We start from the raw sequence: 40,942 nt of genomic DNA, 5'->3' as shown, positions 1-40,942 counted from the left end.
GACCGCTGCTGAGGTGACGACCGCGGCTGCTGCGACCGCGCGCCGGTGCGGCGTGCTGGGCGACCCGATCGCCCACTCGCTGTCACCGGTGCTGCACCGCGCGGGCTACGCAGCGGCCGGGCTGGACTGGTCCTACGACGCCCACCGGGTGCCGGCGGGCGGGCTCGCCGGCTTCCTCGCCGGGCTCGACGACACCTGGCGCGGCCTGTCCCTGACGATGCCGCTCAAGCGCGAGGCGCTGGGGCTCGTCGACCGCCTCACCGACCGCGCCCGGCTCGCCGGCGCGGTCAACACGCTCGTGCTCGACGAGGACGGGCGGGTCGGGGACAACACCGACCTCCCGGGTGCCGTGTCGGCGATCCGGGAGCGTACGACGATGCCGCTGGCGTCGGCCGCCGTCCTGGGCGGCGGGGCGACCGCGACGTCCGTCGGGCTCGCGCTGGTCGACCTCGGCGTCCGCACCCTCACCGTCGTCGTCCGCGACGAGGCCCGGGCTGCGGAGACCCTCGCCGCCCTGCGCGGGCACCCGTCCACGCCCGAGGTGCGGGTGGCCTCCTTGGGCGGCGCGCAGTGGAGCGCCGGACCCGGCAGCTCCACCGTCGACGTCGTCGTGTCCACGATCCCGGCCGCCGCGCAGTCGCCCGACCTGGTGGCGCGCTGCGCCGGCGTCCCCGTGGTCTTCGAGGCGTTGTACGACCCGTGGCCCACCCCGCTGGCCGCCGATGCGATCGCGTCCGGGCGGGTGCTGGTGAGCGGGCTGGACCTGCTGGTCCACCAGGCCGCGCTGCAGTTCGAGCTGTTCACCGGACGCCCCGCGCCGCTGGAGGACATGCGCGCCGCCGGCGTGCAGGCACTCGCCGGACGGACCGGCGCGTGAGCGAGGAGGTCCTCGCCGCGCTCCTCGGCGCGGTGCTCGCCGGCCTCGGCGGCCTGCTCGTGCCGGCCCTCGTCCGCCGGGTGCCGGAGCCGCCACCCGAGCCCGAGCCTGGCGAGCCCGACGAGAAGGACGAGAAGGACGAGAAGGACGAGAAGGACGCCGGTGCGACGAGCCCCGAGCCGCCCAAGCTGCCCTACGCGGAGATCGCCGCACGTCCCGGTCTCGGCGTGCGCGGCGCGCTCGCGTCGGCGGTCGCCGGCGGCCTGCTCGGCGCGGCCACGGGGCTCGACTGGCCGCTCGTGTGGCTGCTGCCGCTGACTCCCGTCGCGGTGGCCCTGTCGGTCATCGACTGGCACACCCGGCTGCTGCCGCGCGTCGTCGTCGTACCTGCCACGGCGGCGGCCGCGGTCGCGGTGGCCGTGGTGGGACTGGCCACGGGGGAGCGGTCGGCCCTGGTGGGTGCGCTGCTCGGGATGGTCGGCCTGCGGTCGTTCTTCTGGCTCCTGTGGGTCGTGCGCTCGGCCGGCATGGGCTTCGGCGACGTCCGCCTGGCCGCCCTCGTCGGCCTGGTGCTCGGGTGGGAGGGCGTCGGCGTCCTCCTCCTGGGGGTCTGGGTCGGCTTTGCGTCCTTCGGCGTGCCGGGCGCCGCGCTTGCCGTCGTCCGGCGCGACCGGGCGCTGATGAAGAAGTCCTTCCCCTACGGGCCGTTCATGCTCGGGGGCGCGTTGGTGGGTCTCGTCTGGGGGACTGCGCTCGCTGGCCGACTGCTGGGCTGAGAGACTTCCCCCATGCTCCGATGGCTCACTGCAGGCGAGTCCCACGGTCCCTCGCTGGTGGCGATCCTCGAGGGGCTGCCCGCCCACGTCCGCGTCACGACCGACGACCTCGCCGACTCGCTCGCGCGCCGTCGCCTCGGCTACGGCCGGGGTGCGCGGATGAAGTTCGAGCAGGACCAGGTGCGCGTCCTCGGTGGCGTGCGGCACGGCGAGACCCAGGGCGGCCCGGTGGCCATCGAGGTCGGCAACACCGAGTGGCCGAAGTGGGAGAAGGTCATGTCGGCCGACCCGGTCGACCCCGTCGAGCTCGACGCGCTCGCCCGCAACGCCGCGCTCACCCGCCCCCGGCCCGGTCACGCCGACCTGGTGGGCATGCAGAAGTACGCCTTCGACGAGGCACGGCCCATCCTCGAGCGCGCGTCCGCCCGCGAGACCGCCGCCCGGGTGGCGCTCGGTCGGGTGGCCTCCAACTTCCTCGAGCAGGCGGTCGGCGCCCGCATCGTGTCCCACGTGGTGTCGATCGGAGGGGTGCGCGCGCCGGCCGGCGTCGTGCCCGGGCCCGACGACGTGGCACGCCTCGACGCCGACGAGGTGCGGTGCTTGGATCCCGAGGCCAGCGCCGCGATGGTCGCCCGCATCGACCAGGCGCACAAGGACGGCGACACCCTCGGCGGCGTCGTCGAGGTGGTGGTCCACGGACTCCCGCCGGGCCTGGGCTCCCACGTGCACTGGGACCGTCGCCTCGACGCCCGGCTCGCGGGCGCGCTCATGGGCATCCAGGCGATCAAGGGCGTCGAGGTCGGCGACGGGTTCGAGCTCGCCGACACCCCGGGCTCGCGGGCGCACGACGAGATCGTCCCGACCGACGAGGGCATCCGCCGCGCCTCGGGCCGTTCCGGCGGCACCGAGGGTGGCATGTCGACGGGCGAGGTGCTGCGCGTCCGCGCCGCGATGAAGCCGATCGCGACCGTCCCCAAGGCGCTGCGCACGGTGGACGTCGCGACCGGTGAGGCCGCCGTCGCCCACCACCAGCGCTCCGACGTCTGCGCGGTGCCGGCCGCCGGCATCGTCGCCGAGGCGATGGTGGCGCTCGTGCTCGCGGACGCCGTCGTGGAGAAGTTCGGCGGCGACGCCGTGACCGAGACGCGGCGCAACGCCGAGTCGTACCTCGACACCCTGCGCTTCCGGTGAGCCGGCGATGAGCCCGCGCGTGGTGCTGGTCGGTCCGATGGGGGCGGGCAAGACGACGGTCGCCGAGCTGCTCGGCAGCGCCTGGGACCTGCCGGTGCGCGACACCGACACCGACATCGAGGCCACCACCGGCCGGGAGATCTCCGACATCTTCGTGGAGTCGGGCGAGGACCACTTCCGCGACCTGGAGGCCGCCGCGGTCGCCACCGCGCTGGCCGAGCACGACGGCGTGCTCGCGCTCGGGGGCGGCGCGGTGCTCCGCCCCGAGACGCGCGACCTGCTGGCGGACGTCCCCGTGGTGTTCCTGCGGGTCGGGCTCTCCGACGCGGTGAAGCGGGTCGGCCTCGGAGTCGGGCGCCCCCTCCTGCTCGGCAACGTGCGTGCGCGCATCAAGGCACTCCTCGACGAGCGCACGCCCGTCTACGAGTCCGTGGCGACCCACGTCGTCGACACCGACGGCCGCACGCCCGACGAGGTGGCCGCCGAGGTCCGGGAGCTGCTCCGATGACGAAGCGGCAGGGCAAGAAGCAGCGCCAGCACCCGCACCCACCGGCGCAGCGTGCTCCGGAGCGTGCGGACACCGTGCTCCACGTCGGCGGCGCGTCGCCGTACGACGTCGTGGTCGGGCGCGACCTGTCGGCTCGCCTGCCGGCCTTGCTCGGCGAGGGCGTCGAGCGCGTGGCCGTGCTCTACGCCGGCACGCTCGGCGCGCTGGCGGACCCCGTCGTCGACGCCCTGGTGGAGCACTACGACGTGCTGGCCCTCGGCCTCCCCGACGGGGAGCGGGCGAAGACCGCACCGGTGGCCGCCGACTGCTGGGAGGCGCTGGGGGAGGCGGGCTTCACCCGGTCCGACGCCGTCGTCACCCTGGGCGGCGGGGCCATCACCGACCTCGGCGGCTTCGTGGCCGCGTCGTGGCTGCGCGGCGTGCGGGTCGTGCACGTCCCCACGACCCTGCTGGCGATGGTCGACGCCGCGGTGGGCGGGAAGACCGGCATCAACACCGGAGCCGGGAAGAACCTCGTCGGAGCCTTCCACGAGCCGGCCGGCGTGCTGTGCGACCTCGCCCTGCTGGAGTCCCTGCCGCGCGAGGAGCTGGTCGCCGGGCTCGGCGAGGTGGTCAAGTGCGGCTTCATCGCCGATCCGCGCATCCTCGAGATCGTGGAGTCCACCGATCCCGAGGCGCTCACCGCGGACTCACCCGAGCTGCGCGAGCTCGTCGAGCGGGCCATCCGGGTCAAGATCGACGTCGTCGTGGACGACCTCCGCGAGACCGGCGGCGTCGACGGCCACCCGGGGCGCGAGGTGCTCAACTACGGCCACACCCTCGCCCACGCGATCGAGCGCACCAGCGACTACGCCGTCCGCCACGGCGAGGCGGTCGCGATCGGCTGCGTCTACGTCGCCGAGCTCGCCGCCCGCGCCGGTTCGCTCGCGCCGGCGCTCGTCGAGCGGCACCGCACCGCGCTGACCCGCGTCGGGCTCCCGACGACCTACGACGCCGCCTCCTTCGACGACCTCCACGCGGCGATGAAGGTGGACAAGAAGGCCCGCGGGTCGCAGCTGCGGTTCGTCGTGCTCGACGACCTCGCGACGCCCCGGATCCTGGCCGGCCCGAGCGAGGACGACCTCCGCGCGGCCTACGAGGCGATCGGAGGCCAGGCATGAAGGTGCTCGTCCTGAACGGACCCAACCTCGGACGGCTCGGCCGCCGCCAGCCGGAGATCTACGGCACCACGACGCACGCCGAGCTGGCGCACCAGTGCGTGGAGTGGGGCCGCGAGCTCGGTCTCGACGTGGAGGTGCGCCAGACCAACCACGAGGGCGAGCTGCTCGACTGGCTCAACGCGGCGGCCGACGACGGCACCCCGGTCGTGCTCAACGCCGGGGCGTGGACGCACTACTCGCTCGCGCTGTACGACGCCTGCGCCCAGCTCACCGCCCCCCTCGTCGAGGTGCACATCTCCGACCCCAAGCAGCGACCCGAGGAGTTCCGCCACACCTCGGTCGTCGAACCTCACGCCGAGGTGACGATCGCGGGCGAGGGCATCGACGGCTACCGCCAGGCCTTGGGCGTGGTCCTCTCCCACCTGGGGTAATCACGCTTCGGGCGGTATCACCCGCTGTGCCGGCATCTCCTCTACCCGCAGGACCAACCAGAGGGCAGCCGCGGGGGGTGCCCGGCTCGGAGGTGGCACATGTCCGTTCGCACGCAGCTCCGCCGGCGACGCACGATCCCGGCCCTGCTGATCGCCCTGGCCGCGTCGACGCTGGTCGCGGGGGAGGCGTCAGCGGCACCACCCGTCGCGGACTCGGGGCCCGACGCCACCGCGGTCGCCGGGACCGACGCCCAGCTGTCCGGGAGCGTGAGCGACCCCGACGGGGACGCGCTCGAGATCCGCTGGATGATGACGGTCGTCAGCGGCGGCGACGTGTCGACCTGCACCTTCAGCGGGCCGTGGTCGTGGGCGCCGGTGACCCCGCAGGGACTGTCGCCGACGCTGAGCTGCACCCAGCCGGGCGAGTACCTGCTCCAGCTCGTGGTGGGCGACGGGACGTCGTCCGACGACGACACGGGCGCGCTGGTGACCTTCACCGACCCGGACACCACACCCGCGACGTGCTCGTTCCGGCCGTGGACCAAGCGCGTCACGAGCCTGCGGATCGCCGACGCCGAGTCGGGCGTGGAGTCCTACACGGTGCTGCACACGTTCAACGTGGCGATCAAGCCGCTGTCGGGCATGTGGTCCCCACCCCTGCCGTCCGCGACCCTGCAGTGGGCGCGGTCCGGACGTGGACCCGGCGTGGCGCTGGTCAGCCACACCAACGGCGCCGGCCTGAGTGGCGAGTGCGTGCTCTTCGTCCGCCGCAACGGCACTGCCCGCGTCGTCAACTGATCCGTCCTCCGCTGTGCTTGGATCACCGGGTGCTGCCCTTCCGCCAGGTCGACGTCTTCAGCGCCACCCCGTGGCTCGGCAACCCGCTCGCGGTCGTCCACGACGCCGACGACGTCAGCGACGAGGAGATGGCCAGGTTCGCGCGGTGGACCAACCTGTCCGAGACCACCTTCCTGTGCGCGCCCACCGACGACCGTGCCGACTACCGGGTGCGGATCTGGACCACGGGTGGTGAGCTGCCCTTCGCCGGTCACCCGACCATCGGCAGCGCGCACGCGTGGCTGGAGGCCGGTGGTGTCCCGCGCGGCGACGTCGTGGTGCAGGAGTGCGGCGCCGGCCTCGTCGACGTACGACGCTCGCCGGGCCTCGGCTTCGCCGCACCGGCCCTGCGCCGGTCCGGACCGGTCGAGGCGGACCTGCGCTCGCGCGTCCTGACGGCACTGGGCGTGGACGAGCCGGCGGTGCGCAACATGGCGTGGATCGACAACGGCCCGGGCTGGATCGGGGTCGACCTCGGCTCGGCGGACGCCGTCGTCGACGTCGTGCCCGACGTCGCGGCCTTCACCGACCTCAAGGTCACCGTCCTCGGCCGGTGGGACGCCGGGCGCGCGGCCGACCTCGGCGCCGACATCGAGGTCCGGGCGTTCTACGCCGACGGGCGCGACTTCGGCGAGGACCCGGTGACCGGGTCGGCCAACGCCGGCCTGGCCCAGTGGCTCATCGGGACCGGCGCGCTGCCGCCGTCGTACACGTCGAGGCAGGGCAGCGTCATCGGGCGCGAGGGCCGGGTGCGCATCGTGTCCGAGGGCGACGAGGTCTGGGTGCACGGCGACGCGGTGACGCGCATCCTCGGCGAGGTCGACCTCTAGAGCACCAGCTCGCGGACGTGGTCGTCCTCCCACGTCTCCCCGATGGGGAACCGCTTGCGACCGACCTGCGCGAAGCCGTGGCGGGCGTAGAACGCGTTCGCGCGCCCGTTCTCCTCGCTCACCCCCAGCCAGACGCTGCGCGCCGCGGTGCGCCGGGCGTGGACGAGCGTCGCGTCCATCAGGGCGTCGGCCACCCCGGTGCCGTGGTGCCGGGGGTGCACGTAGAAGCGCTCGAGCGCGACGGTGGGGCGGGCGGTGACAGCCGTGGCGACGTCGGGGTCCGTGGGATCGCCCGGCACCAGCATCGCGTAGCCGACGGGATCGGCGCCCGGGTGGTGCTCGGAGAGCACGACGACGGTCGCCGGGTCCGTGAGGTGGCGACGAAAGCTCGCCGGGTCGAGGTGCCGGGCGACGTGGTCGGCGAGGACCTCCGGCGGCGTCCGCGGCGTGCAGGCGAGCGGGAAGGTGATCGCGGCGAGCCGGCTCAGGCCGTCGGCGTCGTCGACGGTGGCGCGGCGGACGGTCACGGTCACCTGGGGAGACTAGCGAGGCGCCCTGCACGAACATCCGCAGAACTGCGGATGTGTCGGCAGCGCGGCGGGGCGAGACTCGGACCGGGCACCGACTGCCGTGTTGGGGCCCGGGGAGGGGGAACCCATGAGGAGCCTGCTGGGCAGGAGCGCCGACGCGGACCAGCTCGAGGCCGAGGTGCGCGACGCGACCTGCTGCACGGCCTGCGACCGCTGCCATGAGTGCCTGGTCAAGCTCGAGGAGGTGCGTGCGGTGCGCCGCGACGCCCTGCTGCACCGGATCAGCCAGGTGAGGCCGCGACGGCCCGTGTGGTGAGGCGGCGCTGCACCGGACGCATCGGCCCGCCCGCCTCGGGGTAAGGACAGGTCCGACGACCGACGAGGGCGACAGGAGGCGCGGTGGGCCTGACGGAGCTGCTGCAGGGCCGGCGTGGGCCGGCGGAGCTGGTGCTGGTGCGACACGGGGAGAGCGTCGGCAACCTCGCCGACACCGAGGCGCGCGACGCGGACGCCGAGCGGCTCGAGCTGTCCGCCCGTGACGCCGACGTCGAGCTCTCGCCCAACGGCGAGGAGCAGGCGCGCACGCTGGGGCGCTGGGTCGGAGGGCTGGCCGAGGGCGACCGACCCGACCTCGTGGTGAGCTCGCCCTACCGCCGCGCCGCGGACACCGCGCGCACCGCGCTCGAGGCGCTCGGCGCGGAGGTGGTGCTCGACGAGCGGCTGCGCGAGCGCGACCTCGGGCTGTTCGACGGGCTGACCGGCAAGGGCATCCGCGCGCGCTACCCCGAGGAGGCGGAGCGGCGCTCGCACGTGGGCAAGTTCTACTACCAGCCGCCGTCCGGTGAGAGCTGGGCCGACGTCGTCCTGCGAGCGCGCAGCCTGCTGGCGGACCTGCGCGAGGGGTACGACGGCCGCCGCGTGTGGCTGTTCACCCACCAGGCGGTGATCATGTCCTTCCGCTACGCGCTCGAGGGGCTCGACGAGGAGGAGCTGCTCGACATCGACCGCTCCATCGCCATCCCGAACGCCTCGATCACCCGCTACGAGCGGCGCGACGACGGGCTCGTGCTGCGGCAGTTCGCCGACGACGACCACCTGGCAGCAGGCCCCGCCGAGCAGACGGAGGAGCCCGACCAGGCCGGGGAGGCGCCCGATGCCTGACGGGAGGCTGGTCGACGCCGACCTCCTGCGTGACTGGCCGCTGCCGGAGCCGGGATCGGACAAGGAGGAGCGCGGCAGGCTGCTCGTGGTCGGGGGCAGCCGGGACACCCCCGGGGCGGGCCTGCTCGCCGCCGAGGCCGCCATGCGCGTGGGTGCCGGGAAGGTCCAGCTGGTGACCGCACGCTCGTGCGCGGCGGCGCTGGCCGTCGCCGCGCCGGAGCTGATGGTCACCGGCGTCGGCGAGGACGCGGACGGCAACCTCGATCCCGCCGAGGCGGAGCAGGTGCGCGACTGCGCGAGCGGCACGAGCGCGGTCCTGCTCGGCCCCGGGTTCATGGACCCCGACGCCGCCGACGAGCTGGTGGGCGAGGTCGTCCCCGCGCTGGAGTGCACGGTCGTCATCGACGCCCTCGCCTCGGCGTACGTCACCGGCGACCCGGAGCGGATGGGGCGCCTCGCGGCGACGGTGGTGCTGACCGTGAACCCCTCCGAGCTCGCCGCGTGCCTCGGGCTGGACGAGGACGAGGTGGAGGACGACCTCGCGGGCCACGCGGCGGTGCTGGCCCGTCGTACACAGGCGGTCGTGGTGTGTGGCGGGCCGGTGAAGTTCGTCGCGCACGCGGACGACCTCTGGCGCGTCGAGGCGGGCAACGCCGGCCTGGGCACGGCCGGGTCCGGCGACGTCCAGGCCGGCATCGTCACCGGGTTGCTCGGGCGGGGCGCGAGCGCGACCCAGGCGGCCGTGTGGGGTGCCTACCTGCACGCCGCTGCGGGCGACGCCCTCGCGGAGCGAGTGGGACCCGTCGGGTTCCTCGCCCGCGAGCTGCCCGGGGAGCTGCCGGCCCTGCTCGCCGTCCTGACCGCCTGAACGTCCCGATCAGTGGTCCAGACATCCGTAGTAATGCGGATGTGGCGCGTCCTCGCCTGCGACCAGACTCGGCCACCGATGCAGTGAGGTGCTGGGTCGGGGGAGGAAGACATGCGACGCGTCGTGGGCAGGAGCGCACACGCCGACCAGCTCGAGGCGGAGGTCCGCGACGCCACGTGCTGTGTCGCGACCGACCGCTGCTGGTCGTGCGAGGTCAAGCTGGGTGAGGTGCGCGCCGCGCGCCGTGACGCCCTGCTGCACCGGATCAGCACCGTTCGTCCCCGGAGGCACCTCCGGTGATGGTGCGCGACGGCGCCGTCGGCGCCGGGAACGGCAGGCGGGTGCCCAGCTCGGTGCGGGCGGCCGCGCGCGAGGCGACCGCCCAGGCGACCGCCGAGGCGACGGAGCCACCGGGCGAGGCGGAGGAGCCCGCATAGGTCGCTGCGGAGGTCGCGCGCATGCGGCAGCCCGCCGCTGGGTAGCGTCGAGGGATGCACGAGACGGGCCCGGTGCTGGTCGACCACCGCGAACGCAACAGCGTCGTGCCCGGCGCGCTGGCCGCGGCCGGTCTCGACGTCGAGCTCGCCGACCTGCCCGTCGGGGACTACGTGCTGGGCCACCACCTGGCGGTCGAGCGCAAGGGCCCTGCCGACCTCGGCGCCTCGATCCGCGACGGCCGGCTCTTCGACCAGGCGGTCCGGCTGCAGTCGGCCTTCCCGCAGGCGGTCCTGCTCCTCGAGGGCGAGCCGCGCATCGCCGAGGACGCGTGGCGCGGGGCCGTCTGCCGGCTCGTCGAGGACGGGTTCACGGTGCTCCACAGCCTCGACGCCGACGACAGCGCCGCCTGGGTCGTCCGGCTCGCCAAGCGCGCACGACGGACCGCGGCCTCGGTCCGGCCCGAGGGCCCGCGCCGCGCGCCGCGCCACCCCTCCGCGCAGGCGGAGGCGATGCTGACGGTCGTGCCCGGCATCAGCCCGACGATGGCCCGCAGCCTCCTGGCCGCCTACGGCAGCCTGTCCGCCGTCGCGGCGGCTCCCGACCTGCGTCGGCACCCGGGCATCGGGCCGGTGCTGGCTGCGCGCCTCACCGAGGCGCTCCACGCGGGCTACGTCCCGCTCGCCGACCGCGATCCCGAGCCGGAGCGGCCGACGCGGACCCCGCGTGCACCCCGGCGCTGGATGCTCGCGCCGGCGAGCGCCACTGGGGCCCAGGGGGACTCCTTCGACCGCAAGGCGATCGCGCTCCGCGCGCTCCGCGGCGCCGCCTCCGGCACCCAGCTCATCGACACGCTCACCGGCGAGGTCGTCGCCCAGGCCGGCTGAGGGCGGGGCCGCTCAGGCGAGCGAGGCCAGCCAGTCGTCGACCGGGACGTCGCCGTCGCCGAAGACGAGCGTCTGTCGGTAGGACCGGGTGTCGGAGAGCACGGCTGCCGCGACCTGCGCGACGAGCTCGCGCGAGGTGGTGTCGCCGTCGTTGAAGGAGGCGTCCGGGTTCACCGCGCCCCGGCCCGGCTCGAGGGTGAGCGTGCCGGGGGCGAGGATCGTCCATGCGAGGCCGGTGCCGCGCAGGTGCTCGTCGGCGGCGATCTTGGCGTCCTGGTAGTGCCGGAACGGGTTGTCCTCTGGGACCAGGGCGTCGGGGGTGGAGCCGGAGAAGGACACCATCACGTATCGGTCGACGCCGGCGGTCGCCGCCGCGTCCATCGACCGGATGGCCGCGTCGCGGTCGACGGCGTAGGTCCGGTCGGGGTTGCCGCCGCCGGCGCCCGCCGACCAGACGACCGCGTCCTGGCCGGTCAGCTGCTTGACCAGGGTGGCCTCGTCGGCGTCCTCCACCGACGACACCAGGGCCGTCGCGCCGGTCGCCTCGACATCGGCCACGTGGTCGGGGTTGCGCACGACCGACGTCACCTCGTGCCCCGCCTCGACCAGCAGGGGAGCCAGGATGAGCGCGATCTTGCCGTGTCCGCCGAAGATGGTGACTCGCATGGAGCCGACGCTACACACGGCCCGGTTGCCCCGGTGGTGTCCTAGGTTGGCGCCGTGCAGACCTCCACCCACTGCCTGACCATCGGCGAGGCCGAGGTGCGCAAGGAGTTCGTCGCCGACCACGAGGCGCAGGCCGCGCGCGAGTGGGCGTGCCTGGTGCTGCTCGCCGAGCACGCTCCGGGCCTCGCGCCTCGCCCCCTCCGCTGGGAGGACGGCCCCACGCCGGTGATCGTGATGGAGCGGGTGCCCGGCGCGCCCCTCGGGCCGCAACCGCTGGGGCCCGCCCGGACGCACGCCCTGGGCGACGCGCTGCGCCGGCTGTACGACGTACCGGTCGCAGCGGTGCGCGACGCGGGGATCGGGCTCCGCCGGTACGGCGCCCGCGAGCACGTGCAGGTGATGCGGGACTGGCTCGCCGAGGACACCGACCTGGGGGAGTGCCGCGGCCCGGCGCTGGTCGCGGAGGCGCTGACGGCAGCCCGGGCGTACGTCGCCGACCCACCGCTGCCCGAGCCGCGCGAGACCGCGCTCGGCATCGCCGACCTCAACCCGGCCAACGTGATGTGGGACGGACGGGTCGTCCGGCTGGTCGACTTCGAGGACGGCGGCCTCAGCGACCCGGCGTACGAGCTCGCGGACCACGTCGAGCACCTCGGCAGCCGGCTGCCCGGCGTGTACGACGCCGGCGCGCTCGCCGCGGCGGTCGGCCTCGACGCGGAGGGACGGGAGCGGATGGCCGCCTACCGGCCGCTGTGGGCGGCCTTCTGGCTGGCCATGCTCCTGCCGGGGAACACCGCCTGGCGGCGCAACCCGCCGGGCACCACGGAGGCCCACGCCGGGCATTTCATGGCTCTGGTGGACGCCCACTAGACTTGCCGGTCGGCGCCGGCGCTCCAGCCCCGGCACCACGGATCTTTGACAACTCGACGAAGGCGGACAGCGACATCATGGCAACCACCAACGACCTCAAGAACGGCATGGTCCTCAACCTCGAGGGTCAGCTCTGGTCCGTCGTCGAGTTCCAGCACGTGAAGCCCGGCAAGGGCCCGGCGTTCGTGCGCACCAAGCTCAAGAACGTCGAGTCGGGCAAGAACGTCGACAAGACCTTCAACGCCGGCACCAAGGTCGAGACGGCCAACGTCGACCGCCGCACCATGCAGTACCTCTACAACGACGGCTCGTCCTACGTGTTCATGGACGTCCAGAGCTACGACCAGATCGAGGTCACGCCCGAGGTCGTCGGCGACGCCAAGAACTTCATGCTCGAGAACCAGGAGGCGATCGTCGCCACCAACGAGGGTCGCGTGCTCTTCATCGAGCTCCCCGCCTCCGTCGAGCTGCTCATCGCCGAGACCGAGCCCGGCCTGCAGGGCGACCGCTCCACCGGCGGCACCAAGCCGGCCACGCTCGAGACCGGCCACACCATCCAGGTGCCGCTCTTCATCACCACCGGCGAGAAGGTCAAGGTCGACACCCGCGACTCGTCCTACCTCGGCCGCGTCAAGGCCTGACACCACGTGGCTGCCCGTTCGAAGGCGCGCAAGCGCGCGCTGGACATCCTGTTCGCCTCCGAGCTGCGCTCCGAGGACCCCGTCGTCGCGCTCGACCGTGCCATCGAGGCCGGCGAGGGCCCGACCAACGACTACACCAGCACGCTGGTGCGTGGCGTGGTCGAGCACCGTGAGCGCATCGACGAGGTGCTGTCCACCTACAGCAAGGGCTGGACGCTCGGGCGGATGCCCGCGGTCGACCGCAACGTGCTCCGCATCGGCGTCTACGAGCTCCTGTGGGGCGACGACGACGTCCCCGACACCGTCGCCGTCAGCGAGGCCCTGCACCTCGTGCAGGACCTCTCGACGGACGACTCCCCGGCCTTCGTCAACGGCCTGCTGGGTGCGGTCATGAAGGACCGCGCCACCCTCGTGTGACGCCCACCCCCAGGGGGCCTCGCCGCGGACCGCGCTGGGTCCTAGGTTGGGCCCCATGAACGCGTCGAACACTGCCGAACAGGTCCACGAGAGCGACTGGCTCGACCACGCGATCCGCGCGGGCCTGGTCGCCTACGGCGTGGTCCACCTGCTCGTCGCCTGGCTGGCCATCCAGCTGGCCCTCGGCGAGAAGGAGGACCAGGCGTCCAACAGCGGCGCCCTGCACTACCTCTCGCAGCAGCCGCTCGGCGGCTTCCTGGTGTGGGCCGTGGCGATCGGCATGTTCCTGCTGGTGCTGTGGCGGCTCCTCGAGTTCGCGTTCGGCTACCGCGACGAGTCCGACGACGCGAAGCGCTGGCGCAAGCGGGCGACGTCGCTCGGCAAGGCGGTCATCTACGGCGCCATCGGGTGGAGCGCCGTCCAGACCGCGACGGGCTCCGGTGGCGGCAAGGGTGGCACCGACTCGACCACCGCCAAGCTGATGCAGCTGCCGGCGGGCCCGTGGATCGTCGGTGCGGTGGGCCTGGCGATCATGGGCTACGGCGGCTCCCTCGTCTACCGGGGCTGGACCGAGAAGTTCCGCGAGCACCTCGACGCGCAGGGGCAGTCCGGTCAGGACGGCTCGGCCTACGTCATGGCGGGCAAGGTCGGCTACATCGCCAAGGGCATCGCCATCGCGCTCGTGGGCGGTCTGTTCGTGTACGCCGCCCTCACCCACGACGCGCAGAAGTCCGGCGGCCTCGACCAGGCGCTGCAGAAGGTGCTGGAGGTGCCGTTCGGGCAGGTGCTGCTGATCGCGATCGGCCTGGGCATCGGCTGCTACGGCGTCTTCTGCTTCGCGCGCGCCAAGCACCTGTCGCGCTGAGCCTGCCGGCCCCGCCCGACGTCGTACGTCAGCGGGGCGGGCCGGCGGCGACCGCGAGGGCCGAGGCCACCATGTGGTCGCGCACCTGGTCGGCGGTGATGCGGCTGATGCGCGGCACGCCCGGCGCCTCCTCGGAGACCAGCATCGCCACCCGGCCGAGCTGGAGGGTGCCGAGCCCGCTGGCGTAGAGCATGTTGGCGAGCAGCTCCGGGTCGTCGACGTGGAAGTGACCGGCCTCGACGCCCGCCTCGATGGTGTGGGTCAGCACCGACAGGCAGCCGCTGATGGCCTGGCCGAGGCGGTACATCGCGCTCTCGCTGACCTCCTCGAGGAGGTCCCCACCGGGGCGGCGCATGATCGCCTGGGCACAGTCGACGAAGGCCGGGTGCGCCAGGCCGTACTCCACGAACGCCTCGACCAGCCGCTCGAGCTGGACCCGCGGGTCGTCGGTCGTCGCGGCGGCCGACTGCAACGCCACCTGCAGCTCGTCGAGGTACTGCACCAGCGTGAGGCTGAACAGCTCCTCCTTGCCGGTGAAGTGGCGGTAGATGATCGCGCGGTTGATGCCGACGGCCCGGGCGATGTCCTCGATCTGGGCGTCGCGCACGCCGCGCTCGTCGAACAGCCGGCGGGTCGCGGAGATGATCTCGGCCTCGCGCACCCGCCTCCGCGCGGCTGCGGTGCCGCCGCGCCCGGTGACCGACGGGGCCGACGACTCGGAGCTCATGCCACCAGTCTAGGGAGGAGCGGCGCCCGTGCCCGGTGTGGTTCCATGCTCGGCATGCCGCTCCCGCGACCGCGCCGCCTCCTCGCCACCGCAGCGCTGCTGCTCGCGACGTGGCCCGAGGCCGCGGTCGCGGCACCGGCGTCGGTCGCCGACGACCGGTTCGCCGGCACGGCCCGGCTGCCCGGCTGCTCGGGAGCGGTGGTGCGCTGGGCTTCCGCGCTGGGCTCCGACCCCGCAGTGGTGATCACCAACGGGCACTGCGTGAGGACGCCCTACCTCGGCGCCCGCGAGGTGCTCGTCGACCAGCGCCAGTGGAAGCGGATCGAGCTCCTCGAGGGCGACGGCGACGTCGCGACCACGGTCCGTGGGGTGCACCTGCGCTACGCCACGATGTACCGCACCGACCTCGCGGTCTACGAGCTCCGCGAGACGTACGACGACCTCGCGACCCGTGGCGTCACCCCGCTGGTCCTCGCCGCCGAGGGGCCCGCGCGCGGCGACCGCATCCGCATCCCGTCCGGCTACTGGACCGAGCAGCGCGCGTGCACCACCACAGGGACGGCCCACCGCGTGCACGAGCGGGCGTGGGACTGGTGGGACTCGATCCGCCTGCCGGCCCGGGACGGCTGCGCGATCCGCGGCGGCTACTCCGGCTCGCCGATCGTGTCGCGGACGACCGGCGAGGTGGTCGGCATCGCGAACACCGGCTACGTCGGCGGCCGGCGCTGCGTCGACTCGGCGTGCGAGGAGGACAGGCGCGGCCGGGTGGTGATGCGCAGGGACATGAACTACGGCCAGCAGACCTGGTGGCTCACGACCTGCGTCGGCGCCGACCGGCGCTTCGACCTCTCGGTGCCGGGCTGCCGGCTCGCTCAGCCCGCCGCCAAGGCGCGGACGGTCTCGATCGTGTCGGCCTCGTCGGCGGTCTTGTCGTCGCGGTAGCGCAGGACCCGGGCGAAGCGGAGCGCGACGCCGCCGGGGTAGCGGGTGGAGCGCTGGAGCCCGTCGAAGGCGATCTCCACGACCTGCTCGGGGCGCAGCTCGACGGCGTAGTGGTCGCGGATCGTCGCGGGCGAGACGGCGAGCTCGGTGAAGCGCTCGGTCTGCCAGGCGAGCATCTCGTCGGTCATGCCCTTGAACGTCTTGCCGAGCATCACGAAGCCCGTCTCCGAGGACGGGTCGCGGGCGCCGAGGTGGATGTTGGAGAGCCAGCCCTCGCGTCGTCCGGAGCCCCACTCGACGCCGAGCACGACGAGGTCGAGGGTGTGGACCGGCTTGACCTTGACCCACGCCGAGCCGCGGCGGCCGGCGGCATAGGGGGCCGACAGGTCCTTCAGGACGACGCCCTCGTGGCCGGCGGCGACGGTCTCGCGGGCGAAGTCGTCGGCCTCCTGCGTCGAGCGGGTGACCAGGCGTCGCACGCGGTGCTGCTCGGGCACCAGCGCGTCGAGCGCGGCGAGGCGCTCGTGGCCGGGGGAGTCAAGCAGGTCGCGGCCGTCGACGTGGAGCAGGTCGAAGAAGTGCGGGGTGACCGCGACGCCGGAGTCCTGGGCGGTGCGGCTCGCGGTGTCCTGGAAGGCCATCGGCCGGCCGTCGTCGGACAGCGCCAGCGCCTCCCCGTCGAGCACGAACCGCTGCGCCGGGAGCGACCGCGCGACCTCCACGACCTCGGGCAGGCGGCCGGTGATGTCGTCGAGGCTGCGGGTCACCACGAGCACCTCGTCGCCGTCGCGGTGGACCTGGATCCTGATCCCGTCGAGCTTGGCGTCGACGGCGACCTCGCTGGCGCCGTCGGCCGACAGGCCGGACATCGCCGCCGCCACGTCGGGGGCGCTGGAGGCCAGCATCGGCATGATCGGACGGCCCACCTCGAGGCCGATCGCGGCGAGCGCCTCCTCGCCCTCGAACGCGGCCCCGGCGGCCGCGACGGTGGAGCCGGCGAGCATCGCGGCCCGGCGGACCGCGGCGAGCGGGACATCGGCGACCTGCGCCACCGCCTCCTGCGTCACCGCGTCGAGCGCGCCCTGGCGGACGTTGCCGGTGACGATGGCGCGCAGCCACGCCTGCTCGGCCGCGGTGGCACGCCCGAAGAGGGCCTCGACCGCGTCGCGGCGCGCCTGCTGCGAGCCGGCGCCGAACAGCCGCGACATGGCCTCGAACGCCTCGTGGACCTCGAGCACCGTCAACGACGGCTCGCCGGCCGGGGGAGGCAGCTCGCTCACGCCGCGCCAGCCCAGACCCGTACGACGCTGACGGAGCGCGCCGCCGAGGTAGGACACGACGACCTCGAGCTCCGCAGGCTCCACCCGCCCGAGCAGCTCGGCGAGCAGCGCGGTCTTGGCCTTGCGGGACCTGGTGGCGGCCACCTCGGAGGAGGTGGCGACGAGCTCGGCGAGCAGCATGGCCCCATCCTGCCGCCCGCCACCGACACCGGCGCCACCCGAGGGTGCGGGACGGGTCGGGCAGGATGGGTCGCGTGCCCGACCAGCAGCCCGAGCTCTACGTCCCGCGCTTCAACGTGATGGACGCCGACGACGTACGCCCCTTCGTCGCGGCCGTCGCGACCGCGCAGCTGGTCACGGTGGGTGCGGACGGGCTGCCCGACGCGACGTTCCTGCCGGTGCTGTGGGAGGGCGACCGGCTCGTGGGCCACCTCGCGCGGGCCAACCCGCACTGGCGCCGCATCGTCGGCGGCTCGCCCGCGCTCGCGGTGGTGACGGGTCCGGACACCTACGTCAGCCCGTCCTGGTACGCGACGAAGGCCGAGCACGGCAGGGTCGTGCCGACGTGGAACTACTCCGTGGTGCACCTCCGCGGCCGGGTCGCCGTGCACGACGACCCGGCGTGGGTGCGCGGCCTCGTCACCCGGCTCACGGACCGGCACGAGGCCGGGCGGGCCGAGCCGTGGGCGGTGTCGGACGCGCCCGACGACTACGTCGCCAAGAACCTCCGGCCGATCGTCGGCGTCGAGCTCCTCGTGGAGTCGGTCGAGGCGAAGTCCAAGCTCAGCCAGAACCGCTCCGACGCGGACCGCGCCGGCGTCGCCGCCGGTCTCGTCGCCGACGGCAGGGATCCCGACGGGCTCGTGCAGCAGTGAGGTCCGGACGGGTCCGCGAGCGCTTCACCGGCCGGATCGCCGGGGTCGGCAGCACCAGCGGCACACGCGTCGTCGTCGGTCGCTGGGACGACTCGCCCTGGGGCGGCTTCGCCGACGTGATGCTCGAGGACGCCTCCGGCCACCGCGTGCTGCTCGCTCCCGACGAGCGCGTCCGTGAGTTCGTGGCCGCCACCTACTCCTTCGACGAGCACGTCATCGAGCCGGTCGCTGTGGACGACACGGTCGACGGCTGGCAGGTCTCGACGCCCTCGCTCTCCCTCCGCCTGGTGGTCGGAGGCCGTACGCCGCTCGGCGCGGCGCTCGGGCTCGTGCCCGCCCGCGTGGCGACCTCGCCGGCGTGGTGCGCGGTCGCCGACCCGGTGGCGCGCGTCGTGCTCCGCGGCGTACGCACCCGCGGGACGGCCGGCAACGACCGGAAGGAGTGGTACGGCGCGACCTCCGTCGCTGCCGTCACCGCCGTCACGGGGGAGTGGCGCGGCGCCGACCTCGGCGACCTGGCGCCGGTCGACCCGCCCTGCCGCTTCGGCTTCTCCTCGACGCCCAAGCGGCCGTCGGTGACGAGCGTGGTGACCACGATCGAGCGCCCGGTGACGGCGGAGGACCCGGATGGGTGACCGGTCGGCTGAGGTCGTGGTGCACGGGCCGGCCTCGTGGAACCTCGTGGTCGACGTCGACGAGCTCCCGGCACCGACGCCCCACATGCAGCTCGCCACGGCGCACCGGGAGCTCGTCGGGGGGACCTCGGCGGGGAAGGCCGCGCACCTGCGCGACCTGGGCGTGGACGTGGAGCTGCACACCGTGCTCGGGACGGACGCCGCGTCCGGGGCTATCGAGGAGGCGCTGAGCCGCGCCGGGGTCCCGTTGGTCGCCGCGCGGGTGGACGGCCCCGCCGAGCGCCACCTGAACCTGATGGACCCCTCGGGTGGTCGGGTCTCGATCTACCTCGACCTGCCCGGGCGTGCGGAGGCCTCCGTGTTTCAGGGGGCGCGTGAGCGGCTCCTCGCGGCCGCGTCAGGCGCCCGCGCGGTCGTGCTGGACCTCTCCGTGCCCTCGCGCGACGCCATCGACGCGGTCGCCGCGCTCGGGGTCCCCATCTGGACCGACGTGCACGACTACGACGGCAGCAGCACCTTCCACGCGCCGTTCCTCGACGCTGCGTCGTACGTCTTCATGAACGGCGACAAGCTGGCCGCGCCTGAGCAGTTCCTGCGGGCCTGCGTCGCGCGCGGCGCCCGGTGCGCGGTCTGCACGCTCGGCGCGGAGGGTGCCGTCGCGGTGGACGCGGACGGCGTACTCCACCGGGTCGCCGCCGAGCCGGTCGCGCGGGTCGTCGACACCAACGGGGCGGGCGACGGGTTCATGGCGGGCTTCCTCGCGGCACACCTGGACGGCGCCGATGTGCCGGCTGCGCTGCGCGCCGGCTCCCGGCAGGCCGCCCGGGCGCTGGGGACCCTCCAGCTCAACCCGATCCTGGAGCCGGCCGCCGACGAGGCGTGACACCCCTTGCTCGCGCACCCGATCGGGTGAACAGTTGGCACGACACTTCTCGGACGGTCGGAACAACGAGGGGGAGCGGTCACGGTGAGCAGGGAGACGGGTGGCCAGGCGGGCCAGGCCGGCGCCCCGGTCGCCGCCGGTCCCGAGGCGATCCGCAACGTCGTCGTCGTCGGTGCGGCCGGTGCGGGGAAGACCACGCTGGTCGAGCGGCTGCTGGTGCAGGCAGGGGTGCTCAACCGCGCCGGCAGTGTCGACGACGGCACCACGGTCTGCGACTTCGAGGAGGTCGAGCACCGGCAGCACCGCTCCGTGGGCCTGGCCCTCGCCACGCTGGTGCACGACGGGGTGAAGATCAACCTGCTCGACGCACCGGGCTACGTCGACTTCGTCGGCGAGGTGCGTGCGGGCCTCCGCGCCGCCGACTGCGCGCTGTTCGTGGTCGCCGCCAACGAGGGCGTCGACGAGCCCACCCGGGTGCTGTGGCGCGAGTGCGCGGACGTGGGGATGCCGCGAGTGGTCGTGGTCTCCAAGCTCGACCACGCGCGCGCCGACGTCGACGGCGTGGTGGCGCAGGCGCGCGACGCCTTCGGCGAGCGGGTGCTGCCCGTCTACCTCCACGAGGACGGCCGCCTGGTCGGCCTGGTCACCGGCGACCACCAGCACGACGAGCAGCGCGCCGCGCTCATCGAGGGGATCATCGAGGAGTCCGAGGACGAGACCCTCATGGACCGCTACGTCGCGGGCGAGGCGATCGCCTCCGACCTCCTCCTGCGCGACCTCGAGCTCGCCGTCGCACGGGCCTCCTTGCACCCGGTCGTCCCGGTGGACGCGATGAGCGGCGTCGGTGCCGAGGAGCTGCTCGACCTGGTCGTCGCCGGCTTCCCCTCGCCCCTCGAGCACCGGATGCCGACCGTCTTCACCCCGGCCGGGGCGCCGGGACCCGCGATCTCCTGCGACCCCGCCGGGCCGCTGGTCGCCGAGGTCGTCAAGACCACCACCGATCCCTACCTCGGGCGCGTCAGCCTGGTGCGGGTGTTCTCCGGGACGGTGCTGCCCGACGCGAGCGTCCACGTGTCGGGCCACCGCTCGGTGTTCGCGGCCGGCGCCGACCCGACCGCGAGCCATCCCGACCACGACGAGGAGGAGCGCATCGGCTCACTGTCGGTCCCGCTCGGGAAGGCGCACCGTCCCGCGTCGTCGGCGATCGCCGGGGACCTGTGCGCGATCGGCAGGCTCAGCCACGCCGAGACGAGCGACACCCTCTCGTCCGTCGACTCGCCGCTGGTGCTGGAGCCGTGGCGGATGCCCGACCCCCAGCTGCCCGTCGCGATCCGGGTCCTCTCGAAGAGCGACGAGGACAAGCTCGGCTCCGGCCTCCAGCGGCTCGCCGCCGAGGACCCGACCCTGCGGGTCGAGCACAACGAGGAGACCCACCAGATCGTGCTCTGGACGATGGGGGAGGCCCACGCGGACGTGCTGCTCGACCGGCTCGCCACCCGCTACGGCGTCGCCGTCGAGGAGGTCGAGGTGCGCGTGCCCCTGCGGGAGACGCTCGTCCGCCCCGCCACCGGCCTGGGCCGGCACGTCAAGCAGAGCGGCGGTCACGGGCAGTACGCCGTGTGCAGCGTCGAGGTCGAGCCGCTCCCGCAGGGGAGCGGCTTCGAGTTCGTCGACAAGGTCGTCGGCGGTGCCGTGCCGCGGCAGTTCATCCCCTCGGTCGAGAAGGGCGTCCGCGCCCAGATGTCGCGGGGCGTGGGGTCCGGCTACCCGATGGTCGACCTCCGGGTCACGCTGACCGACGGCAAGGCCCACAGCGTCGACTCCTCCGACATGGCGTTCCAGACCGCCGGCGGGCTCGCCCTGCGCGACGCCGCCTCGGGAGGCGGGACGTGCCTGCTCGAGCCGGTGGACGAGATCGGGGTGCTGGTCTCCGACGCCCTGGTCGGGACCGTGATGGGTGACCTGTCCGCCCGCCGCGGCAAGGTGCTCGGCAGCGAGCCGAGCGGCGACGACGGCATGGTGCTGGTCAGGGCGCACGTGCCCCAGCTCGAGCTGCGCCGGTACGCCGCCGAGCTGCGCTCGCTGTCCCACGGCACCGCCTCGTTCACCCGCACCTACGCCCACCACGAGCGGGTCCCCGACCAGGTCGCGGCCAGGCTGGGAGCCTCGGCCGGTGGCGCGGCGTGACGTGCCGCCGCACGTGTCCGGGTTGTCGCCCTCGACCGGGTGCGCAGAGGGCGAGAAGTCGGACACGTGTGCCGTACGCGGTCGCGCGGAGGCCCTGACGCGGCGACCCGTCCTGCGGGGACGCATGGCAGAAGACGCCATCGCCCGGGACGTCGTCGGCCACCCGGTAGACGGGGAAGACGGTCGCGCACCACACGCGCGCGTAGGTGGACCGCCGCCGGCCCGCGCGCGGCCGCCGCGTTGTGGGCCGACATCTCCCGGAAGACGTCGACCGCGTCCGGGACGTAGCGCCACACGCTGAGGACGGCGCCCTCCACCGCGCGCCCGGCGACGCTGCGTGTGGGCATCGCAGGCTCGCATCGCTTTGTCTTCGGTCGTTCGAGTGCAGGCGAGGGGTGACGAACCGTCAAGAGCGGCCGGTGCCGGCGCCGTCGCTGCGGTCCTACACTCGAGTGTCGTCCCCCGGCAGGCGTCACAGCGACGTCCCGGACCGGATCACGGGGGTGGTCTCACGTGTCGGCTGCTGTCCTCAACATCGCCCTGGGCCTTGCCGCGGCCTTCATCGGCTACCTCATCGGGCGCCTCTGGGAGAAGTTCCAGGTCAGGAGGCGGTGCTGGATGGCCCGCGAGTTCTGGCACCCCGTGCTGGACGGGACGTTCCAGATCGTGATCAGCAAGTTCGACATCCCCGAGTTCCGTGAACCCACTGGCGTCGTCGGGGGCGGGGACGCCATCGCGAACAGGCTGCTGAGCGAGCTCTTCCACGACATCGGTCTCGAGAGGCCGCAGTCGGTCTACGTGGACGAGCGCGAGCTGGACCGTGCGAACAACTTGGTCGTCCTGGGTGGTCCGGCGGAGAACAAGGTCGCCCGTCAGGTCTGCGACCGGCTCCGACCGGGCATGAGAGTGGTGGACCCCGGCCCGGGCCTGCCGATGCAGGTCGAGATGACCGCCCAGCCCGGCGGCGACTGGGCGGCACCGCTCGTGCACGTCGCGGAGCCGGGCCAGGAGATGATCGAGTACGGCGTGATCCTCCGGGCGCCCAGCCCGTTCGCGGACGGCAGGACCGTCGTCGTGATCCAGGGGGCCTACGGCTACGGGACCTGGGCGGGCGTCGGCCTGACGCGGAGCAAGGACTTCCTCGCGAGGTGCGAGGCGCTCGACCACGAGGACGGCGAGCCCCGCGGGCGGGTCGCGACCGCCGCGGCGCGTGCCGGTCGACGGATGGGGCTCGCTCTCGGGTCCCGCGCATGGGTGCCCATCGAGTGCCTGTACCGGGTCGACGTCGTCGACGGGCATCCGACGTCGACGGAGATCGTGGCCCTGCGCCGGATGTCGGCCATCACAGCCGGCGAACCATCCTCACCTCGTGACGGGTCGGATCGGCCGCCAGAGGCTGCCGGTCACCCGTGAGCCGGAAGCCGGCGCCTTCGTAGAGACGCAGGGCGTTCGGGTTGTCGTCCATGACCCACAACCAGAGGCACGGCACACCGTCCGCGCGCAGGCGGTCGATGAGCGTCTCGAGGAGCAGGGTGCCGATTCCCTCACGGCGTCTGTCCGGGCGCACCCACATGTAGCTCGCGTAGCGGTCCTCGCGCGGGATGTCGTCCTCGGGGGTCGCACCGAGCAGCCCCACGTCGCTGCCGCGATCTTCGGCCACGAGCCAGGTCCCGCGACCCAGCTCCCGTGTCCACTCGTCCTCGGACCAGGTGACCTGCTGGTCGAAGGTGGAGAGGAACGCCGCCGGCTCCTGACGCAGCGCCGCGAGGCGCACCTCCCGCAACCGGGCGACGTCGTCGGCCCCCAGCACCGCGATCGTGGTGGTCCGGCGCGTCACGGAGTCTCCTCATCGTCGACGACCCGGTGGACGTCGGCTGCCGAGTACGCCCGTAGCCCGAGGTGGGACACGGCCGCGCCGACGTCCGGCACGGAAGGCAGCGCAGATAGGGCCGACTGCCAGGCTGCGCGATCTGTGTTCCAGGCGCGGACGTAGGCAATGAGCTCCGGGACGGTGATCTCCGCCAACCGCCTCTCCGCGGCAGCCATGGCAGCGATGACCCGTGTGTCGGCCTGGTCGCTCCTCTGCCGGATGCCACGGAGGAACGTGCCACGCTCCTCGATGAACCGGGTCCAGAAGTCGTCCTTGGTGGCGAGGTCGAGGCACCCCTGGTGCAGCGAGCTCATCAGGCCGTCGGCGACCACGTTCCCGAACTCCTGGAAGTAGGCCTTCTCGGGATCGGCGAACGGGTCGTACGGCAGCTGGCGGCACTCGCCGGCCTCGACGACCCGTCCCGCCGCGATGGCCGGAGCCATGAAGATCCAGTCCTCGTTGTAGATGCGGGGGAAGAACGAGGTCATCGCTCGCCGGTCGACCAGCAGCATGGACCCGCTGACGAACACGTCCTGCTCGTACCCGGTCAGGCGGTTCGCGTGGCACACCACGGAGTTGTCGGGGAACTCCCGCGCCGGCATGCCGGCCATCCCCGCGTCGGGGAGCACCTGCAGCGCACGCTCCACGTCGACGCTGGTGAGCCCGTGGATGTCGTCGTCCAGGAAGAGCACGGTCTCCCACTCGACGAGCGTGGCGATGACGAGGCCGAGATTCCGTTTGACGCACAGGTCGCCCAGCCCGGCCGTGCCCGCGGGTATCCGGTCCGTGAGGAGCTCGACCACCGGTGGGCTGTAGTCGCCGGGCACCGGGACCACGGTGAGCCTGAGGCCGGTCGAGGCGGCCGCCCTCGTCGTGATGTCCTCGACCGCGGCGCGGCCGCTCGCGAGGACCACGATGTCGGTGCCGAGGGCGGCCGCGAGACCGACCGCCGTGTCCAGGTGGTCGGCCGGTCGCGACGCTGACACCACGATGCCCCCGAGGGACCTCGGACGCGCAACCGCTGGGTCAGCGAGCAGCTCGGCGTGCTTCTCGGCAGCCGCACGGGGCCTCCCATCCGGTGCAGCCATGGTGGTTCCTCCCGCGGGCTGTCCGACACGGCCTGTCGCGTTCTCGATCGTAGGCGGATGTCCGCCGCGGTGGCACCGTCGGAGAGCGGCGCCCTTCCGCTCGATCCGGGAGCGGCGCCGTACACGTGTCCGAGATGTCGCCCTCGATCGGGCGGTTGGAGGGCGAGAAGTCGGACACGTGTGTGCACGCGACCGGTCGCCGGGTCCGCGGAGGCGGCCTCACTGCCCGATGCGGGTGCGCACCTCGTAGAGCTCGGGGAAGAAGGTGAGGTTCAGCGCGCGGCGGAGGAAGTCGACGCCCGACGAGCCGCCGGTGCCGACCTTGTGGCCGATGGTGCGCTGGACGACCTGGAGGTGGCGGAAGCGCCACTGCTGGAAGGCGTCCTCGACGTCGACGAGCTCCTCGCAGGTCTCGTAGACGCCCCAGTGCTCGGCGGGGGCGGCGTACACCGACGCGAAGACCTCGACGAGCTCGTCGTCGGTGGTGTGCGGCTGCGACCAGTCGCGGTCGAGCAGCCGCGCGGGGACGGCGTACCCCTGGCGGGCGAGGTGGGCCAGGAACTCGTCGTAGAGCGACGGCTCGTGCAGCAGCTGGGCCAGCACGTCGTGCGCCGCGGAGTCGTGGGCGTGGACCTTCACCATGTCGGCGTTCTTGTTGCCGAGGAGGAACTCGACCTCGCGGTACTGCGCGGACTGGAAGCCCGACGACGTCGCCAGGAACGGCCGGATCTCGGCGTACTCCGACGGCGTCAGCGTCGCGAGCACCGACCACTGGTCGGTGAGGGTGTGCTGGATGTGCTTGATCCGCGCCATCCGCTTGAGCGCGGGGGAGAGGTCGTCGGTGCGCAGCAGCGCCCGCGCGGAGCGGAGCTCGTGGACCATCAGCTTGAGCCACAGCTCACTGGTCTGGTGCTGGACGATGAAGAGCAGCTCGTCGTGCTGCGGCGGGTCCGACAGCGGCTGCTGGGCGGACAGCAGGACGTCGAGCCGGAGGTAGTCGCCGTAGGACATCGACCTCGAGAAGTCCTTCTGGATGCCCTCTTCGAGGTCGCGCTGGTTCGGTGTCTCGGCCATGGCTGCAAGGTAGTCGGTGGACTCGTCTACCGTCGCACCCATGGCCCCCTCCACCGTCGGCGAGCGCACCCGCACCTGGGTGCCCGACTGGCCGTGCTCGGTCGCGCAGGTGCTGCGCCCGCAGCGACGTGGCGCCGGTGACCCCACCCAGCGCCACGAGGAGTCCGGACGCATCTGGCGCGCCATGCGTACGCCGACCGGCCCGGCGAGCCTCTGCGTCCACCAGCGGCCGTCCACCGGCGGGGTGCACGCGCGGGCCTGGGGCGCCGGGGCCGACTGGGCGCTCGAGCACCTGCCCCGACTGCTCGGCGCGCACGACGACCCCAGCGGGTTCGAGCCGCACCACCACCCCGAGGTCGCGCAGGGCTGGCGCACCCACGGCCACTGGCGCATCGGTGCGACCGGGCTGGTGATGGAGTCGCTCGTGCCGTCGATCCTCGAGCAGAAGGTGACCGGCAAGCAGGCGTTCGGGTCGTTCCGCGAGCTCGTCCGCCGCCACGGCGAGCCGGCCCCGGGGCCGGTCGCCCCGCTGCGGCTGATGCTGCAGCCCACGCCCGCGACCATCGCCGCCATCCCGAGCTGGGAGTGGTTGCGGCTCGGCGTCCAGCCCGCCCAGTCGCGGACGGTCGTCACCGCCTGCCGGCTCGCCTCCTCGCTGGAGCGGATCACGGAGGTGCCGGCCGACGAGGCCGACCGGCGCCTGCGGTCGGTCCGGGGGATCGGCGTGTGGACCAGCGCCGAGGTCCGGCAGCGGGCGCTCGGCGATCCCGATGCGGTGAGCTTCGGCGACTACCACCTCGCCAACTGGGTCGGCTGGGCCCTCGTCGGTCACGACATCACCGACGAGGAGATGGCCGAGCTCCTCGAGCCCTACCGCCCCCAGCGCGGCCGGGCGGCGGCCATGGCGATGGCCGGCGGGCGGTCCCGGCCCCGTCGCGGACCGCGGATGAGCATCCCCACGCACCTCCCCACCCGCTGACGGACCAGCACCCCCAGAAATGGAGTCGCCAGCCCCGAGGGGCGGCGGTAGCGTCGATGCCGATGTCAGGGCTGTGAGGGAGGCCGCATGAGCGACGTCGATCCTGTCCTGCTGCTGGCCACGACCGACGAGACGTCACGTGACGTGATCGGTGGGGAGCTGCGCCGCAGGTACGGCGGCGACTACGAGGTCGTCGTCTGCGCGAGCTACGACCACGCACGGGCGGTCCTCGAGGGCCTGCGGCGGTGGGGGCGCCAGGTCGCGCTCGTGATCGCCTGCTACGGGCCCGACGACCGCCACGGCCTGGACTTCCTGCGCCGGGCGTACAACCTCCACCCCTCGGCCAAGCGTGCGATCGCGGCCGTCTGGGGCGACTTCGCGAGCACCCCCGCGGTGTTCTCCGCGATCGCGCACGGCCACGCCGAGCTGCTGCTGCTGCGCCCGGAGCGCCACCGCGACGAGGAGTTCCACGGCACGATCTCCGACGCCCTCGACGACTGGCACCTCGCCCAGGGCATCGGCTTCGAGGCGGTGCGGCTGATCGGGGAGCAGCGCGACGAGCGCACCCACGTCCTGCGCGACACCTTCGGCCGCAACCACATCCCCGTCGCGTTCCACCAGGTCGGCAGCCCGTCGGCCGCCCGTCTGCTCGCCGGTGCGGGCCTCGAGGACCCCGAGCTGCCGGTCGTCATGCTGTCGTTCACCTCCCCGCCGACCACGCTGGTCGCGCCCACCGACCTCGAGATCGCCGAGGCGTTCGGGCTGATGGCCCCGCTCTCGCCCGACAAGGTGTACGACGTCGTGGTGGTCGGCGCCGGGCCCAGCGGCCTCGCGGCGGCGGTCTACGCCTCCTCCGAGGGGCTGTCCACCCTGGTGATCGAGCAGCAGGCCGTCGGCGGCCAGGCCGGCACCTCGTCGCTGATCCGGAACTACCCGGGGTTCTCCCGCGGCGTCAGCGGCGCGCACCTGGCCTTCCGGTCGTTCCAGCAGGCGTGGGCCTTCGGCACCGAGTACTCGTTCATGCGACCGGTCGATGCGCTGGGCACCGAGGACGGCATCCACACCGTCTCGATGGCCGACGGCAGCAGGGTGCGCTCGCGCAGCATCGTCATCGCCACCGGCGTCGACTACCGCCGCCTCGACGTGCCCGAGCTCGAGTCGCTGGTCGGGCGCGGCGTCTACTACGGCGCGGCCGTCGCCGAGGCACCGTCGATGACGGGGGAGGACGTCTACGTCGTGGGCGGGGGCAACTCGGCCGGCCAGGCAACGCTCCACCTCGCCCGCTACGCCCGCCAGGTGACGCTCGTCGTGCGCGGGCCCTCGCTGGCCGCGAGCATGTCCGAGTACCTCATCTCCCAGCTGCAGGCCACCCGCAACGTCGTCATCCGCTACCGCACCGCCGTGGTCGGCGGGCGCGTCGACGACGGCTGCCTGGTCGGGCTCACCCTCGGCGACCCGCACGGCGAGGGTGGGACCGAGGACGTCCCGGCCGGTGGGCTGTTCGTCCTGATCGGATCGATGCCGCGGACCTCGTGGCTCCCCGAGGAGCTCGAGCGCGACAGCACCGGCTTCGTGCGCACCGGGCGCGACGTCACCGCACCGGCCCCCGACGGCGCGATGCGCCTGCCGCTGGAGACCAGCATCCCCGGGGTGTTCGCAGTGGGCGACGTGCGCGCCGGGTCGGTGAAGCGCGTCGCCACGGCCGTCGGCGACGGCGCGATGGTCATCGCCACGCTTCACGGCTACCTCGCCGACCACCCCGTGGCGGAACCCGCTCCATGAGCCGGCAGCACGCTGCCCGGCGCGACGCCGCCGTGGCCCGTCCGATGCGCGTCCTGCTGGTGGTGGCCGCCGTCCTCGTCTTCCTGGCCGGTTTCCAGCTCACCGTCTTCCCCACGCGGACCGACGACTGGTTCTCGTGGACCATCGACGTCCCGATGACCGCGGTCTTCCTCGGTGCGGCGTACTGGTCCAGCGCCGTCCTCGAGCTGGCCGGCGCGCGCTCGACGGGCTGGGGGCGGGCCCGGCTCACGGTGTGGACGGTGCTCGTCTTCACGACGCTGACGTTCCTGGTCACCGTGGTGCACCTCGACAAGTTCCACCTCGGCACCGAGCACCCGACGAGCGCGCGCCTCGTCACGTGGGGGTGGCTGGCGATCTACGCCGGTGTGCCCGTCGCGATGGTCCTCGCCCTGGTGCTGCAGTCGCGGGCCGCAGGGGAGGTCGGCGACGGCGTACGACGTCCGCTGCCGGTGCTCCTGCGCGCGCTGCTGCTCGGCCTCGGTGCGGTCCTGCTCGCCGCGGGCCTCGCGCTCCTGGTCGACCCCGTGTGGGCGTCGCAGGCGTGGTCGTGGCCGCTCACCCCGCTCACCGGGCGCGCGGTCGGCGCGTGGCTGGTCGGCCTGGGCTGGGCGGCGGCGCACGCCGTCTTGGTCGACGACGCCGGCCAGGTGCGCCCCGTGGGCCTCACGGGCGCCGCCTTCGTGGTGCTGGAGGGCATCGCCCTGGCGCGCTACGGGGAGGTCATCGAGTGGTCGCAGTGGCAGGCCGGGGCCTACGTCGCCGGGCTGGCATGGATCGCCGTGGTGTCCGGGTGGATCCTGCTGCTCCGGGGCGGCCGCCCGGTCACATGACCTCCGGCGCCTCGATGCCGAGGAGGTCGAGCCCGCGCACGAGGACGTCGCGGGTGAGCCCGGTCAGGGTGAGGCGCGACGCCGTCACGGCCGGCTCGGCCTTCAGGACCGGGCAGCGCTCGTAGAACACCGAGTAGGTCTGCGCCAGGTCGAACAGGTAGGTGCACAGCTGGTGCGGCTCGAGGGTCCGGCCGACCTCGTCGACCACGTCGCCGAAGTCGAGCAGCGCCAGCGCGAGGGCCCGCTCCTCGGGCTCCGCGACGACCACGGCACCGGGGGTGACCCCCGCGTGGCGGAAGATCGAGCGCGTGCGGGCGACGGCGTACTGCAGGTAGCGGCTGGTGTTGCCGTTGAGGGCGACCATCCGCTCGAGGTCGAAGACGTACTCGCTGTCGTGCGCGACGGAGAGGTCGGCGTACTTCACCGCGCCGATCCCGACCTGGGGGGCCAGCGCGGCGCGCTCCTCCTCCGAGAGCCCCGGGCGGTCCTCGTCGATCGCGGCGCGGGCGGCCGCGACGGCGTCGTCGAGCAGCGCCATGAGGCGCAGCGGGGCACCCGAGCGGGTCCGGAGGATCTTGCGGTCAGGGCCGAGGACGTTGCCGATCCGCACGTGCACGACCTCGACGTCGTCGGGGAGCCAGCCGGCGAGCCGCGCGGTCTCCCACACCATCTGCAGGTGCAGCGACTGCGGTGCACCGATCACGTAGAGCATCCGGTCGGCCGCCAGGTCCCGCACCCGGCGGCGGACGGTGGCGAGGTCGGTCGTGGCGTAGCCGTAGCCGCCGTCGGACTTGCGGATGATCAGGGGGAGCGGCCGGCCCTCCCGCCCGGTGCGGCCCTCGAGGAAGACGCAGAGCGCCCCGTCGCTGACGGTGGCGATGCCGGCCTCGGTGAGCTCGTCGCAGACCCGCTCCAGGTCGTCGTTGTAGGTCGACTCGCCGGCGAGGTCGTCGTCGGTGAGGCCGATGCCGAGGCGGGAGTAGATGGCGTTGAAGTAGTGGCGGGAGAGGTCCACCAGCTCGTGCCAGAGCCGCAGCGTCTCGGCGTCCCCGGCCTGCAGGGCCACCACGCGCTCGCGGGACCGGGTCGCGAAGGCCGCGTCGCCCTCGAACCTCGTCCGGGCCGACTGGTAGAAGGTGTTCGGGTCGGTCTCGAGGAGCAGTGCCTCCTCCGAGCCCTCACCGACCTCGAGGAGGCGCTCGATCAGCATCCCGAAGGGCGTGCCCCAGTCGCCGATGTGGTTCTGGCGTACGACGGTGTGCCCGAGGTGCTCGAGCACGCGGGCGAGCGCGTCGCCCACCACGGTCGTGCGCAGGTGCCCGACGTGCATCTCCTTGGCCACGTTGGGCGCCGAGTAGTCGATGACCACGCGCTGGGGCTCCGCCCGCGGCGCGCCCCTGCGCGGGTCGGCCGCGAGCTCGTCGAGCGCCGTGCCGAGCCACGCGCCGGCCAGCGTCAGGTTGACGAACCCGGGACCGCTGACCTCGACCCGCTCGCACACGCCGTCGACCTCGAGGGCCTCGACGATGCGCTGGGCCACCTCGCGCGGCGGGATCCCGAGCACCTTCGCCAGGGGGAGTGCGGCGTTGGACTGCAGGTCCGCGAACTGGCTGGGGCGCAGGACCGGGTCGGCGCCGCGTCGCTCCTCGCCGAAGGCCCTCTCGATCGCGGCGGAGACCAGGGGCGCGAGGGCGGCATGGGCGGACGGCATGGCGGCAGGCTATGCCGCGCGCGATCGCGTCGGGTCAGAGGAGGGGACGCAGGGGGCCGAGGAACGTCTCGGTGAACTTGCGGTTGAGGTCGCGCGCCTGCCACTCGTGGAGGGTCAGCTCGAGGCAGTTCGACTCGTCGTTCGCGAAGACCTCCTCCATCACCGCGGCGAACGCCGGGTCGATGACCTCGAGGTTGATCTCGTAGTTGCCCTGCAGGCTCAGCCGGTCGATGTTGGCGGTGCCGACCGTGGCCCAGCTGCCGTCGATGGTGGCGGTCTTGGCGTGGACCATCGCGTCCTTGAACCGCAGGATCCGCACCCCGGCGCCGAGCAGCTGGCCGTAGTAGCCGCGCGAGATCCAGTCGGCGACGATGTGGTTGGACTTCAGCGGCAGCAGGACCCGGACGTCCACGCCGCGCCGCGCCGCCTCGACGAGGCAGTCGACGAAGTCCTGGTCGGGCAGGAAGTACGCCGTGGTCAGCCAGATGTTGCGGCTGGCCCGGTTGATCGCCTCGAGGTACATGCTGCGGATCGGGAAGCTCCACTGCCGCGGGACGTTGCGGTGGATCCGGATCTGCGGGTCCCAGTCCGAGGCCGTCTCGAGCAGCAGCGGCCTCTCGTTGCGGCGCAGGCGGTGCCGGCGGTGGAGGTTCCAGAAGTCGGCGAACGACCGCTTGAGGTCCCACACCCCGGGTCCGGTGATCCGGACGTGGGTGTCACGCCACTCGGTGGCGTAGGCGGAGCCGATGTTGTAGCCGCCGAGGAAGGCGACCTCCTCGTCGACCACGAGCATCTTGCGGTGGTTGCGGCCGTAGCGGCGCAGGTCCCAGAACCGCAGCCCGGCGGACCAGATCGGGTAGCGCAGCACCTTCAGCGACGGCGGGAACCGCTTGAACGCAGGGGACACGACGACGTTGGCGAAACCGTCGTAGATGCAGTGCACGTCGACGCCGCGCGCGGCCGCGGCGGTCAGGGCGGTCTTGAACTTCCACCCGATCTCGTCGCCCTTCCAGATGTAGGTCTCGAACAGGATCTGCTTCTTCGCCCCGTCGATCGCCGCCAGCATGTCGTCGTACAGGTCGCGCCCGAAGGTGTACGTCGTGATCTCGCCGTCGCCGACCGGCACGGTCGCCGGACCGGTGACCGGGAACGGCTTCGGCTTCTTGCCACGGCGGCGGTAGGAGTCGACCAGCGACAGCGCGACCGCGAAGCCGAGCTGGAGGCCGAGGAGGGCGAGCAGGCCGCGCCGCACGGAGGTCAGCAGGCGGGCAGCGGTCACGCGCACAATCTAGCGGGGCGCGCACGGCGTCGAGGACTCAGACGAGCCCGAGCGCGGCGTAGCGCTCCACGTCGCACGGCCGGTCCGAGAGCAGCCGGAAGAGCGCCGCCCGCAGCATCGCCTGCCGCTGCGCGCCGCGTCGCCAGTCGTCGAGCGCCTCAGGGGCGGCGCCCAGCCACAGCACCGCGTCGAGCACGCAGACCGCCTCGGCCCACGACGGCGAGCGCCACGCGGGGGAGAGGTCGATGACGAACGGGACACCGGCCGCGTCGAGGAGCACGTTGCCGGCGAGGTCGCGGTGGACGAGCTGCTCGGGGCCCAGGTCGGCCGGTTCGAGCTCGGCGACGAGACGCACGACGAGGTCGGCGAGCCCCGGCTCGGGCCGGTCAGCCGCGGCCCGGAGCGCCGCGTCGGCGTCGTACGCCTGGCGCTCCGCCACGGTCCACTGGTCCGTCGTCGTCCCCAGCTCCACCGGACGCGTCGGCACGGCGCTCGCGAGGTGGGCGTGGATGAGGTGGGCGGTCGCCCGCAGGACGCCGAGGTCGCGGCAGGGCGTCGTACCGGCCTCGAAGCGGGTGGCCGCCCAGCCGTCGACGGTGAGGTTGCCGTCGCGCGCCGGCACGGGCAGCGCGAGGCGGACCGAGCGTGGTGACTGCTCGTCGAGACGCACCGCGAGGCGCGCCTGGACCGGCGCCAGCCACGCCTCCGACTCGTCGTGGCCGGGGGAGAGCACGAGGTCGCCCGCACGCCAGCTCGTGCCGCGGCCGCCCTCGAGCCTCTCGAGCACCCCCTCGGCGGCGAACAGGTCGAGCACGCGGTCCGGCGGCTGGCTCGGGTGGGGCACGGTGCGAGCGTAGGACCGGCTCGTCGGACAGGACAAAGCGGCTCACGCGCTGCTCGTCGCGCGTGGGGACGGGCCGCCGACGGGAGATCGTCCTGTTCGACGGGCCGTGGGATCAGCGGCGGGGCGACGTCTGTCACGTCCGGGCCCGTTGTCGGTGGCGCGTCGTAGGCTCGACGCATGCGTCCAGTCACCGATCTCCAGCGCCGGGTGGCCCCCTTCAAGGTCGTCTCCGACTACGAGCCGTCCGGCGACCAGCCGGCGGCGATCAAGGAGATCGTCGGCCGGATCCAGGGTGGCGAGCAGGACGTCGTGCTCCTCGGCGCGACCGGAACGGGCAAGACGGCCACCGTCGCGTGGGTCGCCGAGCAGCTGCAGCGACCGGTGCTCGTCCTCCAGCCCAACAAGACCCTCGCCGCGCAGTTCGCCAACGAGCTGCGCCAGCTGTTCCCCGACAACGCGGTCGAGTACTTCGTCTCCTACTACGACTACTACCAGCCCGAGGCCTACGTCCCGCAGACCGACACCTACATCGAGAAGGACTCCTCGATCAACGAGGAGGTCGAGCGGCTGCGCCACTCCGCGACCAACAGCCTGCTCACCCGCCGCGACACGATCGTGGTCTCGACGGTGTCCTGCATCTACGGCCTCGGCACGCCCCAGGAGTACGTCGACCGCATGCTGCGGCTCAAGGTCGGCGAGGAGCACGACCGCGACTCCGTGCTGCGGCGGCTGGTGGAGATCCAGTACACCCGCAACGACATGTCGTTCACGCGCGGCACGTTCCGCGTGCGCGGTGACACCCTGGAGATCTTCCCCGTCTACGAGGAGCTCGCGGTCCGTGTCGAGTTCTTCGGCGACGAGATCGAGCGGTTGATGACCCTCCACCCGATCACCGGCGAGGTGATCTCCGAGGACACCGAGCTCCACGTGTTCCCCGCCACCCACTACGTCGCCGGTCCCGAGCGGATGGAGCGGGCGATCAAGGGCATCGAGCTCGAGCTCGAGGACCAGCTCGCCGCCTTCGAGAAGCAGGGCAAGCTGCTCGAGGCCCAGCGGCTGCGGATGCGCACGACCTACGACGTCGAGATGATGCGTCAGGTCGGCTCCTGCTCCGGCATTGAGAACTACTCGATGCACATGGACGGCCGCACCCGCGGGAGCGCGCCCAACACGCTCCTCGACTACTTCCCCGAGGACTTCGTGCTCGTCATCGACGAGTCGCACGTCGCGGTCCCGCAGATCGGCGGCATGTACGAAGGCGACATGTCGCGCAAGCGCAACCTCGTCGACCACGGCTTCCGGCTGCCCAGCGCGATGGACAACCGGCCCCTGCGCTGGGACGAGTTCGTCGACCGCATCGGCCAGACGGTCTACCTCTCCGCGACCCCCGGCAACTACGAGCTCGACCGCGTCGGCGGGGTCGACAACACGGTGCAGCAGATCATCCGCCCGACCGGCCTGGTCGACCCCGAGGTCGTGGTGAAGCCGACCAAGGGCCAGATCGACGACCTGATCCACGAGATCCGCGAGCGCTCCGAGAAGGGCGAGCGGGTGCTGGTCACCACGCTGACCAAGAAGATGTCCGAGGACCTCACCGACTACCTCCTCGACGCCGGCATCCGGACCCGATACCTCCACTCCGAGGTCGACACCCTCAAGCGCATCGAGCTGCTGCGCGACCTCCGCCTCGGCGAGTACGACGTCCTCGTCGGCATCAACCTCCTCCGTGAGGGTCTCGACCTGCCCGAGGTCTCGCTCGTGTCGATCCTCGACGCCGACAAGGAGGGCTTCCTCCGCTCCGACAAGTCGCTCATCCAGACCATCGGCCGTGCCGCCCGCAACGTGTCCGGCCAGGTGCACATGTACGCCGACAAGATCACCCCCTCGATGGAGGCGGCGATCGACGAGACCAACCGTCGTCGCGCGATCCAGGTCGCCTACAACACCGAGCGCGGCATCGACCCGCAGCCGCTGCGCAAGAAGATCGCCGACATCACCGAGATGCTCGCCCGCGAGGACGAGACGACCCAGGAGTTGCTCAAGACCTGGGCCGACGTCGGTCAGAAGGGGCGCGCAGGCGGCGTGAAGGCCGGCAAGTCGCCCACCCCGGCGCTGTCGAAGATCCACTCCGAGGCGCCCGACACGGCCGGCATCCCGAGCAGCGACCTCGCCGAGCTGATCCAGGAGCTCACCGAGCAGATGAAGCACGCCGCCGCGGAGCTCCAGTTCGAGGTGGCGGCCCGGCTCCGCGACGAGATCTCCGAGCTCAAGAAGGAGCTCCGCCAGATGATGGAGGCGACGAAGTGACGAGCGGTGCGCGCGAGCCGAGGGACGAGGCTCGTGGCGCACCCGAGGAGCGAGGAGCTGCGCGAGTGAAGCGAGCGCCGGCCACCAAGTAGGGCGCCGTCTCGCCGTCAGTCCTCCTGCTCTCGGCGGCGCAGCTCCTTGCGCTGCTTCTTCTCCAGGCGGGCCTTCTCGGCGGCGATGATCTCGTCCTTCATGAAGACCACGCGCCCGGCGTGGAGCCCGGTGCCGAGCATGACGAAGAGCGGCCACGGGAAGTCGGCTCCCGTGGCCAGCCAGATGACCCAGCAGATGATCGAGGCCGACAGGAAGCCCCACAGCGCCTGCCGGCGCTCGGTGACGTAGGCCCGGTTGGCCTCCTCGACGACCGAGGGGGTCGCCGGGGTGCTGACCGCGACCGGGAGGTCGGCGACGAGGGGGACCAGGTCGCCGAGGGTCCGGCTGGCCAGGGCGGCGTCCGCGCGCTCGTCGTACTCGGCGCGCGTCAGGCGTCCCTCGGCGAAGGCGTCGGCGAGCACGCCCTCGATCACGGCGCGGTCGCGGTCCGAGGCCCGCATGGTCGCGTGGGCGGCGTTGCGCGGGTCGTGGTCGAACTGGCTCCACACCTCGATGCCTGGCACGACGCCATCGTAGGCAGGCGTGGGCAGGCCCACCCGTGGGGAGGTACGCGGCGGGCGGCGTCACTGCGGGGTCGCTAGGTTCGCCGCATGAGCACTCCCATCGACCTCGGTCGCCCGGTCTCGGGCGACGTCATCGACCTGATCCTCGAGGACCACCGTCGCTTCGAGTCGCTGATGCGCCAGCTGCGCGACAGCACCTCGGACCGCGACGCCGTCCGCAAGGCGCTCGCCGCCCTCCACGTCGCGCACGCGGAGGCGGAGGAGAAGCACGTCTACCCTCAGCTGCGTCGCAAGGACGCGATCACCGAGCACGAGGCCGAGCACGGCGAGGAGGAGCACGCCGAGGGCCACGAGGCGATGCTCAAGGTGCTCGAGCTGAAGGGCACCGACACCCAGGCGTTCGACGACGCCGTCGAGGAGCTCGCCACGGCGCTCAACCACCACCTCACCGAGGAGGAGCTCACCATCCTCAACCCGGCGCGCGACGAGGTGAGCGAGAAGGTGCGCCTCGAGCTCGGCGAGGCCTTCGCCACCGAGCGCAACGCCCAGCTCGACGCCGACTGCGGCAGCATCGACAACGTGCGCCGGATCGTGGAGGCCGCCGAGCGGGAGGGTCTCCTCGACGACGAGGACGACGAGGACGAGGACTGAGCCCGTCGCGCGTCGGCGCTGACGGGGGACGTCAGCGCCGGCGCCGCATCATCGTGAGCCCCACCATGCGGGCCACCACCATCGCGACGTAGAACACCCCGACCATCATCTCCACCATCAGCACGGAGCGTGCCACGCTCCCGACGGCCACGATGTCGGAGAGCCCGACGCTGGTGAGCGTCGAGAACGACAGGTAGAGCAGCTCGAACCACGTGTGCTCGAAGCCGCTCGCGTTGGAGAACGAGTCGGGCCAGACCGCCTGCACCGCGGCGAAGAGGTGGGCGAAGCCCCAGGCGACGACGGTGAAGGCGGCCCCGGTCGCGTAGTACTCGTCGGTGGTCACCACGTCGTCGTGGAAGAGGTAGCGCAGCATCGCGTAGGAGACGTAGAAGTAGAACGGCGCGTGCAGCAGCCCGGAGACGATCACCACCGCGTCGATGTCGGAGAACACCGCCTCCAGCAGCGTGAACACGATCGTGGGCGCGCCCAGGAAGAAGACGACCCGGCTGACGTGGGGCGTGCGCCGGACCGCGAGGACCGCGGAGCCCACGGCGAGCATCCCGATCACGCCGAGGAACGCGCGACCGACGGTCGAGCCCTCCAGGAACGGCCACGCGAGCACCTGCAGCAGCTGCGCCCCCAGGAGCATGGCCGAGGGGTGCGCCGTCAGGTACGCGATCTGCCGTCTCACGAGACCGGAGTCTAGGCACGCCGATCAGCGGCGCCGGGACCCTCGCCTGGGCTAGGTTCGCGGCGTGGGAGGACGCAGCACGATCTGGATGGTCAGCGTGCTGTCCGTCGTGCTCGCCGGGCTGGTGGGCGGCATCGCCTGGCTGCTGGGAACCAGCGAGCCCGTCGACGAGGGGCTGACAGCCGCCCAGCACGAGGTCGCCGCGGCCGCCCGCGCGGAGGCGCTGGCGTTCCTGACCGTCGACCACCGCACGATGGACGTCGTGGTCGAGCGGGTGCTCGACGGTGCCACGGGCGAGTTCCGCGATGAGTACGAGTCGCAGAGCAGGCGGTTGACGCGGGAGGCCACCCGGACCCGGGCGACCTCCGCCGGAGAAGTGGTCGCCCTCGGCGTGTCGGACCTCGAGGACGACGCGGCGACCGTGCTCGTGGCGGCCAACAGCACGGTCACCAACACCAGCACCGACGAGCCCCAGGTGCGCTACTACCGGCTCGAGCTGGGCCTGGTGCGTGAGGACGGCCGCTGGCTCACCAGCACGCTGAGGTTCGTGAGGTGACCCGGTGACGCTCACCTTCCAGAGACGGCTCGCCGGAGTGCTCGCGCTGGCGGTCCTGGTCGCGGCCGGCGTGCTGGGCTGGCTCTGGACCGAGCGCGACGACGGTGCCGGCGCGGACGTCACCAGCGCGGCCGACCCTGCGTCGTCGGTCGCCTCCGACGCGGTCAGGAGCACGGTGCTGGAGGTCGCCGGTGAGGCTGCCGGCCGGGTCTACAGCTACTCCTGGGACTCGCTGGCCGCCGACAAGGCCGCGGCCCGCGACCTGCTCACCGGCGCGATGCTCGACCAGTACGACCGCACGATGGCCGGCGTCGCGACGTCGAGCCGCCGCGACCGCCGCGTGGTGTCCGCCGAGGTCGTCGGCACGGCCGTCGTGCACGCCACGACGTCGTACGCCCGGGTGCTGGTGTTCGTGAACCAGTCCACCGACGGCAAGGACCTCGAGAAGCCGACGCTCGACCTCGACCGCGTGCTCGTCACGCTCGAGCGGGTCGACGGCGACTGGTTGGTCAGCGAGCTGGACGCGCTGTGAACGTGCCCTTGTGGCGGGAGCCGGGGATGGGAAGGATCGCGGCGTGGACGACGTGACGACCGACCTGCTGATCATCGGTGCCGGCCCGACGGGCCTCTACTCCGCGTACTACGCAGGCTTCCGCGGCATGAGCGTCACCGTGGTCGACTCGCTGCCCGAGCTGGGCGGCCAGATCACCGCGATGTACCCCGAGAAGGCGATCCTCGACGTGGCCGGCTTCCCCAGCGTCAAGGGCCGCGACCTCGTCGAGGGACTGGTGGCGCAGGCGGCCACGGCCGACCCGACGTACCTGCTGGACCGCACCGCGACCACCCTCGACCACCGCGAGGACGACGTGGTCGTCACGCTCGACGATGGCACCCGCGTCACCGCGGGGGCGGTGCTGATCACCTCGGGCATCGGGAAGTTCAGCCCGCGACCCCTGCCCGCCGGCGACGGCTGGGTCGGGCGCGGCATGGAGTTCTTCGTGCCGAGCTTCGCGCCCTACGCCGGCAAGGACGTCGTCATCGTCGGCGGCGGCGACAGCGCCTTCGACTGGGCCCAGCACCTCGAGCCGATCGCCGCCTCGGTCACCCTCGTGCACCGGCGCGACGCCTTCCGCGCCCACGAGCGCACGGTCGCGGCGGTCAGGGACTCCACCGTCGAGATCGTCACCAACGCCCAGGTCACCGCGCTGCGCGGTGACGGCCACCTCGAGGAGGTCGAGGTCAGCGTCGACGGGCAGGAGCCGCGCACCCTCAAGGCGCAGGCGCTCGTCGCGGCGCTCGGCTTCGTCGCCGACCTCGGCGCGATCCAGCAGTGGGGCCTGGTGACCGAGAAGCGGCACGTGGTGGTCGACTCCGCGATGCGCACGAACCTGCCACGGGTCTTCGCCGCCGGCGACATCACCGACTACCCCGGCAAGGTGCGCCTGATCGCCGTCGGGTTCGGCGAGGCCGCGACCGCGGTCAACAACGCGGCCGTCGTGATCGACCCCACCGCCCACGTCTTCCCGGGCCACTCCAGCGAGGGGTGAGCGGCGACCTCACGCGGAGGTGCCTACCGACCAGTAGGCATAATGGGCCCCCTCATCCACAGCACGCGAAAGGCAGAACACGTGCGCATCGCCATGCTGTCCTACCGGAGCAAGCCGCACTGCGGCGGCCAAGGTGTCTACATCCGCCACCTCAGCCGCGAGCTGGTCCGCCTCGGCCACGAGGTCGAGGTCTTCTCCGGGCAGCCCTACCCCGACCTCGACGAGGGCGTGCGGCTGACCAAGGTCCCGAGCCTGGACCTCTACCGCGAGCCGGACCCCTTCCGGATCCCGAGGCTGCGGGAGTTCCGCGACCGCATCGACGTCGAGGAGTTCCTCACCATGTGCACGGCCGGCTTCCCCGAGCCGAAGACCTTCAGCTCCCGCATCGCGCGGCTGATGAAGGAGCGTGCCGCGGACTTCGACATCGCGCACGACAACCAGGTCCTCGGGACCGGGATCATGGAGCTGGAGTCCTACGGCCTGCCCGTCGTGGCGACCATCCACCACCCGATCACCATGGACCGCAGGATCGACCTGCAGACCGCGCCCACCTGGCGCAAGCGGCTCACCCTGCGCCGGTGGTACGGCTTCCTGCGGATGCAGACGAAGGTCGCCAAGCGCTACCGCAAGGTGCTCACTCCCTCGGAGTCCTCGAGCCGTGACGTGGCCCGCGACTTCGGGGTCGACCCCGCGCGCATGCAGACGATCCTCCTGGGCGTCGACGACGTCTTCGCCCCGCCGACCGAGCCGCGCGTGCCGGGGCGCATCCTCGCCATGGCGAGCGCGGACGCCCCGATGAAGGGCATCGCGACGCTGCTGGAGGCCTTCGCCAAGCTGAGCGTGGAGCGCGACGTCTCGCTCGTGTTGGTCACCCGCCCCGAGCCGGGCGGTCGCACCGAGCAGCTCATCGACCAGCTCGGGATCGCCGACCGGGTCGAGTTCGTCAACGGGGTCAGCGACGAGGAGCTGGTCCGGGTGATGGGCTCGGCCGAGGTCGCGTGCGTCCCGTCCCTCTACGAGGGGTTCTCGCTGCCGACCGCCGAGCTCATGGCCTGCGCGACCCCGCTCGTCGTCTCTCGCGCCGGGGCGATCCCCGAGGTCGTCGGTCCCGACGGCGAGTGTGCCGACCTGGTCACCCCTGGCGACGTCGGCGAGCTGGAGCAGGCCCTCGCGGCGCTGCTCGACGACCCCGAGCGGCGTACGGCGATGGGCGCGCGCGGTCGGGCCCGCGTCGAGGAGCTGTTCAGCTGGCGTGCCGTGGCCGAGGCCACCGCCGCCGCCTACGAGGAGACGATCGCCGACTACCGGCGCGAGAAGGAGAACCACCGTGCTGACCGTTGACTTCGACCGCCTCGGCCTCCGGCCGGGTGAGCGGGTGCTCGACATGGGGTGCGGCGCCGGCCGCCACGCCTTCGAGATGTACAAGCGTGGCGCCGACGTCATCGCCTTCGACCAGGACGCCGACGAGCTCGCGACCGTGCGCGAGTGGTTCGCGGCGATGCGCGAGGCGGGCGAGGTGCCGGCCGGCGCCGAGGCCGACGTGAAGGAGGGCGACGCCCTCGCCCTGCCGTTCGCCGACGGGGAGTTCGACCGGATCGTCGCGGCCGAGGTGCTCG

45 protein-coding genes are annotated in these 40,942 nt (G+C 73.0%); 32 read left to right on the top strand and 13 right to left on the bottom strand.

Going from position 1 to position 40,942, the window contains the following annotated elements:
- The 8 genes from Q9S36_RS45735 to Q9S36_RS45700 form a co-directional block, all read left to right on the top strand.
- Positions 1-877: shikimate dehydrogenase (locus Q9S36_RS45735; RefSeq protein WP_311291417.1), on the top strand; the 877-nt coding region annotated here is incomplete at its 5' end.
- Complete coding sequence (locus Q9S36_RS45730; protein ID WP_311291416.1) at positions 874-1,653, top strand: A24 family peptidase; 780 nt, start codon at positions 874-876, stop codon at positions 1,651-1,653. The genes Q9S36_RS45735 and Q9S36_RS45730, both read left to right, overlap by 4 nt.
- 12 nt (positions 1,654-1,665) lie before the next feature.
- Complete coding sequence (aroC, locus tag Q9S36_RS45725; RefSeq protein ID WP_311291415.1) at positions 1,666-2,844, top strand: chorismate synthase; 1,179 nt, start codon at positions 1,666-1,668, stop codon at positions 2,842-2,844.
- A 7-nt stretch (positions 2,845-2,851) separates the two neighbouring features.
- The gene (locus Q9S36_RS45720) at positions 2,852-3,352 is read left to right on the top strand and encodes a shikimate kinase (protein WP_311291414.1); all 501 of its coding nucleotides are present in this window, start codon (positions 2,852-2,854) and stop codon (positions 3,350-3,352) included.
- Positions 3,349-4,512: a 3-dehydroquinate synthase gene (gene aroB, locus Q9S36_RS45715; RefSeq protein WP_311291413.1), complete on the top strand. Its 1,164-nt coding sequence runs from the start codon at positions 3,349-3,351 to the stop codon at positions 4,510-4,512. The genes Q9S36_RS45720 and aroB overlap by 4 nt, the downstream gene beginning before the upstream one ends.
- Positions 4,509-4,943, top strand: coding sequence for a type II 3-dehydroquinate dehydratase (locus tag Q9S36_RS45710; protein WP_311291412.1), 435 nt, complete (start codon positions 4,509-4,511; stop codon positions 4,941-4,943). Before aroB ends, Q9S36_RS45710 begins: the two co-directional genes overlap by 4 nt.
- 99 nt (positions 4,944-5,042) lie before the next feature.
- Positions 5,043-5,741 (top strand): PKD domain-containing protein, encoded by a 699-nt coding sequence (locus tag Q9S36_RS45705; RefSeq protein WP_311291411.1) that lies wholly within the window; start codon positions 5,043-5,045, stop codon positions 5,739-5,741.
- Between the two features lie 29 nt (positions 5,742-5,770).
- Positions 5,771-6,610, top strand: a complete 840-nt coding sequence (locus tag Q9S36_RS45700) for a PhzF family phenazine biosynthesis protein (RefSeq protein ID WP_311291410.1) — start codon at positions 5,771-5,773, stop codon at positions 6,608-6,610.
- On the opposite strand, the gene Q9S36_RS45695 is transcribed toward Q9S36_RS45700, so the two are convergent.
- Entirely contained in the window at positions 6,607-7,143 is a 537-nt protein-coding gene (locus Q9S36_RS45695) for a GNAT family N-acetyltransferase (RefSeq protein ID WP_311291409.1), read from the bottom strand. The two genes, Q9S36_RS45700 and Q9S36_RS45695, sit on opposite strands and share 4 nt — an antisense overlap.
- A 124-nt stretch (positions 7,144-7,267) precedes the next feature.
- Here Q9S36_RS45695 and Q9S36_RS45690 point away from each other — a divergent pair, with 124 nt between their 5' ends.
- The 3 genes from Q9S36_RS45690 to Q9S36_RS45680 all read left to right on the top strand — a co-directional run bounded on the left by Q9S36_RS45690 (position 7,268) and on the right by Q9S36_RS45680 (position 9,169).
- Positions 7,268-7,456 carry a hypothetical protein gene (locus Q9S36_RS45690; RefSeq protein WP_311291408.1) on the top strand — a complete coding sequence of 63 codons (189 nt, stop codon included), beginning with the start codon at positions 7,268-7,270 and terminating at the stop codon, positions 7,454-7,456.
- A gap of 83 nt (positions 7,457-7,539) precedes the next feature.
- Complete coding sequence (locus tag Q9S36_RS45685; protein WP_311291407.1) at positions 7,540-8,301, top strand: histidine phosphatase family protein; 762 nt, start codon at positions 7,540-7,542, stop codon at positions 8,299-8,301.
- Positions 8,294-9,169 (top strand): NAD(P)H-hydrate dehydratase, encoded by an 876-nt coding sequence (locus tag Q9S36_RS45680; RefSeq protein ID WP_311291406.1) that lies wholly within the window; start codon positions 8,294-8,296, stop codon positions 9,167-9,169. The genes Q9S36_RS45685 and Q9S36_RS45680 overlap by 8 nt, the downstream gene beginning before the upstream one ends.
- 265 nt (positions 9,170-9,434) lie before the next feature.
- Here the strand turns inward: Q9S36_RS45680 and Q9S36_RS45675 are convergent, their stop codons facing one another.
- The gene (locus Q9S36_RS45675) at positions 9,435-9,629 is read right to left on the bottom strand and encodes a hypothetical protein (protein WP_311291405.1); all 195 of its coding nucleotides are present in this window, start codon (positions 9,627-9,629) and stop codon (positions 9,435-9,437) included.
- A 31-nt stretch (positions 9,630-9,660) separates the two neighbouring features.
- On the opposite strand from Q9S36_RS45675, the gene Q9S36_RS45670 reads away from it, so the two are divergent.
- Positions 9,661-10,491: an ERCC4 domain-containing protein gene (locus tag Q9S36_RS45670; RefSeq protein WP_311291404.1), complete on the top strand. Its 831-nt coding sequence runs from the start codon at positions 9,661-9,663 to the stop codon at positions 10,489-10,491.
- A gap of 12 nt (positions 10,492-10,503) precedes the next feature.
- On the opposite strand, the gene Q9S36_RS45665 is transcribed toward Q9S36_RS45670, so the two are convergent.
- Positions 10,504-11,157 carry an SDR family oxidoreductase gene (locus tag Q9S36_RS45665; RefSeq protein ID WP_311291403.1) on the bottom strand — a complete coding sequence of 218 codons (654 nt, stop codon included), beginning with the start codon at positions 11,155-11,157 and terminating at the stop codon, positions 10,504-10,506.
- Positions 11,158-11,211: 54 nt separating this feature from the next.
- Between Q9S36_RS45665 and Q9S36_RS45660 the strand changes: the two genes are divergently transcribed.
- The 4 genes from Q9S36_RS45660 (at position 11,212) to Q9S36_RS45645 (ending at position 13,950) form a co-directional block, all read left to right on the top strand.
- A complete protein-coding gene (locus Q9S36_RS45660) occupies positions 11,212-12,027 on the top strand; it encodes an aminoglycoside phosphotransferase family protein (protein ID WP_311291402.1) in 816 nt (271 codons plus the stop codon).
- Positions 12,028-12,104: 77 nt separating this feature from the next.
- On the top strand, positions 12,105-12,668 hold the full coding sequence (gene efp, locus Q9S36_RS45655; protein ID WP_311291401.1) for an elongation factor P: 564 nt from the start codon (positions 12,105-12,107) through the stop codon (positions 12,666-12,668).
- A gap of 6 nt (positions 12,669-12,674) precedes the next feature.
- Positions 12,675-13,085: a transcription antitermination factor NusB gene (nusB, locus tag Q9S36_RS45650; RefSeq protein ID WP_311291400.1), complete on the top strand. Its 411-nt coding sequence runs from the start codon at positions 12,675-12,677 to the stop codon at positions 13,083-13,085.
- Between the two features lie 55 nt (positions 13,086-13,140).
- Positions 13,141-13,950, top strand: coding sequence for a DUF1206 domain-containing protein (locus tag Q9S36_RS45645; protein ID WP_311291399.1), 810 nt, complete (start codon positions 13,141-13,143; stop codon positions 13,948-13,950).
- A gap of 28 nt (positions 13,951-13,978) precedes the next feature.
- Here Q9S36_RS45645 and Q9S36_RS45640 read toward each other — a convergent pair whose 3' ends face one another.
- The gene (locus Q9S36_RS45640) at positions 13,979-14,677 is read right to left on the bottom strand and encodes a TetR/AcrR family transcriptional regulator (protein WP_311291398.1); all 699 of its coding nucleotides are present in this window, start codon (positions 14,675-14,677) and stop codon (positions 13,979-13,981) included.
- A gap of 54 nt (positions 14,678-14,731) precedes the next feature.
- Here Q9S36_RS45640 and Q9S36_RS45635 point away from each other — a divergent pair, with 54 nt between their 5' ends.
- Complete coding sequence (locus Q9S36_RS45635; protein WP_311291397.1) at positions 14,732-15,619, top strand: serine protease; 888 nt, start codon at positions 14,732-14,734, stop codon at positions 15,617-15,619.
- Here the strand turns inward: Q9S36_RS45635 and Q9S36_RS45630 are convergent.
- Positions 15,550-17,079 carry an ATP-dependent DNA ligase gene (locus Q9S36_RS45630; RefSeq protein WP_311291396.1) on the bottom strand — a complete coding sequence of 510 codons (1,530 nt, stop codon included), beginning with the start codon at positions 17,077-17,079 and terminating at the stop codon, positions 15,550-15,552. The genes Q9S36_RS45635 and Q9S36_RS45630 overlap by 70 nt on opposite strands.
- A 74-nt stretch (positions 17,080-17,153) precedes the next feature.
- Between Q9S36_RS45630 and Q9S36_RS45625 the strand changes: the two genes are divergently transcribed.
- The 5 genes from Q9S36_RS45625 to Q9S36_RS45605 all read left to right on the top strand — a co-directional run bounded on the left by Q9S36_RS45625 (position 17,154) and on the right by Q9S36_RS45605 (position 22,892).
- Positions 17,154-17,774, top strand: a complete 621-nt coding sequence (locus Q9S36_RS45625) for an FMN-binding negative transcriptional regulator (RefSeq protein WP_311291395.1) — start codon at positions 17,154-17,156, stop codon at positions 17,772-17,774.
- A complete protein-coding gene (locus tag Q9S36_RS45620) occupies positions 17,771-18,409 on the top strand; it encodes a hypothetical protein (protein WP_311291394.1) in 639 nt (212 codons plus the stop codon). Before Q9S36_RS45625 ends, Q9S36_RS45620 begins: the two co-directional genes overlap by 4 nt.
- Positions 18,402-19,292, top strand: coding sequence for a PfkB family carbohydrate kinase (locus tag Q9S36_RS45615; RefSeq protein WP_311291393.1), 891 nt, complete (start codon positions 18,402-18,404; stop codon positions 19,290-19,292). The genes Q9S36_RS45620 and Q9S36_RS45615 overlap by 8 nt, the downstream gene beginning before the upstream one ends.
- Positions 19,293-19,376: 84 nt before the next feature.
- The gene (locus tag Q9S36_RS45610) at positions 19,377-21,479 is read left to right on the top strand and encodes an elongation factor G-like protein EF-G2 (protein ID WP_311291392.1); all 2,103 of its coding nucleotides are present in this window, start codon (positions 19,377-19,379) and stop codon (positions 21,477-21,479) included.
- A gap of 513 nt (positions 21,480-21,992) precedes the next feature.
- Positions 21,993-22,892, top strand: coding sequence for a hypothetical protein (locus Q9S36_RS45605; protein WP_311291391.1), 900 nt, complete (start codon positions 21,993-21,995; stop codon positions 22,890-22,892).
- On the opposite strand, the gene Q9S36_RS45600 is transcribed toward Q9S36_RS45605, so the two are convergent.
- From Q9S36_RS45600 to kynA, 3 genes are all read right to left on the bottom strand, one after another.
- Positions 22,822-23,316: a GNAT family N-acetyltransferase gene (locus tag Q9S36_RS45600; RefSeq protein WP_311291390.1), complete on the bottom strand. Its 495-nt coding sequence runs from the start codon at positions 23,314-23,316 to the stop codon at positions 22,822-22,824. The two genes, Q9S36_RS45605 and Q9S36_RS45600, sit on opposite strands and share 71 nt — an antisense overlap.
- Positions 23,313-24,437 carry a hypothetical protein gene (locus tag Q9S36_RS45595; protein WP_311291389.1) on the bottom strand — a complete coding sequence of 375 codons (1,125 nt, stop codon included), beginning with the start codon at positions 24,435-24,437 and terminating at the stop codon, positions 23,313-23,315. The genes Q9S36_RS45600 and Q9S36_RS45595 overlap by 4 nt, the downstream gene beginning before the upstream one ends.
- A 219-nt stretch (positions 24,438-24,656) precedes the next feature.
- The gene (gene kynA / locus Q9S36_RS45590; RefSeq protein ID WP_311291388.1) at positions 24,657-25,511 is read right to left on the bottom strand and encodes a tryptophan 2,3-dioxygenase; all 855 of its coding nucleotides are present in this window, start codon (positions 25,509-25,511) and stop codon (positions 24,657-24,659) included.
- A gap of 40 nt (positions 25,512-25,551) precedes the next feature.
- Between kynA and Q9S36_RS45585 the strand changes: the two genes are divergently transcribed.
- From Q9S36_RS45585 to Q9S36_RS45575, 3 genes are all read left to right on the top strand, one after another.
- Entirely contained in the window at positions 25,552-26,490 is a 939-nt protein-coding gene (locus tag Q9S36_RS45585; RefSeq protein ID WP_311291387.1) for a DNA-3-methyladenine glycosylase 2 family protein, read from the top strand.
- Between the two features lie 87 nt (positions 26,491-26,577).
- A complete protein-coding gene (locus Q9S36_RS45580; protein ID WP_311291386.1) occupies positions 26,578-28,272 on the top strand; it encodes an FAD-dependent oxidoreductase in 1,695 nt (564 codons plus the stop codon).
- Positions 28,269-29,123 carry a hypothetical protein gene (locus Q9S36_RS45575; protein ID WP_311291385.1) on the top strand — a complete coding sequence of 285 codons (855 nt, stop codon included), beginning with the start codon at positions 28,269-28,271 and terminating at the stop codon, positions 29,121-29,123. Before Q9S36_RS45580 ends, Q9S36_RS45575 begins: the two co-directional genes overlap by 4 nt.
- On the opposite strand, the gene argS is transcribed toward Q9S36_RS45575, so the two are convergent.
- From argS to Q9S36_RS45560, 3 genes are read right to left on the bottom strand one after another with little or no spacing between them, the layout of a single operon-like run.
- Positions 29,116-30,834: an arginine--tRNA ligase gene (gene argS, locus Q9S36_RS45570; RefSeq protein ID WP_311291383.1), complete on the bottom strand. Its 1,719-nt coding sequence runs from the start codon at positions 30,832-30,834 to the stop codon at positions 29,116-29,118. The two genes, Q9S36_RS45575 and argS, sit on opposite strands and share 8 nt — an antisense overlap.
- 34 nt (positions 30,835-30,868) lie before the next feature.
- The gene (locus Q9S36_RS45565) at positions 30,869-32,113 is read right to left on the bottom strand and encodes a phospholipase D-like domain-containing protein (RefSeq protein WP_311291382.1); all 1,245 of its coding nucleotides are present in this window, start codon (positions 32,111-32,113) and stop codon (positions 30,869-30,871) included.
- 37 nt (positions 32,114-32,150) lie between these two features.
- Complete coding sequence (locus Q9S36_RS45560; RefSeq protein ID WP_311291381.1) at positions 32,151-32,957, bottom strand: aminoglycoside phosphotransferase; 807 nt, start codon at positions 32,955-32,957, stop codon at positions 32,151-32,153.
- A gap of 177 nt (positions 32,958-33,134) precedes the next feature.
- On the opposite strand from Q9S36_RS45560, the gene uvrB reads away from it, so the two are divergent.
- Positions 33,135-35,264 carry an excinuclease ABC subunit UvrB gene (gene uvrB, locus Q9S36_RS45555; RefSeq protein ID WP_311291380.1) on the top strand — a complete coding sequence of 710 codons (2,130 nt, stop codon included), beginning with the start codon at positions 33,135-33,137 and terminating at the stop codon, positions 35,262-35,264.
- Positions 35,265-35,371: 107 nt separating this feature from the next.
- On the opposite strand, the gene Q9S36_RS45550 is transcribed toward uvrB, so the two are convergent.
- Positions 35,372-35,881, bottom strand: coding sequence for a DUF1707 domain-containing protein (locus tag Q9S36_RS45550; RefSeq protein WP_311291379.1), 510 nt, complete (start codon positions 35,879-35,881; stop codon positions 35,372-35,374).
- Between the two features lie 87 nt (positions 35,882-35,968).
- Here Q9S36_RS45550 and Q9S36_RS45545 point away from each other — a divergent pair, with 87 nt between their 5' ends.
- Positions 35,969-36,532, top strand: coding sequence for a hemerythrin domain-containing protein (locus tag Q9S36_RS45545; RefSeq protein WP_311291378.1), 564 nt, complete (start codon positions 35,969-35,971; stop codon positions 36,530-36,532).
- 31 nt (positions 36,533-36,563) lie between these two features.
- Here the strand turns inward: Q9S36_RS45545 and Q9S36_RS45540 are convergent, their stop codons facing one another.
- Complete coding sequence (locus Q9S36_RS45540; protein ID WP_311291377.1) at positions 36,564-37,223, bottom strand: potassium channel family protein; 660 nt, start codon at positions 37,221-37,223, stop codon at positions 36,564-36,566.
- Positions 37,224-37,287: 64 nt separating this feature from the next.
- Between Q9S36_RS45540 and Q9S36_RS45535 the strand changes: the two genes are divergently transcribed.
- The 5 genes from Q9S36_RS45535 to Q9S36_RS45515 all read left to right on the top strand — a co-directional run.
- Positions 37,288-37,779, top strand: a complete 492-nt coding sequence (locus tag Q9S36_RS45535; protein ID WP_311291376.1) for a hypothetical protein — start codon at positions 37,288-37,290, stop codon at positions 37,777-37,779.
- A gap of 4 nt (positions 37,780-37,783) precedes the next feature.
- Positions 37,784-38,311 (top strand): hypothetical protein, encoded by a 528-nt coding sequence (locus Q9S36_RS45530; RefSeq protein WP_311291375.1) that lies wholly within the window; start codon positions 37,784-37,786, stop codon positions 38,309-38,311.
- Positions 38,312-38,354: 43 nt separating this feature from the next.
- Positions 38,355-39,326, top strand: coding sequence for an NAD(P)/FAD-dependent oxidoreductase (locus Q9S36_RS45525; RefSeq protein WP_311291373.1), 972 nt, complete (start codon positions 38,355-38,357; stop codon positions 39,324-39,326).
- A gap of 81 nt (positions 39,327-39,407) precedes the next feature.
- A complete protein-coding gene (locus tag Q9S36_RS45520) occupies positions 39,408-40,667 on the top strand; it encodes a glycosyltransferase family 4 protein (protein ID WP_311291372.1) in 1,260 nt (419 codons plus the stop codon).
- A partial coding sequence (locus Q9S36_RS45515) for a class I SAM-dependent methyltransferase (RefSeq protein ID WP_311291371.1) occupies positions 40,654-40,942 on the top strand: 289 nt, incomplete at its 3' end. The genes Q9S36_RS45520 and Q9S36_RS45515, both read left to right, overlap by 14 nt.

The organism is Microbacterium sp. ARD31 (assembly GCF_031844425.1).
The sequence above is the reverse complement of the archived record's forward strand: the minus strand, read 5'-3'. Positions and strand labels throughout refer to the sequence as shown.

What these genes read in the sequence shown, in the direction of transcription:
- Q9S36_RS45630 (WP_311291396.1), bottom strand. Translation starts at nt 17,079, where the DNA reads ATGCTGCTCGCCGAGCTCGTCGCCACCTCCTCCGAGGTGGCCGCCACC.
- Q9S36_RS45720 (WP_311291414.1), top strand. Translation starts at nt 2,852, where the DNA reads ATGAGCCCGCGCGTGGTGCTGGTCGGTCCGATGGGGGCGGGCAAGACG.
- aroB (WP_311291413.1), top strand. Translation starts at nt 3,349, where the DNA reads ATGACGAAGCGGCAGGGCAAGAAGCAGCGCCAGCACCCGCACCCACCG.
- Q9S36_RS45675 (WP_311291405.1), bottom strand. Translation starts at nt 9,629, where the DNA reads ATGCGCGCGACCTCCGCAGCGACCTATGCGGGCTCCTCCGCCTCGCCC.
- Q9S36_RS45640 (WP_311291398.1), bottom strand. Translation starts at nt 14,677, where the DNA reads ATGAGCTCCGAGTCGTCGGCCCCGTCGGTCACCGGGCGCGGCGGCACC.
- aroC (WP_311291415.1), top strand. Translation starts at nt 1,666, where the DNA reads ATGCTCCGATGGCTCACTGCAGGCGAGTCCCACGGTCCCTCGCTGGTG.
- Q9S36_RS45690 (WP_311291408.1), top strand. Translation starts at nt 7,268, where the DNA reads ATGAGGAGCCTGCTGGGCAGGAGCGCCGACGCGGACCAGCTCGAGGCC.
- Q9S36_RS45580 (WP_311291386.1), top strand. Translation starts at nt 26,578, where the DNA reads ATGAGCGACGTCGATCCTGTCCTGCTGCTGGCCACGACCGACGAGACG.
- Q9S36_RS45710 (WP_311291412.1), top strand. Translation starts at nt 4,509, where the DNA reads ATGAAGGTGCTCGTCCTGAACGGACCCAACCTCGGACGGCTCGGCCGC.
- argS (WP_311291383.1), bottom strand. Translation starts at nt 30,834, where the DNA reads ATGCCGTCCGCCCATGCCGCCCTCGCGCCCCTGGTCTCCGCCGCGATC.
- Q9S36_RS45635 (WP_311291397.1), top strand. Translation starts at nt 14,732, where the DNA reads ATGCCGCTCCCGCGACCGCGCCGCCTCCTCGCCACCGCAGCGCTGCTG.
- Q9S36_RS45595 (WP_311291389.1), bottom strand. Translation starts at nt 24,437, where the DNA reads ATGGCTGCACCGGATGGGAGGCCCCGTGCGGCTGCCGAGAAGCACGCC.
- Q9S36_RS45615 (WP_311291393.1), top strand. Translation starts at nt 18,402, where the DNA reads ATGGGTGACCGGTCGGCTGAGGTCGTGGTGCACGGGCCGGCCTCGTGG.
- Q9S36_RS45680 (WP_311291406.1), top strand. Translation starts at nt 8,294, where the DNA reads ATGCCTGACGGGAGGCTGGTCGACGCCGACCTCCTGCGTGACTGGCCG.
- Q9S36_RS45670 (WP_311291404.1), top strand. Translation starts at nt 9,661, where the DNA reads ATGCACGAGACGGGCCCGGTGCTGGTCGACCACCGCGAACGCAACAGC.
- Q9S36_RS45545 (WP_311291378.1), top strand. Translation starts at nt 35,969, where the DNA reads ATGAGCACTCCCATCGACCTCGGTCGCCCGGTCTCGGGCGACGTCATC.
- Q9S36_RS45665 (WP_311291403.1), bottom strand. Translation starts at nt 11,157, where the DNA reads ATGCGAGTCACCATCTTCGGCGGACACGGCAAGATCGCGCTCATCCTG.
- uvrB (WP_311291380.1), top strand. Translation starts at nt 33,135, where the DNA reads ATGCGTCCAGTCACCGATCTCCAGCGCCGGGTGGCCCCCTTCAAGGTC.
- Q9S36_RS45585 (WP_311291387.1), top strand. Translation starts at nt 25,552, where the DNA reads ATGGCCCCCTCCACCGTCGGCGAGCGCACCCGCACCTGGGTGCCCGAC.
- Q9S36_RS45705 (WP_311291411.1), top strand. Translation starts at nt 5,043, where the DNA reads ATGTCCGTTCGCACGCAGCTCCGCCGGCGACGCACGATCCCGGCCCTG.
- Q9S36_RS45575 (WP_311291385.1), top strand. Translation starts at nt 28,269, where the DNA reads ATGAGCCGGCAGCACGCTGCCCGGCGCGACGCCGCCGTGGCCCGTCCG.
- kynA (WP_311291388.1), bottom strand. Translation starts at nt 25,511, where the DNA reads ATGGCCGAGACACCGAACCAGCGCGACCTCGAAGAGGGCATCCAGAAG.
- Q9S36_RS45645 (WP_311291399.1), top strand. Translation starts at nt 13,141, where the DNA reads ATGAACGCGTCGAACACTGCCGAACAGGTCCACGAGAGCGACTGGCTC.
- efp (WP_311291401.1), top strand. Translation starts at nt 12,105, where the DNA reads ATGGCAACCACCAACGACCTCAAGAACGGCATGGTCCTCAACCTCGAG.